Here is a 57,054-nt window from a genome sequence, read left to right on the forward strand (position 1 = left end):
ACCGCGATCGGCTGGCACCGCATCAACGGCGACACCAACATCGCCCGCGCCAACCGACGAGCTGACCGCCGATCACACGACCTTATCGACGCCGTGACCAGCAGTTACACCAACACGCAATGACCCTGGAACCGACCCCGGCCCGCCAGCCAGGATCATCGGTGTTCCCCGCGGGAACACCACATGAGCGCCACCGCCACAACCAGCCATATCAGGCCACGATCTTGACGGTGACATACCCGGACAGATTGAGTTTTACCAGGTCAGCGGCCCATCGGGCCGGACACGTAACCCCTATGGGGTCACCGCTGATCTTTTTTGATCGATCTTGCGGCGATCCTCCGGGTCTTTCTTTTGGCGGTCTTTGGCATCACCGTCTTCCCCGGCGATGCCGGGCTTGCACGGGCTTTGGCCGGTCATGCCGAGGGTGTTGATCTGGTCCACACCGAAGATGCCAGAAATGGCGATAGCCGCCTTCTCGGGCTGGGTTCCGCGCAGCGTTACGCCGGTGCGGGTGCCAGATAACGTCAGATCCCGTGCGCGGAGATAGTCCGCCACAGCAGTCGTATGAGCCCGCCTCCCCGCTACATCGGATCGTTACCGCACTTCCCAGGCGCACTGGCCGACCGCGAAAATCTTGGCGACCGATGTCGGAATCGGGACCGGCCGCTCCGACCAAGGGCCGGTGCCCGCACCGGGCGCCGGACGAAGGGACGGATCACCATGAAGTACATGATCATGATGTTCGGCGGGCTCGGCGAGTCGCTGGCCGGGCGGAGCCCGGAATGGATCGAGAGGATGCAGACCACCATGGTGTCGATGGACCGTGAACTGCGGGAGAGCGGCGAGGTGGTGGAGAGCCGGCACCTCATGGATCCCAGCCAGGCCACAACCGTACGGTTCCGTAACGGCACCGCGGCGCCGACCGACGGGCCGTTCGCCGAGATCAAGGAGTCCCTCGCCGGCTACTGGATCGTCGAGGCAAGCCACGAGCGGGCCGTTGAGATCACCGCACGGGTCGTGGCGCACACCGAGTACCCGATGGAGATCCGCCGGGTCATGGACGAGTCCCCCGAGTTGTAGCGATGACCACGTCGTTCGAGAGCCTGCTGCGCGAGCTCACGCCGCAGGTCCTCGGCGCGCTCGTACGCCGGTACGGGCAGTTCGACGCCTGCGAGGACGCCGTGCAGGAAGCGTTGCTCGCCGCGACCATCCAATGGCCCGCCAATGGAAGCCCCGACCGGCCCCGCGCCTGGCTTCTGACAGTGGCCGACCGCGCGCTGGTCGACCGGTGGCGCGCGGACAGCGCCAGGCGCCGCCGAGAGACCGCGGCCGCCTTCGACCCGGCCCGCCAACCACCCGCAGGCGGACCGGCGGACGACACCCTGATCCTGCTGTTCCTCTGCGCCCACCCGACCCTCTCCCCGCCCGCCCAGGTCGCCCTCACCCTCCGCGTCGTGGGTGGCCTGACCACGGCTCAAATTGCCACCGCATTCCTGGTCCCCGAGGCCACCATGTCGCAACGGATCCGCCGGGCCAAACAGAGCATCCGCGAGGCCGGCGCCCGCTTTGAACTGCCCTCGCCGCACAACTGGCCGGACCGGTTGGACGTCGTGCTGCACGTGCTCTACCTGATCTTTAACGAGGGCAGCACCGCAAGTTCCGGGCCAGCACTGCACCGCGATGAGCTGACCGTCGAGGCGATCCGCCTCACCCGGATGCTGCATCGGCTACTGTCCGCCGAAGGCGAGGTGACCGGCCTACTCGCCCTGATGCTGCTCACCGACGCCCGGCGCGACGCCCGCACCGACGACAGCGGATCGATCATTCCCCTTGCCGACCAGAACCGGCACCGCTGGGACGCCACCGTGATCGCCGAAGGCCGCCGCCTGCTGATGCGAACGCTGGGCGCCGGCCCGGTCGGCCCGTACCAGATCCAAGCCGCGATCGCCGCGCTGCACGACGAAGCACCCACCGCCGAGCAGACCGACTGGCCACAGATCCTCGCCCTTTATGACGTGCTCACCAGGGTCGCGCCCGGACCGGTCGTCGCGCTCAGCCGAGCCGTCGCTCTCGCCGTCGTTCACGGCCCGGCGGCCGGGCTCGCCGCACTCGGCACGCTCGACGCCGACACGCGATTGTCACACACTCACCGGCTCGAGGCCGTCCGCGCGCACCTGCTTGAGCAGGCCGGTGACCCGGAGGCGGCCCGCGAGTCCTACTTACGCGCCGCGCGGGCTACTGCCAGCCTTCAAGAACAGCGGTACCTCACCCGCCGCGCCGCCGCCCTGCGCGGTCAGAACTGATTAAGGTCCGCAGTGTCGTCGCAGTCGCACCGGCGTCGACGCGGACACCCGTGGAGGGCGGGAGGTCACGACCACGCCGGGCCGGCGCCCGCCGGCCGCATCGCCTCGCGTGCGCCGGCCGGACGTCGTCCCGCCGTAGGTGATTCAGCCTGGCGGCGGTTCGGCGACGGCTTCCGCCAGCAGGCGATGCACCGGCACGAACGGCGCGAGTCTTTCGACGCACCAGGCCACGAACCGCGGTGAGTGGACGGCACGCGGCAGCGGTTCGGCCCGCATGACGTGGAACCCGTCGCGCACGGCGAACCGGCCCGCCCGTTCCAGTCCCGGCGGGGGCCGGCGGCGGGTCGGCTGCGACAGTGCCCCGCCGGCGGCGATCAGCGCCGCCATCTCGCGGTCCAGCGATGCTAGGTGATCCGGCTGCGCCAACGCCGCCCGGTAACGCCCCAGCGCCGGCCCGCGCAACGCAGCGACCCCGCAACCGAGATGAACCTCGGCCGGGGTCACCCTGATCAACAGTGCCGGGTCGGTGCGCGGGCCGTCGGGGCCGGTCCACAACGCCATGTCCACATGAGTCTTGTAGGGCGGCCGACTCGGCCGGAATCGGAGATCGTTGCTGATCCGGAACAGACTGCCGCCGACTCGCGGCTCGGCCCGCAGGCTCGGGACGCAACGGCGACGCAACGCTGCGACGAGCGCCGTAACCAACATTCTCGATGGATTGAGCAGCTCACGCCGGTACACCTCCCGGTGCGCGTCGAAGTAGGCCTTTGTGTTCTCGCGGGCGAGGCCGTCCAGGAACGTGAGGCCACCCCGGCCGAACCCGGGGAACTCGGCAGCGTCGTCAGTTCCCGCGGCGTGGTCCTTCGCTTCGGTCAGCAGTTCACGCCATCGGTTGGAGGCCGACGGCGGGACGGCGACCCATTCGCGGAAGGTCCGTCCCGCCGGCGCGAACGGCTCGCCGGTCCCCGCCGCCACCAGAGCGGCGACCCGAACCGTGTGAAGCCTGATTAGCAGCGCGCCGGTACGCCGGTCCAGTGCGGCGAAGAACCGACCGCCCCACCGGACGCACGGCAGCCCCATCATGGTCGAACGGGTCACGGCCGGATCCGCGCACATCGGTCCGACCAGTTCCCAGAAGAGTCCCTCGCCGCCGGGCGCCGGGCTCGCCGTCACGCCGCGGCGCCGTGCGGCACAAACAGCGCGACCAGCGTGCCGGCCGGGTCGGCGACCAGCACCGACGTCCCAGCCGGGCCAATTTGGGCCGGCCGGACCACCCTCCCGCCCAGCGCCACCGCCCGATCAGCAGCGGCCGCCAGTTCGTCCACCGGGACGTACGGCACCCAGCGGCCCGCCGTGCCCGGATCCGACGGCAGCATCCCGGCCCACGGCTGCTCGCCGTCGACCAACACCGCCTGGTAGTCGCCGAAGCCGGACCGGACCGTCCAGCCGAACAGGTCCCGGTAGAAGTCGCCGAGCTTCTCCGCCTCGCCGACCGGCAGATCGAACCACACGAAAGGTGATGCCATCACGCACTCCCGGATCATCATTGCGGGCCGCCGATCGGACCCGCCTACCCTCTGAGATCCCGAAGCGGTCCGGAACTCATCGGTGTTGTCTGACCCCGCCGCTACCGTGGGAGGATGCGCACCGCCGAGACCGTCGACGACCCGCTGCTCGCCGCCGCCCGCAACGGCGACGGGCCGGCCTTCGAGCGCCTGGTCGCCCCGCACACCCGGGCCCTGCACGTGCACTGCTACCGGATGCTCGGCTCCTTTCACGATGCCGAGGACGCCACCCAGGAGACCCTCGTGCGCGCCTGGCGCGGCCTGGCCGGGTACCGCACCGACGCGCCGCTGCGGCACTGGCTGATGCGCATCGCCACGACCACCTGTCTCAAAGCGATCGAACGGCGCGGCCGCGTCCCGGCGACCACCGCCGACGTGACCTACCTCCAGCCGTACCCCGATGACCGGGCCGACGCCGATCCCGCCGCCGTGGCCGAGCAGCGCGAGTCCATCGCCCTGGCCTTCATCGCCGCCCTCCAACTGCTGCCACCGGCGCAGCGCGCCACGGTCATCCTCCGCGACGTCCTCGCTTGGAACGCCGCTGAGGTCGCGGCCCTGCTCGACCTCAGCGTCCCCGCGGTCAACAGCGCCCTGCAGCGGGCCCGGACCAAGCTCGCCGAGACCGGCGGCGTGCCCGCCGCTCCTCCATCCGCCGACGAGAAACTGGTCCTGGACGCCTTCATGCGGGCCTGGCAGTCGTGCGACATCCCTGCCCTGGCCGCGCTGCTGCACCGCGACGTCATCCTCGCCATGCCGCCCCAGGCAATCCTCATCACCGGACGCGACGCCGTGGCCGGGTTCTTCGCCAACGTCCCCGCCGACGGCCGCCTCGACACGATCCGGCTGCGGCCGATCCGCGCCAACGGCCAAGCGGCCTTGGCTGCCTACCTCCCCGACGACCGGCAGTACTGCCGCGGCTACGGGATCATGGTGCTCACCATCGCCGCCGGCGGGGTCACCACCATCATCGGCTTTCCCGACCCGTCCCTCTTCCCCGTCTTCGGCCTGCCCGAGCGCGGCTGAGGCCCGATCCACCCCGGTCGTCCCGCAGCAGCGGCGCCCACGTATGCCAGGGCCGGCACCACCCGTCGACGTGAACCGGTTTCACCGCCCCCGGGAAGTCGACGGAGGCTGCTTTCCCCCGGATCACTGGAGGCGGCGCAGCCAGGAACGCCAGACATTCTACGAGGGCTCAGACGCGGAAGGTGGCGACGAGGCCTGCGCCTGCCGTGGCGGCGCTCAGCCTCGGCTCGTCGGGCCGGTGTTGGGACTGCTACCGCGCAGCGTCGCGTTACGTGGCCCGGTGCTCGCCGAAGAACTCGACGAGACCGCCAACACCTTGATCGGCGCCGGTGCCGAACTGAGCGAGCCAACCCGCGTCCGTCCGCCGGCCGGTTTCCCGCCGGCCGGGCCGCGGCCCGCTTAGCTGTGCGCGACGGCTTCCATCTCATCCAGCGCTTCGCGCATCCCGAGGCCATCGGCACCACACAGTTCGTGCCTTGGTACGCCCACCACCTCATGCCCTACCGGCCGCTGCTGCAATGGCTGACGCAGCACACGAGCACGTGATCACGGAGACGCTCCCAGGGGCCCCGGCTTGAGGTTCCGATCGGCGGCGACACCAGCGCGTTCGGTCTTGTCTGTGCCCGCCGCGCCGGGCGGCTTAGCCGGTGGGGACGAAGGACGGCGGCGTGGCCATAGCCGGCTGGTAGGTTGATCTGAGGTGTGCCGGGAAGCCTGGTCGGCGATCGATGTCGGCTGTCCAAGTCAGGGGGCGCACGGGTGAGCACACTGGCTTGGACCGCCGTGGTGATCTTCGGAATCGCCTACGTGCTGATCGCCACGGAAAAGATCAATCGGGTGGCGGTCGCGCTCGGCGGCGCGTCGATCATGCTGGCAATCGGGGCGACCGATGCGAAGCATGCGTTCTTCTCCGAGGACGCGGGCATCGACTGGAACGTCATCTTCCTGCTGCTGGGCATGATGCTGATCGTCAGCGTGCTGAAACGCACCGGCATCTTCGAGTACGTGGCGATCTGGAGCGCCAAACGAGCGCGCGGCCGCCCGTTCCCGGTGATGGTCATTCTGCTGGTGGTCACCGGTGTAGTGTCGGCCGCCCTCGACAACGTTACGACCGTGTTGCTGGTCGCGCCGGTGACCTTGCTGGTGTGCGAGCGGCTCGGCGTACCGCCCGTGCCGTTCCTGATCGCCGAGGTCCTGGCCTCGAACATCGGCGGCGCCGGAACCCTGGTCGGCGACCCGCCGAACATCATCATCGCCAGCCGGTCAGGGCTGACCTTCAATGACTTTCTATCGGTCATGGCGCCGTTCGTCCTGGTGGTCCTCGTCGTACTGGTGCTGCTGTGCCGGATCATGTTCCGGTCCGCGTTCCGCTACGACGCCGAGCGCGCCGAGCGGGTCATGGCCCTGCGGGAGGCCGATGCCATCCGCGACCGGCGGCTGGTCGTGATCAGCCTGGCCGTCCTCGCGCTCGTGCTGGCCGCGTTCGGCCTGCACACGCTGCTGCACCTGGAGCCCTCGGTGGTGGCGCTGCTCGGCGGCCTGCTGTTGCTGGCCCTGTCCCGGCTGGATGCCACCGAGGTCGCCAAGGACGTCGAGTGGCCCACCCTGGTGTTCTTCGCCGGTCTGTTCGTCATGGTCGGCGCGCTGGTCGCGACCGGGGTGATCGACTCGCTCGCCCGTGCCGCCACCGGCGCCGTCGAGGGCAAATTGTGGCCGGCGACGCTGCTGCTGCTGTGGGCCTCGGCCGGACTGTCGGCGATCGTCGACAACATCCCCTATGTGGCCACGATGAGCCCCGTCGTCTCCGAACTCGTACACGCGGAGGGCGGGCTGGACAAGGCACAGGTCCTGTGGTGGGCCCTTGCCATCGGCGCCGACCTGGGCGGCAACGCGACGGCGGTCGGGGCCTCGGCCAACGTCGTCGTGCTCGGCATCGCCGAACGTTCCGGACACCGGATCTCGTTCTGGGGCTTCACCAAGTACGGGTTGATCGTCACCGTCATCTCGGTCGCCATGGCCGTGCCGTACCTATGGCTGCGCTTTTTCGCTTTCTGAGGAAACACGGTGGTGCACACCATGGCCGAGAGACCGGCGTGGGCAGAGTGTCATGGGATTGTGAACGTTCCGCAGCGCCGCCGCCACCTGCCGAAGGCACCGTGGGGTTGTCAGTCGTCCCGGCGAAGGGAGTCTGCCGTGCGTAACCTGCGCGCGTGCCTGGCCGCCGCGAGAACGGTAACCACCGCCGCCGGGATGGTGGCGTCGACCGGTGTCGCCGCGACGATCGCGGCCGCCGTGGTCGCTGATCCATTACGGTGTGCCTGATGACGATGCGCCCGGAGAACGGCATGATCCGCCGGCTCACCACCGACCTCGTCTACACACCCAGCGTCTTCGTCGCTGTAGCCGGAGTATGGATCGCCGCCACTCCGCTGGTTGTCGACAATCCCGGCCGCTACCCGGCGTGGAACGACATTGCGACGGGCTTGTCCCTGACGGCTGTCGGCGCCCTGCGGGTGCTGGCTCCGCGGCGTACGGCAGTGCTGGGGCTGGTCAGCGTTCTGTTGGGTGGGTGGTTGGTGGCCGCGCCCTTCGTGCTGGACTACGCCGTTCTGCTCGGCGTGGCCTGGAACGACATCGTGATCGGCGTCCTCGTCGTGATGTTCGCCGGGGTGGGCGCACTTGCCGGAGCAGCACGACGATCGCCGCCTCGAACTGGTCGAGGCCGTACCGAAGGCAGCAGCCGAGGAGACTCTACGACGACAGATCCGGAACCGCGAAATTGAAAATCTTGGGCCCCCGCGGCTACGTTCGTGCGCCTCCGGGTGGCAGTCACTCGCGCATGGACTCAAGCCGACGTAAGGTACGAAATCCCGCTCCGGTCATCACCGCAAAGCCGATGATCGGTGTGTACGGCCAAGAGCTGGTGCCGAAGCGGTAGGAGGCGAAGGCAACGAGGATCACCGCCGCGAGCACGCCAACGCACACCCATGACACCCAGTCGGTCGCGAGCGCGGCCGCCAGCCCGCACGCCACTGCCACCAGCAGAGCATCACCCGCGTGGCCGGTGGACAGCGCCGCGCCGAGGAACTCGGCGACGACGATCAGTACGACACCGGCGGCCACTTCGCGCCCGATGACGACGCGGCGCTCCTCGACACCCATGTGCGCCGCCGATCAGGTGCCGAGCACCCGGTCGAGCAGCCCGTCCAACGTGATCACGCCAATCATCTTCTTGTCGGCGCCGACCACCGCCACGAGCGGCACATTCGAGCGCGCCATCACGGAAGCCACCTCGAGCACGGTGGCGTCCGGCGCGACGACAGGGAGTTCAGGCCGGGACCTCGGCAACAGTTCGGCCACCGTGCGGTCGCCCAGCCCGTCGAAGATCACGTCGGCGGCGGGCTCATCAACGACCCGCGCCAACGCTGGGTCGTCCTGGCAGTACGAGGGCAGCGCCATCCGCAGCACCTGCGTGCCGGCCAGCACGGTCAGCGGACGGCCCTTGGCGTCCAGCACGACAAGACCGGGTAGATCCTGCGCCGCCAATACCGTCACCGCCTCACGGGCCGGCGTCGTCTCGGTCACCGTGCTGAACGGCCTCGCCATGTCGGACGCGCGCATCCCCCCACGCTAGTCTCTCCCGCCTGCGGTCGGCGGCAGCGACGTCGGTGTGCGGCTGCGCTCGCTCACCGGGAACGCGAGCAGCGGTGAATCAGCGGGGCAAAGCGGCTGGTGAGCGATGGTCGACGACGTCGAACACCTGCTCCAGCCGGGCGAGGTGGAGGATGCGCCGGACACGTGCCGATGGCGCGCACAGCACCAGCCGGCCACCGCTGCTGATCATGTTGCGATGTGCCCGCAACAGAATATCGATCGCGGCCGCGTCCACCAGTGCGCTGTGGCGCAGGTCGATGATCAGGCGGTGCGGGTGCAGCTCGACCGCATCGGTGATCAGCCGCTTCCATCGTTCGACGGCGATGCCCTCGAACGGTTCGGTGACCACGACGACCGCTTCCGGAATTTCCTGGTCCAGCATTGGCATCTCTCCTCGACATCGCGCCTCATGGCAAGATTCGTCGACCGGTGTGGCGGGTCGTCCTCGCGCCTATGACAGTTCCGTGACAGTCCGCTGCTATTCGGCGGCCCGGCTCGCCGCCGTGGTCGCGTACCAGCCATGATGGGGGAATGTCGGCGGTTCTGGTGATCGAGGATGACGACCGGATCAGGCTCTCGCTCGTGCTTGCGCTCGAGGACGAGGGCTATGTGGCGACGGGCGTGCCCACCGCCGAGGAAGGGCTCGACGCGCAACGCCAGGCCCCCGCCGACACCGTCCTCGTCGACCTGATGCTGCCCGGTATTGACGGCTTCGAGTGCATCCGGCAGTTACGGCGCACCGACGACGTGCCGATCGTGGTGATCAGCGCCCGCGACGACACCCATGACATCGTTGCCGCGCTTGAGGCCGGCGCCGACGATTACCTGGTCAAGCCGGTTGCGGTGAAGGAGCTGACCGCCCGGTTGCGGGCTTTGCGCCGGCGCGCCCGGGCGGTTTCGCCCGAGGCCGTGCCCGTCTTGCGCTTCGGCGAGTTGGAGATCATGCCGGAAGCTGGTGAGGTACGGCTGCACGGGGAACCGGTGCCGGTCACCCGCACCGAGTTCCAGTTGCTCTGTGAGCTCGCCGACCACCCCGGCCGGGTGTTGTCCCGCCAGCAGTTGCTGCAACGGGTGTGGGAGTACGACGGCGGCGACGAACGCCTCGTCGACGTCCATGTCGGCCGGCTGCGGCAGAAGATCGAGGACGACTCGAGCGCGCCGAAGCATCTCGTCACTGTCCGAGGTCTCGGTTACAAGCTGCAACGATGAGGCGGGCCGGGCTCCGCGCGCGTGTCATCGCCGGCTTCGCCGCGGGCGCGCTCGCCCTTTCCGCCACGATGGCTTTCGTCTCGTACGAGATCATTCGGCATTCGCTGCTCGGCGAGCGGGAGAACACCGCCGTACGCGCCGCGTACTACGACGCGGCGGTGATGCGGGCCGGTATCGTCACGACGGCCGATCCCGACCTCGTCGCCCTGTTGCGATCGCTCGATACCGGCGAGAGCCGCCGGGCGCTGCTGTACCGCTCCGGAGAGTGGTTCGCCCGCAACGCCGACGCCGGCACCACCAACGCCGTGCCAGCCGGCCTCCAGCGACAGGCGCAGTCCGGCCGGGCCGCCGTGCAGCGGGTCCGTGCCGGCGGCACCCCAACCCTGGTCGTCGCGGTGCCGATCTCCGCCGACACGGTGTTCTACGAGGTCGACTCGCTCGCCGAGCTCGACCACACCCTGCGAGTGCTCACCATCGTGCTGACCGCGGTCGCGGTCAGCACCGCGCTGGCCGGGGCCGCGCTCGGCCGGTACGCCAGCCGGTACGTGCTGCGCCCTCTCGTGCGGGTCGCGCAGGCGGCACAGGACATCGCCACGGGGGCCTCCGACGCCCGGCTCGACCCGGCGCAGGAACCGGATCTCGGCCGGCTGGCGTCCTCCTTCAACTACATGGTCGACGAGCTGTCGGCCCGGCTGGAACGCGACCGGCGGTTCGCCGCCGACGTCAGCCACGAGTTGCGTTCGCCGCTGCAGACGCTGTCCACTGCCGCGACCGTTCTCGTGCGGCGGCGAGACCAGCTCGACGAACGCACCGCGACCGCGGCCGGACTGATCGCCGAGGAGATCGCCCGTTTCCAGCAGTTGGTCAACGATCTGCTCACACTGGCGCGCAGTGACCAGCCGGCGGAACGGGCACCGGTGGACGTCGCCGGGCTGGCCCGGTCGGCCTGCCGGGAACGCGGCCTGCCGGAAAGCATCGTGACGGCCGAGGGCGGCACCACCTGGTGTGTCGACCGTCGTCGTGTCGGGCAGATGCTCGGCAACCTGATCGACAACGCAGCGGCCTACGGCGGCGGCGCCACCGCGGTCCGTCTCGTGCTGGACAGCGATGTGGGCAGCATCGAAGTGTACGACGAGGGGCCCGGAGTCAGTCCGGAGGACAAGACGGTGATCTTCAATCGTTTCGTGCGCGGCCGGGCCGCTGGGACGAGGCGCGGCTCCGACGGTACGGGACTGGGGCTCGCCCTGGTCGCCCAGCATGCCGCCGCACACGGCGGGGCCGCAACGGTGCTGGACCGGCCGGGTGGAGGAGCCCGGTTCCGCATCGACCTGCCGGGGTGCGCATCATGAAGGCCTGCGTGTTCGTCGCCGTCGTACTCCTACTGACGCCGATCGCGGGCGGATGCGGTGTGCCGGCCGAGGACGAGCCGCGCGACCTGCGCAATCCCGGCCTCTCGTACGGGCCCAGCGGGCCGGCCCCGGACCGCTTCGGCACTGCCATCGAGCGCCTCTACCTGATCCGCGACGGCGAGCTGGCACGGGTCGTGCGCAGGGTGCCGACGGCCCGTACTCCGCAACAGATGTTGCAGGACCTGCTCGCCGGACCTACCGCCGCGGAACACGAGGACGGCATCAGCACCGCATTGAGCACCATGAAGATCGACGGCATCAGCGTGACCCAGCGGCGCGCCAGCGTCACGATCGGCAAGCCTGCCGATCAGGGTGCACGCAGCGACGAGATCCTCGCCTACGGGCAGATCGTCTGCACGCTGACCAGTCAGGGCGCCGATGTCGGAACAGTGTCGTTCACCAGCGGCGGCCGATCGCTCGGCGTCCCGCGGGGCGACGGCTCGCTGTCCGCCGACCCGCTCACGATCGCGGACTACGCCGGTCTTCTGGGTTCCTGACGGCGCGGCCAGATCATCGTCGCGGCCGTGTCTTCCGGCGGCCGGCCACGACGCCGGACGGCGTGGCACGGGCCGACACCGGTGCGGCTGCGCGGAGAACCACCGCCTCGCGCGGCGTGCAGGCAGCCCGGGAGGCAGGCATGGTCAAGCCACTCCACTGTCCGTGTTCTCCGCTGCGACAGCCTGATCGGCAGAGTCGAACACGGGGAACGCCGTGTGTAACCGCATCGTCCGCAGAACGGTCTGCACGAACCGGGACGGCGCGGCGAGCACCAGCACCCCGCGCCGGACGCGAGCCGCGTTACGTGCCCGCACCAGGGTCCCCAGACCGTTCGAGTCGATGACGTTGACCTGCGCGAGATCGACCACCACGCGCGGCCGTGCCTGGACCGCCTGCTCCAGCGCGATTCGCAGCTGCGGGACGACATCGAGATCGATGTCCCGCAGTACCCGCACGATCGCGGCCGACGGCGTCAGCCGCAGAGAGACCCACGTGCCTGGTACGCCCTCGGGCGCCCGCCGGCGTGGCCTGCCCGGACGGGTGCTCGGTCGCGTCGTGCACGCCGGACAACGGTGCGGCCCCCGGGCGAACGCCGACCCACCCCAGCCGAGTGCCGCCACCGCCACGTAGACAACGTCGGCGTCGTGAATGCCGCAACCGTCCGACCGGGCGACATCACCACACTGGTCGCAGATCACCTGCATGCCTCCGTCGACGGCGGGAACGGCTGTCATACCTGCTCCTCACGGTCTACCGGCAATGGAAATAGTCACCGAGGATCATTCAGGACGGATGGGTCGAACCGCTGACGTGCGGCGGTTGGCGACTCGAGGCCGGTCCCGAATAAAGCTCACTTTCCTACGCGACTACCAGCGTCTCGGATCGATGTGGCAGACGGTCCGCAGCAATATGACGGTCTCGTGTCACTTCGCCCTCCCGCGCGACTCTTCCCTTGTCCCGAGCAACAATGGCGCTATGCAATGAAACCAGGAAGCGGCCGACCCCAGGGCCGACCCGGGTTCGGGAGGCACGATGACCAACCATGGAACACGGATGCCACATCTCGACCACACGGTAACCCCGGCAACCCTCCACGAACGCTGCGAACAGATCGCCGTACCCGACTTCGACTGGTTCAACGAACCGATCGTGGCGATCGTGGACGGGCTCCTCCACCGTCGGCCGCCAGCAGAAACACCCTCGAAGGCCACCACTGACGAGGCGCAAACGGGGTAGTTCCACGGGCGACCGATGAGACCGCACGACCGACCGGGACCGCCACTTCGATGCGAGGAGATATGCGTTGACGTTCGTGAGCTTGGTCGTCGCCGCGTCTGCCGGCCTTGCCGTCGGTCTCGGTAGCCAGATAGTCATGCCGGGCCGACGTGTGCCCCGCCGGCTCACCGTGGCCGTCGGCGTCGGCGCCGCTGTTCTGGGAACCCTCGCCGCGAAAACGGTGGCACCTACGGCACCGGGCTTCGGCCTGCCGGACGTCGTCGCACCCGTACTTTTCGCCGGCATCGCGGTCACGGTGATGGCGACCGAGGCACGTCGTCGCCTTCCCGACCGGACGGGTTCGCGGGAAACCTCGTAAGAACCACCTGAGCAGCGACATCCCGGCAGAGAGCACCGTCACGACCGCCGCGCCCACCCGGACCTGCCGCACCGCAAGGCCGGTCACCGCCCGCAACGCGGTCATCGGCCGGTGTCGCCGTAGTAGGCGAGGAAGATCTCCTCGAGGCTGGATTCGCGCAGGAACACCGCGGTGACGTCCGCCGCGGCAAGCGCCCGCAACACCGGCGCCGGCGGCCCGGCCAGCACGAACCGCACCCGCCCTTTCCCGTCGCCCACCACCTCGTCCACGCCCGGCAGTGCCGACAGGTCGGGAACCGCGGCCGGGAAGAGGGCCGCGACCTCGCTGCGGTGCAACCGGCGCAAGGCGGCGACCGTCGCGACGTCGACCAGCCGGCCCGCGCGCAGGATCCCGACTCGGTCGCACACCGCCTCGACCTCCTCGCGACGGTGCGAGCTGAGCAAGACTGTCTGTCCCCGCTCGCGTGCTTCCCGGACGGCCCGCCGGAACTCGCGTTCCGTCAGCGGGTCGAGTCCGCCGGTCGGCTCATCCAGCACCAGCAGCGGCGCCCGCGTCGCGAACGCGGCGACCAGCGCCACCTTCTGCCGGTTACCGCTCGAGTAGGTACGGGCCGGCTTGTCGAGATCCAGGTCGAACCGATCGACCAACCCGGCACGGTAACCGGTGTCGAGGCCCGGCCCGGTTCGGGCAAGCAGGGCAAGGATCTCCGCTCAACGGCCTCGCGCCGAACGGACCCGTCGGCGCACCACGCCGTACCAAGCCGGAACCTCCGCCTGATCGTCGAAGCCACGAGCGACCACGACATCGGTCGACGAGTGCAACACGATCGAGACCACGATCGTCACGGCCACCAGGTGGAAAATCGTGTCCGCCGCCATGATGCCGGACTCCAGGACGAGCAAACCGTAGACGACCGAGGCGAAGCCCTTCGGGCCGAACCACATCGCCGCGGCCTGTTCCCGCATGTCCAGCCCGGAACGCAGGAATGACACCCACAGCGCAACCGGACGGGCCACAAAAATGGCCAGGAACGCGAACACCCATCCCTGCCAGGAGATGTCCGCGAGGAACTCCAGCGAGATCAGCGCACCGAACACCAGCAGCGCCGCCAATTTGAAAAGCTCAGCGATATTTTCCCCGAAATGCTCGAACGCCGCCCGCTGGCGCGGGCCGAAGGTCGCCACCGTGATGCCCGCGGAGAAGGCGGCCAGGAACAGGTTGGCGTGCGTCGCCTGCGCCACGGCCAGCACCAGCAGCCCGATCGCCAGCCCGTTGAGCGGCTCGTACGCGGTCGACGCGGAGAAGAACCGGGTGCGTTCCAGCAGAATCGCCAGCACCGGGATCAGCACACCGATGATCAGACCCAGCGAGACCTCGACCGCGAGCTCGCCCAGATGCAGGTCGTCGGAGCCGGTCGCGACGGCCAGGAAGACGATCACGAACGGCAGGGCCAAGCCGTCGTTGACGCCCGACTCCACGTTCAGCAGGTGCCGCAGCCGGGCCGGGACCTTGTCGTTGCCGACCAGCGCGGAGGCGAACACCGGATCGGTCGGGCTCAGGATCGCCCCGATCAGCAGCGACTCCGCCCAGCCCAGCCCGGCCACGTAGTGTGCCGCCAGCGCCGTCACCAGCAGCGTCAGTGGCAGACCCCAGCCCAGCGCACGTCCTGGCAGCTGCCAGGCCGAACGCAGGTCGGGCCAGCCGACGCGCATGCCGTCGGTGAACAGGACAGCGAACAGCGCCAACTCGGCCAGTGTTCCGACGATCGGCGAGTCGGCGTGCACGTCGAGCACGCCGCTGGTGTCCGGGCCGAGAACGAATCCGGCGACCAGGAACAGCACGGCCGTGGACAGGATCGTCCGCTTGGCCAGGGCGGAGACCAGCACGGCCAGCAGCAGTACGGCAGCAAACGCGAGCAGCAGCACGATAACTCCGGGGGTCAGCGCTGGTAGATGTCGGGGATGTCGTCGCGGTTGCGGTCGATCTGCTCGGCTTCCCGGATCCGCCGGTACACCCGGTTACGGGCGCGCAGGACACCGGTCGCCAGCACCGCGGCGATCAGCGAGCCGAGCAGGACGGCCACCTTCACGTGGTCGTCGCGCTCGCCACCGACGCCGAAGGCCAGCTCGCCGATGAGCAACGAGACGGTGAAGCCGATCCCGGCCAGCACAGCCAGCCCGGCCATGTCGATCCAGGACAGGCCGGAGTCGATCGTCGCCCGGGTGAAACGGGCAGTCAGCCACGTCGCGAGCAGGATCCCGATCGGTTTGCCGACGATCAGCCCGGCCATGATGCCGAGCGCGATCGGGTCGGTGAGCGCCGAGCCGAGACCGTCGAGGCCGCCGATCGTGACGCCCGCGGACATCAGCGCGAAAATCGGCACGGCGACGCCGGCCGAGATCGGCCGGAACCGGTGCTCGAAGTGCTCGGCCAGGCCCGGTCCGGCCTCGGGGCCGCCGGCCCGCTGCGAGCGCAGGACGGGGACCGCGAAGCCGAGCAGAACCCCGGCAACGGTCGCGTGCACCCCGGAGGCGTGCACCAGCGCCCACACCGCGAACGCCAGCGGCAACAGCAGCCACCAGGACCGCACCCGCCGCTGCACCAGCAGGGTGAAAAGCGCCAGCGGGACGAGGGCGGCCAACAGCGGCAGCACCAACAGGTGGGCCGTGTAGAAAATCGCGATGATCACGATCGCGAGCAGGTCGTCGACGACCGCAAGGGTCAGCAGGAAGGTGCGCATCGCCGTCGGCAGGGACCGGCCGACGACGGCCAGCACCGCCAGCGCGAAGGCGATATCGGTCGCCGTCGGGATCGCCCAGCCCTTGACCGCGCCACCCGTGTTCATCAGCACATACACCAACGCCGGAACGACCACGCCCCCTACTGCTGCCGCGACCGGCACCGCGGCCCGGCGCGGGTCGCGCAGGTCGCCGGCGACGAATTCGCGTTTGAGCTCCAGCCCGGCGACGAAGAAAAAGATCGCCAGCAGCCCATCGGCCGCCCAGGTCGCCAGCGACAGGTCCAGATGCAGCGCGGACGGGCCGACCCTGAGGCCGATCATCGCGTCGTAGCGACCGGACCAGACTGAGTTCGCCCAGATCAGCGCGACGAGCGTGCCGGCCAGCAACAGCGCCCCACCGATCGTCTCCTTGCGCAGCACATCGGCGATACGGCGCGCCTCGCGCCAGGAACCAGGGCTGAGGACACGAGGGATCGAACGAGGCGCTTTACTCACGGGCAACCAGCTTTCGGGGTCGGATCAGCCAATTGCCGACCAGACTTCCCGGCGCACCGCAACTAACCCTACAGGTCATCCGGCGGTAAGGCGGCGGCTGTCGATTCAGCCGGTTTTGTCGGCAACGGTCCTGCGGGGACATGACGGTCTCATGACAGGTACCGCGCTGGTCTGCGTATCTCGAAGCCGAGGCCGGCGACGGCGCACACTGCGGAGACCAGACAGGCGAAGTCGACCGGCTTGGGCGCGTATCCCTGAACCGGCAGGTCCATCCGGCGCACAATCTCCTCGGCCGCGATCGAGTCGACCAGCAGAATCACCGGGATGTCGGCGGTCGCGCTGCGGGAGCGCAGATGCTCGAGGAACACGCCGCCGCCCGGCCACGGCAGGTTGAGGTCGAGCAGCACGAGGTCGGGCGTCAGTGCCTCGGTGTACGGCGCGGCTCCGTGCAGACACGCCATGGCCGACGACACATCCCGCACGGCGGAAACCCGGTTGGCTACCTTGTGCATCGCGAAGTCCTCACGCACGAGAATCTCGTCCGTGGAGTCGTCCTGCACGAGCAGGATCTCCACGGGCCGAGCGTGATCCGTCATCGACCCCTCCACCGGAAAAAGTGCACTGCTACACGTAGTCAGCCATCATAGGGAGACAGCGCATCCTGAGATCCCGGGCTTGCCTCGTCAGTCAGTTGCGCCCATCGGCGCCGCCATTCGGCGTCGGACGCCTCCCCGGCCGCTTCGACGAGCGCGTTGAGCATTGCGGCGAACGCCAGTGGGCGGGTGAGTGACAGGTCACCGACCAGCGCAGCGATCATGTTGCGGCGGCGACTCATCACCCCGCCGACAAGATCACGGCCGGCCGGGGTCAGGGTGACCCACGCGGCCCGGCGGTCGTCCGCGCGCTCCTGCCGCGCCGCCAGCCCTTTGCGGACCAGCCGGTTGCACATGCGGGTGGCCGTCGAGGAGGTGACACCGAGCTCGTCGGCCAGGTCCACGATGCGCTGCGGCCCGCGCGAGACCAGCACGACCAGGGTACGGAACTGCGGCAGCGTCACCTCTTCGTCGAGATCCGCCAGCGAGCGGGCGGCCAGGCCGACGAAGACCCGGCTCAACGCCAGCAAACCGCCGACCACCTCGTTCTCGTCCACCGTGAGCGTCGTCTGCGAAATCACGCGCCCACTGTGACACGGCGAGCGGCGATCATCGTCATGAAGCCGTCACACGATCGCAGTCCGACCGGCACGACCAGAATCGAGCATTCAAGGCGCACCACGAGCCCTCCCTCCACGTCCGCCCGAGCGTGCACCGATGCGGGCATCCCGGGCGGACATCGTGGTCACGTCAGGACCGGGGTCGCCTGAGCCGGACGACGGTGAGGGCCGCGATCCCCAGGGCGCCGATCAGCATCATCCAGAGAACCAAGGGGCTGACCGGCGGCGTCAGGCTGGCATTCGCGGTGGCGATACCCATCGCCGAGAGGTCCTCAGCGGGCGGCATCGCCGCCGGCGGCAGCCGCTCGTACTGCACCAGGCCGGTGCTCTCCAGCATCTTCATATGGTTCATCACGAACGTGTTGGCCTGGTCGGCCAGCTCACGAACGACCGGGTTGCGGGTGCCGGACCGTACTGCCCCGATGATCGGGAAGATCTTGCCGTGCGCGGCCCGCAGCCGGGTGACGAACGTCTGGTCGAACTGCCCGCCTTTGGCGTTCTGCATCTCGTTGAGCCAGCCCTGCTGCTGCGCGGTCGGCGTGGACGGGATCGTGGCGCCAAGCTTGTTAGCCGCGGCCACGACCAGCTCGTCGAGCTGCACATGCTGGTCGGCGATCATCTGACCGACCTGCCGCACCTTCGCGGTGCTGCCCTTCTGCGCGGCCATCTGCCCGGCCGGCATCTCCCACAGCCCGGCGGTGCGCACACCGTTGAGCAGGGTCATGTCGGCCGCGTTCAGCTGGGTCGGCACACCACCCTCCGCCCGGGCCGGCGCCGGCGCCAGAGCGAGGACGGCAATCGCGACGGCGACGGCGATGCCGCCGCGACGGCACACTTCGGGCGTACGGAACATGACAACCTCCGGAAAACGCGGCACCGACGTTGATCAGTACGGCTGCGAGCCGAGAAGAGTTCACCAGTGCACGTAATTTTGGGCTGACGACCGGGTGCCTCCGAAAGTCCGGGGCGACGATCGCGCCGGTGAGCAGTTCAGCACCCGACTAGCAACACCTTTGCCCTGCACCGATCCCTGCCCACGGCAGGCCATGAAACCGAATGGGAGGCCAATCCGAAACGACCTGTACTGAGAGGCCCCCGTCATCTCCATGAACAGCACCCGTGTCCGCGCCGCAGTTCTGGCTTCCGCACTCGCGCTGAGCATGGCGTCGCCGATGTCCTCGGCCCCAGCTGAAGCCGCCGCCACCACGCCCACGATGGCAAGCCGGCTGACCGCCACCCCGGTCGCAAAATCGATCAACTACTACCCGTCGGACGCCGCCTGGTCGACGATGTGGACCGAGTTCAACACCGCCCGCATCAACGCCGACCTGGCCAAGGCCGCCACCCTGGGCGCTAACAACGTGCGGGTCATCGTCTTCCCGCAAACCTTCGGCTACCCCCAGCCGAAGAGCACCTACACCGAACGGCTGCGCACGTTCATCACCATGGCCGATACGCACGGCCTCACCGTCAAACTCACCCTCTTCGACTGGTGGGACGGCTACAGCGACACCGCCGGCAGCATCAGCTGGGCCAAGACCATCCTCGCGCCGTACGCCAACGACAGCCGCGTCATCGCCGTCGGCATCAAGAACGAATTCCAGCCCGACGACGCCGCTGCTGTCGCCTGGGCCCGCAAGGTCATTCCCGCAATCCGATCCGCCGTGCCCACCATGCCGCTCACTCTGTCGGTCGACGGGCAGACCAGCTCGGCCGGGATCGCGAAGATCAAGAGCAACCTGGCGAGCACCCCCTTGGACTACTACGACCTGCACTTCTACGGCGCTTCCGAAGCCGCCCTGGCCGAGATCCGCAAGGCGCAGGCCGCCGCCGCACCGGCCCCGGTCGTCATCGGCGAAACCGGTCTGAGCAGCGCCAACAGCAGCGAGGGCGAGCAGGCCGCCTACCTGGCCCGCGTGTTCCGCGCCGCCAAGGAGGCCGGCGTCGCCTCGGTCGCGCCGTGGACCCTCAACGACTTCGCCGACAACGCCATCCCCGGCCACTCCGCGGTCGCCGCCAGCCCCGCCCAGTACAAATACGGCCTCTACCGGCTCGACGGCACCGCGAAACCAGCCGCCGCCGTCGTCCGTACCGCCTGGACCACCGGCGCGACACCCAACAGCGTGCTGAACCTCGGTTTCGAAGCCGGCGCAGCCGACTCGCCGTGGCGGCAGAACCTTCCCCAAGCCGGCGCCGCCGTGATCACCACCGGCATGGCACGCACCGGCAAGTACTCGGCCCGATTCACCAGCACCAGCCGCACCAGCGCCGGGCTGCCGTCGCTGGTCACCTCCCCCATCACCCCCGTACAACCCGGCTACCGATGGCGAGCCGAGGCGTACGCTCACGGCATCAACGCCACCGGCACCACCGAGATCGCCCTGAGCTGGTTCGACGCCACCGGCAAATGGATCAGCCAAAGCACCTCCAACCGACTGCCCACAGGCAACACCGGCTGGACCAAACTCGTCGTCGAAACCACCGCCCCGGCCCGAGCCGCCAGCGTCCAACTGCATCTCAAATCCGGCGACAACACCGGCACGATCTACTTCGACGACGTAGCCGTCTCCTAACCTCCGCCGTTCACAGCCGGCTCTACGAATTGGTCAGAGCCTTGACGGAGATCGGACGTCGGCCAAATAGATTTCGGCGCACCGGGTACCCGCCTCAGCCGTCGGCAGGCGGTCCACCCATGACAGCAAGACGATTACAGACGTCATACACGCCGGGGACGGTCCAGGCAGCCTGGCTTGCGGCAACCCTGGCGCCGGCCGAGCCGACCTCGCCGAGCAGGATGACCACACGGTTCTGGACGAGGATCTGCACGTAACGGCCGTGGATACGCGAATCAGCCCGCAACGTCATCACGGTCCGATCCGCGATCCACGAATTGGTGTCCAGCCCGGCGTCGCTATCCCACTCCTCCGCCTCTTCATCCTCGCGATCACCGGATCCGCGCGGTCGGCTCGGGTCCTGCCAGTCGTCGGGATAGCCCGAGAACGGAGACATCGATTCAGCTCCTTGCGCCCGACACAGCGAGGCCGGCGCCGCTGCGCATCCAGGTCCAGGCGGACGGGCAGTCGTCGAAGATCGGAAAACACGGCTCGGGGCCCTCCTGGCGTTGATTTCGCCGCGGATGCATACCAACGCCGTGCCCTGGTGCTCGATCAGCTCGATCACGCCGGCACCGTCCGGGCCGACGTCTCCGGGATAGCAGCGTCCGGCATCGGCTCACTCCTCGTGGTCGGGTTTTGCTACCACGACCCACCATCGCGGCGCGATGTGGCGGCACCTGCCCGACTCCATGACGGTTACGTGACAGTCGGCGTCCCGAGCTCGTAGCCGGCGAACGGCGCCGTCATGATGTGGCCGCCCGACCAGGCTCTCTTAGCAGCGCACAGAGATGGAGGAAAATGGTGGTGACCTTACTGAAGAAGGGCCTGACATGGTGACTGTCATCGCATTCGACGTCAACGAGACCCTGCTCGACCTGCGCGCACTTGACGAGCCGTTCCGGGAGATATTCGGCGACCCGGCCTTGCGGCCGCAGTGGTTCGCTCAGATGCTTCAGCTGTCCTTCGTGGGCGGCCTCACCGGTGAGTACGTCGACTTCACCACCGCTCAGCACGCCGCCCTGCGGATGCTCGCCGACCGCACGGGCACCTCGCTGAGCAACACGCAGGCCGCCGTGATCGTCAACACGATGACCACCCTGCGGCCGCACGCCGAAGTGCCCGCTGCCCTCAGCCGGCTGCAGGGATCTGCCCTGGCGCTCACGGCCCTCACCAACTCGGTGCAGGCGGTGGCCGACGCCCAACTCGCGCACGCCGGTCTGCGCGAGTATTTCGATGCGGTCATTTCAGCCGACTCGGTGCGCCGACTGAAGCCGGCACCCGAGCCCTACCTGGCCGTCGCGGAGCGATTCGGGGTCGACATCTCCGACGTACGTCTGGTGGCAGCGCACGCCTGGGACGTCTCCGGCGCCCTGGCCGCCGGTTGCCGGGCCGCCCTGGTGAGACGGCCCGGTGTCGTCCCCAGCCCGCTCGGCGCCCAGCCGGACATCATCGGCCGGTCCCTGACCGAAGTCGTCGATCAGATCCTGGCTTCCCGGTAACTGCCGCCCGGCCGGGTCCAGGCGATCAGGCCGTCAGCACCAGCAGCACAGCGGCGCCGAGCACTCCCCCAACCGCCACCACAGCGGTCGTGGCCGCCGTAACCCGCCACCCGAAGGCGCGCCCGACCATGACGACACCCGGCAAGCTGACGGCCGGCAGGGTAATCAGCAAAGCCCCCACCGTACCGAGGGACAGCCCGGCCAGTGCCAGTCCCTGCGCGATCGGAATCTCGCCGGCCGTCGGGATGACCAGTGCGGTGCCGACCACCGCCGCCACGAGCAGCACCAGAAGGCCCGAGCCGCCCGCATGCAGCGGAAACAACCATCCGCGGAACGCGCCGACCAGCATCACCACGACAAGATATTCCGGCAGCAGAATCGCCGACATCCGGATCAGAACCCGCAGATAGCGTCCGAACGAGGGCGGCGGGCCGGCCGGCACAGCCGGCGGCGAAGGTGGCGGTGTCCGCCCGTCCGCCAGCCACGCGACCAAAGCGGAGCCGCCCACCACGAGCAGGGTTCCGACCACCATCCGAGTAACGGTCCACTGCCAGGGCGCCACCAGCATCAGAAACACCAGCACGGCCGGATTCAGCAACGGATTGCCCAACCAGTACGCGACGACGGCGGCGGTGGACCCACCGCGCCGCTTCAACCCGACGGCGACCGGAGCCGTGCAGCACGTGCACATCATCGACGGCCTGGCGGCCAGCCCACCGGCGAGTGCAGCACGCAGCCGGCCAGGTCGGTTCAGTAACCGCAGAAACCATGCCCGGGGTACCAGCGTCTGTAACGCGGCGCTGATCAGGAGTGCGGCCAGTAGCGCACGCCACACCGCGTGGGCGTAGGCCGCGGTGAAGCTCGTCGCGGCAGACCACGAGGGCGCGTCCCCCGGCCGCACGTCGCCCACTTGCAGGATGCTCGATCCGGTCCACCCGTGCCCCGCCGCGAGACCGGGGACCTTCGCCGCGTACGGCATCCACTTCGACCACGTCAGCAGAGTCACCGCGATCGCCGCAGCGGCGAACACACCGACCATGAGGCGGGTCCCAGTCGGCTCGGCCGGTCCATCCGGCTCAGTCGCCTGCGTCACGTCTCCTCCTATGAAGTCGCCGGGTGGCCGCCGTACCCCCGACCGGCGTCGCCAAACGCTGGGTCCACCGGCCGTCGCCGCGTGTCCGGATGCGGCGAGTCCGATGCCATTGGGGTCGGCGTCATGCACAACAATGTCCCTATGCAAGCAAGCCAGGACGATCCGCAGCGCACCGTCGCCGCCTTGATGGCAGCGAGCCGCGCCTTCGTGGGCATCACGGCACGCTCCCTCGCCACGATGGACGAAGACGTCACCCTGCCGCAGTTTCGCGCGATGATGGTATTGGCGACGCGCGGCCCGCAGAGAGCCGCCGACATCTCGGCGGAGCTGAATGTGACGCCGTCAACTGGGACAAGGATGTGCGAGCGCCTGGTCCGCAAGGGGTTCGTCCGGCGTACCCGCACGACGAGCGACCGGCGAGTTGTGCGGCTGCGCCTGACGGCCGGCGGCCGGACTCTGGTCGACGAGGTGGTCAGTCGGCGACGGGACGAGTTGGCTGCCATCGTGGGAGCGACCGCTGGACATTGGACACCGGCCGTCACCGCCGCCCTGAGCGCCTTCGCAGAGGCAGCCGGGGAGGCCGCCGAACAGGAGTGGTGGCTCGGCTTCGCGGCAGACGACGATGTGACCGCCTGACCTCGTCGGCCGGCAATGCTCTGCTCACACCGCACTCCTGAGCCCAGCGGCCGCCCGCAACAGACCGTGATGGGTCAGCCAGCCGGACACCAGCGTGCCGGACCCTGCGACCGGAAGCCCGGCCCCACCGTTGCGGGTCAACTCCGACAATGCCTGCGCCAGCGACTCCTCACCGGTCAGCACCGGTACAGCATGGGCGAGGTCGGCCGCGGTGATCCCCTCCGCGCCGTCCTGAACGGCACGCTCCACCTCCACTGCCGGCACGACACCCCACCACTCGCCACCGATGCCGACGACGGGCAACGCCATGCCGGGCTCGATGGCGAATCTCGCCGTCAGTTCGGTGAGCGAGGCGTTCGGTGAAAGCGGCTCCGGGAGTGGCTCGACGGCGATGGCCACCGGCAGGCGGGCGAGCGCACGCTCCGGCGCGTGCAGGTCGATCCCGCGCCGCAGGAGCTTGCGGGTATAGATAGTGTCCGGGCTGATCAGCTTGGAGATCCCGGCCGCCAGGGCGATCGCCAGCATCAGGGGAAGGATGATCTGGTACTCGCCGGTCAGCTCGAACATGATCAGCACCGCGGTGATCGGCGTCCGTGCCGCGCCCGCGAACACCGCACCCATGCCGACCAGCGCATAGGCGCCGGGCGACGGCGCCATCGCCGGGTCCACCATCCGCAGTGCGAGGCCGAAGGCTTCGCCGAGCATCGCGCCGATGAACAGCGACGGAGCAAACACCCCACCCGAGCCGCCGACGCCGATTGTCAGACCCGTCGCGAGGATCTTCCCGGCCAGCAACAGCAGCACAAAGCCGACCGCGTACCCGCCGTCAACTGCCCGGCCGAGCACGGGATAGCCGACACCGTACATCTGGGGCAGCGCCAGTAGGACACCGCCGACGAGAAGCCCGCCGACAGCCGGCCTCAGCCATTCCGGACCGCGCCACAACCGATCGCAGACATCCTCGATGAGATAGAGCGTCCGCGACCACAGCACACCCAAGCCACCGGCGATTAGTCCAAGGGCGGCGAAGGCCAGATATTGCCAGGCAGAGGTGACGTCGAAGCCTGGCAGCGAAAGGAACGGATGGTCACCGAACGCCGCCCGGCTCAACGCCGAGGCTGCCACCGCGGCCAGTACTACCGCGGCGAAGGACTCGATGGCGAAGTCCGCGAGTATCAGCTCCAGCGCGAAGAACACGCCGGCGATCGGGGTATTGAAGGTTGCGGCGATGCCTCCAGCAGCGCCGCAGCCGACCAATAGCCGCAGGCGCGACTCGGGAAGCCGGAGCACCTGCCCGAGCGCCGAACCGAGCGCGGAGCCGATCTGGACGATCGGCCCCTCGCGCCCTACCGACCCGCCGCCGCCGATGCACAACGCGCTGGCCAAGGCCTTGACCACGGCGACCCGCGGACGGATCCGGCCACCACTTTCGGCCACGGCGTACATCACCTCGGGGACACCGTGGCCGCGAGCCTCACGGGCGAAGGCGTAAACCAGCGGGCCGTAGACCAGCCCGGCGACTACCGGGGTGAACAGCACGAACCAACGACCCAGCCACGGCAAATGCGAATTTGCCGCCCCGGCGACCGCCGCATAGTCGGCGTGGCCGCTGAAGATCTGCGTCGCCGCCTCAAGCAGCGTGCGGAACGCCGCTGCGCCGAGCCCTGCCCCGAGGCCGATGCCGACCGCAAGCACCTGAAGGCCCACGCCGCTTCCGTGCAGCCAGCCCCAAATCCGACGTTGCATCAAACAATCATTGCACTATGCTCCGATTTTGCCGGCATCGGCATCGGCACCCGAGACCGACGGAGAATCCGCCGTCCACCAAAGAAGGTCACCATGATGGGCCCGGTGGGGCAAACGACAGAGGCTGAAGCACCGGCACGCCGACGACCTTGTCGTAGAGCCGTCATCCAATTGCAGGCCGGACGCAGCATCATCGGTGAACGATCGTTGAAGCGGACGTGGCAGCGCTGCGTCCGGCTCCCGAATGACAGGGGCGACACCGAGATGAAAGGGCGAAGCAATATGACGCTGCTCGCCGGACGGTATCGCCTGGATCAGCTGATCGCGCGTGGTGGCATGGCGACAGTGCACCAGGCGGACGACGAAGTGTTGAGGCGACCGGTGGCTGTCAAGACACCCACACCGGACCGGGCGACGGACACGGCCTTCCGCAAGGCCGTACGCCATGAAGCGGTCGCGGCCGCGAGCCTCAGCCATCCCAACATCGCCCGGCTCTTCGACTACGGCGAGGCGGAGTGGCAGGGCGTACTACAGCCGTTCCTGGTCATGGAGCTAGTCGCCGGCACGACCGTCGCCGCGCACCTGGCCGAGCACGGCCCGATGGAATGGCGCGAGGCCGCCGAGATCTGCGCCGGTGTGGCCGCGGGGCTGACCGCTGCCCATCACAAGGAACTGGTCCACTGCGACGTGAAGCCGTCGAACATCATGATGTCTCCCGGGAAGGTCAAGATTCTCGACTTCGGGGTGTCGGCCAGGTCGGGGCAACGCCCGGCAGACCCCTACGGTCGTGTCTGGGGCACACCCGCATATCTGGCCCCGGAGCAGATGCACGGCCAACCAGCCACCCCGGCCTCCGACATGTACGCCCTCGGCCTGGTGTTGCACGCCTGCTTGACCGGACGGCAACCGTGGCCGGGCAAAGGCGCCTACCAGGTGCTGACCGCACGTGCCTGCAAGCCCGTCCCCCAGCTGCCCGACGTCACGAAGGTCCCCGAAGCCCTTATCCGGATCCATCGCACCTGCCTCGACCGCTCGCCGAAGAAACGACCATCGGCGCATCAGGTGGCCCGACTGCTGACCGATGTCGTCAATGGCCGGCCCCACCTCCGCCAGGCGACCGTCCGCCGAAATCTCGAAACGCTGACGGCTCGGCTCACCCCGTGGGCTCTTTCGCGCGATCGGGTGCCGGAGACTCGGTAGGAAACGACGCCCTGAACCCGTCGGCAACCTTTGAATTGCTCGTCCGTCGTTGCTTCTCTGTCGTACGCATGGAGCGGCGGTCAGGTGGTGTCAGCCGTCGTCGCTCTGGACCCGCGTGCGCTGCGGGATCACCGTGTAGCGCGGATCGGTCGCGGAAGTGGTGCCGGCGTGGAAGTAGCCAAGGCGGGTGAACAGCGAGCCGGCGGTCAGGGCCAGGCCTCCGGCGATGTCGAGGGCGCGGCTGCGGCGCACCACCGACGCGGCGAGCAGAACGGCGCCGGCTCGGGTGGACCAGCGGGCCGCCTTCAGGTAGCGGCCGGCGCGGCCTTGCGACAGCGGCTCGGCCACCATACCGAGACGCTGGTGGACGGCCTGATCGAGAACTTGCTCGGACAGGGCGCCGGCGATGCCGGCGAGCCGTGCGGGCCCGGCCTCGGCGAGCGGCGACATGGCGGCGGCCAGTCCGCCGGAGGCGGCCAGCGCACTGGCGCCGAAAAGGTACGGCAGCTCGCGATGCGCATCGTGCCAGACCGGCACGGCCGTGTTCGCGACCAGCGCCGCGGTGTACGTGGTGACGGCTGGCGCGAGCAGGGTGGCGGCCAGGCCGGCGGGGCGTCCCGCAGTCGTGATCACGGGGCGGACCGCACCCGGGAGGATCGACCGTGCCTCGTCGAGGGCGGCGACGGCGACGAGCGGGGCGAAGCCGCTGAGGATCCAGGTGCCGATCGACATGGGCGACGAGGGCTTGACAACGCGCAACATGTGCACGAAACGGCCGGGTCGGCCGAGGTCGTGGACGAGGGCAGCGAGTGAGAGGCCGGTGGCGGCGGCCGCGACGAGCCGTGTCGAGCGGCGCATCCGGGTCCGTCCGGTCAGGTCCGCGCCCGCCGCCAGCAGCGCCGAGCCCCCGGCCAGGCCACCGAGGAAAAGGTATCCGCCGATGTCGCGGGACTCCCAGACCGGCGCCTTCAAGATCGAACGCCCGTAGTAGGAGCGGAACTCGGCGGGCGGCACCACTTCGCCGCCGCGACCGGCCCGCCGGCCGCCGCGCGCGCCGATCCGTGCGTCGCGCCCAGGCGCCGCGCCGTGGACGCCGTCCCGGCGCACTTCGGAACCGTGCTGCTCGGGGGCGCTCATCGCCGGCCGCCCAGAAAAGCCGCCAGCACCGTGGCCGCGACGCCCGCCGCGGCCAGCGCAGTGTGCCGCCACATTCGCGGCAGGTCCCGGGTGGTCACCACCGGATCGGGCGGGAAGCCGTAGACCTCGGGCTCGTCGAGCAACAGGAAGAACGCCCCGGCGCCGCCGACGCCGTTGTCCGGGTCGGCGCCGTAGAGACGTGCCTCGACCACACCGGCGTCGTGCAGGTGATCGACCCGCTCGGCCGCCCGTTCGCGTAGCTCGTCGAGCGGGCCGTACTGAATGGAGTCGGTCGGGCATGCCTTCGCACACGCCGGTTCCTGGCCGGCGCCCAGCCGGTCGTAGCACAGAGTGCACTTCCACACCCGGCCGTCGTCCTTGCGCTGGTCGATGACCCCGTACGGGCAGGCCGGCACGCAGTAGCCACAGCCGTTGCAGATGTCCTCCTGCACCACCACGGTGCCGAACTCGGTGCGCAGCAGCGACCCGGTCGGGCAGACGTCCAGGCACGCCGCGTGGGTGCAGTGCTTGCAGACGTCGCTGGCCATCAGCCAGCGCAGCTCCTTACGCCCATCGGCGGTGACCGGGCCCGGCAAGGATGCGTCGGCCGATCCGACCGGATGCCGGCCGCCGGTGTCGGTGCCCAGTTCAGCACCATGCCGGTCACCCAGGCCGCCGGCCACCGCATCGGCACTCGCTCGGGTGGCGGTCGCAGCGGTGGGCATGGAGCCGACGGCGTTGTTCTGCCGGCCGAGCGGCTTGTCCTGCTCGATGAAGGCGACGTGCCGCCAGGTGTCCGCGCCGAGCATGCCGGTGTTGTCGTAGGACATGCCGAGCAGCGACAGACCGTCGTCCGGGATGACGTTCCACTCCTTGCAGGCCACCTCGCACGCCTTGCAACCGATGCAGACCGAGGTATCGGTGAAGAAGCCCATCCTCGGTGGTCCGTCCGGGTAGCCGGTCCCGTCCTCGATCAGGTCGTCGCTCACGGAGAGCCCTCCTTCGTCGTGCGATGGGCGGTGCCGGTCTCTTCGGTGATGCCCGCCCGGCGGCGGTACTCTTCGACCAGCTGCAGCCGGTCCGGGCCGCGCGGGCGGCGCCCGGGGCGGATGTCACAGGTCAGCGCCTTGGCTTCCTGAATGTGCACGTTCGGGTCGAGGCTCATATGGGTCAGCTCGTTGGCGCCGTCGCCGGTGGTGATGCCGTTCCCGCCCCAGTGGTAGGGCAGTCCGACATGGTGCACGAGCCGATCGTGCACACGCATCGGCACCATCCGGTCGGTGACGAGCACGCGTGCCTCGATCGCGCCCCGCGCCGTCACGATCGTCGCCCAGCCCAGGTGCTCCAGACCGGCCTCGGCGGCCAGTTCCGGCGACACCTCGCAGAACATCTCCGGCTGCAGTTCCGACAGGTACGGCAACCACCGGCTCATGCCGCCGGCGGTGTGGTGCTCGGTCAGCCGATACGTGGTCAGCGCATACGGGAAGACCTGGCTGCCCGGCTCGTCGCCGCTGGGGTGGTACGGGTCCACCGCCCGTTTGGTGAGCTGCCGGGCCGGGTTCTGCCGCTGGCCGTAGAGCAGGTTGGGCACCGGCGACTCCTGCGGCTCGTAGTGGGTCGGCAGCGGTCCGTCGGACAGGCCCGCGGGCACATAGAGCCAGCCCTTGCCGTCGGCCTGCATGATGAACGGGTCGATGCCAGACAGGGCGTCCTCCCGCTTGGCGCCGTCCGGAGGCCGGTAGCCGGGCGCTTTCGTCGGCTGGAAGTCGGGCACATCATGTCCGGTCCACTTGCCGTCGCTGGCATCCCACCAGACGTACGCCTTCTGCTCGCTCCAGGGTTTGCCGTCCGGATCCGCGGACGCCCGGTTGTAGAGCAGCCGCCGGTTCGCCGGCCAGGCCCAGCCCCACTCGGGCGCCACCCAGCTCTGCTCGGTGTGCGGCTTGCGCCGGGCGGCCTGGTTGACGCCGCCGGCGTACGTTCCGCAGTAGATCCAACAGCCGCAGGCGGTGGAGCCGTCGTCCTTGAGCTCCTCGTAGGAGGACAGGCACGTACCGTCGGCCTTCCATCCGTTGATCTCCTGCAGCACCTCTTCGGCGCTCGGCTCGGCGTGCTCACCGGAGGTTGAGTAGGTCCAGGTGAGATCCAGTATCGGCCGGTCCATCGCGCCGGCCGAGCCGGCCAGTTTCTGCCGGATGACGCGGCCGAGATGGAACCAGAACCACAGGTCGCTGCGCGCGTCGCCGGGTGGCTCGACGGCCTTGTGGTGCCACTGCAGCATCCGCTGGGTGTTGGTGAAGCTGCCGTCCTTCTCGGTGTGCGCGGCGGCGGGCAGGAAGAACACCTCCGTGCCGATGCTCTCCGGCCGCAGTTCCCCCGACTCGATCTCCGGGCCGTCCTTCCACCAGGTGGCGCTCTCGATCAGCGAGAAATCCCGGACGACGAGCCAGTCGAGGTTCGCCATGCCGAGCCGCTGCGCCTTGGCGTTCGCCGAGCCGACCGCCGGGTTCTGGCCGTTGAGGAAATAGCCCTTGCAGACCCCGTCGAGCTGCGCCTGAACCGTCTTGTAGGTGCTGTGGTCGCCGGTGATCCGGGGCAGGTAGTCGAAGCAGAAGTCGTTCTCCGCAGTGGCGGCGTCCCCCCAGTACGCCTTCAGGAGGCTGACCGCGTACGAGCGCATGTTGCCCCAGTAGCCGGTGTCGGAAGAGTCGTCGGCGACGTATTGGTCGAGGTCGCCGTGCGAATCCGGGTGCGGCATGGGCAGGTAGCCCGGCAGCAGGTTGTACAGCGTCGGGATGTCGGTGCTGCCCTGAATGCTGGCGTGTCCGCGAAGGGCAAGGATGCCGCCACCCGGACGGCCGATGTTGCCCAGCAGCAGCTGCAACACCGACGCGGCCCGAATGTACTGGACCCCGACGGTGTGCTGGGTCCAGCCCACCGAGTACGCCCAGGCCGTCGTGCGGTCCCGGTTCGAGTTCTCGGTGATCGCGCGGGCCATCTGCTCGAATACCTCCACCGGGACGCCGCAGACCCGGGCGACCATCTCGGGTGTGTACCGGCCGTAGTGCCGCTTGAGGATCTGGAACACGCAGCGCGGATCCTGCAGCGTCTCGTCGCGGCGGATCTGGTGCAGATCCTCCAGCGACGCCCCGTGGCTGCCGTGTTCGTGTCCGCGCCCGGTCACGTGCCGCTCCCGCGAGCGGTTCTTACCGGACTCCTCGGCGCTCTTACCCTCTTTGGCGCCCTGCTTCCGCTTACCGGCCGAGCCGGCGACGCTGACGCCCTCGTACTGCCAGCTGTCGGTGGCGTAGCTGCCCTCGTCGTCCTGCCAGCCGGAGAACAGGCCGTCGAGATCCTCCGTGTCGCGGAAGTCCTCGGACAGAATCGTGGCCGCGTTCGTGTACGCGACCACGTACTCGCGGAACTCCAGCCCGTTGCTGAGCACATAGTTGATCAGGCCACCTAGTAGGGCGATGTCCGTACCGGCCCGGATCGGCACGTGCAGGTCGGCCAGGGCGCCGGTCCGGGTCAGCCGGGGGTCGACGTGGATCAGCGTGGCGCCCCGGGCCTTCGCCTCCATGACCCACTGGAAGCCGACCGGGTGGCACTCGGCCATGTTGGAGCCCTGCATGACGATGCAGTCGGCATTCTGCAGATCCTGCTGGAAGGTCGTCGCGCCGCCGCGACCGAAAGAGGTTCCCAGACCGGGAACGGTGGAGGAGTGTCAAATACGAGCCTGATTCTCGATCTGTACGGCTCCTAATGCTGTGCCAAGCTTCTTGATCAGGTAGTTCTCCTCGTTGTCCAGCGTCGCACCGCCCAGCATCGCGATGCCCAGCGTGCGGCGGACTCGCCGGTCCTGCTCATCGAAGTCGGTCCAGGTGTCCCGGCGGGTGGCGATCACCCGGTCGGCGATCATGTCCATCGCCGTGTCGAGGTCGAGTTCCTCCCAATCGGTCGCGTACGGACGGCGATAGCGGACCTTGGTCTCCCGCAGCGGATTGGTCACCAGTTGCTTGGTAGCCGCACCCTTGGGGCACAACCGGCCGCGGCTGACGGGCGAGGCGGGATCACCCTCGATCTGCACGACCTTGTCGTCCTTGACGTAGACGAGCTGTCCGCAACCAACCGCGCAGTACGGGCAGACGCTGTCTACTACCCGGTCGGCGGTTTCGGTGCGCGGTTGCAACCGATCCGTCGCACGGGAACGCGCCGCAGCACCGCGGCCCGACCGGTCTCCCCGGCCCATCGCAGCCGCGGCCTGCCGCAGCGCCGGCCACGGCAGGAAGGTCTCACGCAGGCCCATCGCCACCTCCTGGATCGCGCCCTGCCTACCCCGCTCGACTTGGCTCAAACAGGCGGCACCGACTCGATCGGAAGTTCCCGAACGGCGGTGCATGCGCGAGCCGGTCCGGGGTAGCCCGGTCGTCGTGAATGGCGTAGAACATTTCGGCTGGGTTGTGTTCGGAGTGTCGCTGGTGGCCTTGGCGGCAATTCTGTCGAACCGCGTCAGCGACTGGATCCGCGTTCCCGCGCCGGCGCTGTTCCTCGTCGGCGCGGCGGTGGCCTCCGATCTCTTCCCGGCGCTCGGGTCGACGCGAGTGGAGACCGTGCAGAACGTGGTCACCGCGGCGCTCATCATGGTTCTCTTCGACGGGGGCATGGGTATCGGCTGGCGGCGGTTGAGGCCGAACATCACCGCCGTGCTGTCGGTAGGCGTGGCCGGCACCGCGATGACAGCCGCCGGTATCGCGCTGTTCGTCCACGCCATCCTGGGCTTCGGCTGGCAGATCGCCCTGCTGCTCGGGACCGCGCTTTCGCCGACCGACCCGGCCGTCGTGTTCTCCGTGCTCGGCCGGCGCGAGATCGTCGGGAGATCCGGCGTGCTGCTCGAAGGCGAGGCCGGCGCCAACGACCCGGTCGGCATCGCCCTGATGGCGGCACTGGTCGGCACGGCCGGCATGAGCGGCGGCGGCGCCGTCCTGAGCGGGCTGGGGGAATTCGCCCGCGAGATGGCCCTCGGCGGCTTGGCAGGCGCCCTGGGGGGCTGGGTTCTCCTGCAGTTCATGCGCCGCCTGCCGCTGCCCAGCGAGGCGCTGTACTCGATGCGCACCCTGGCGTTCGCCGGGGTGATCTACGGCCTCGCGACGGTGACCGGCGGGTCCGGGTTCCTCGCGGTATTCGTCGCCGGCGTGGTGGTCGGCGACCCGAACGCGCCGTACAAGCGGGAGATCGAACGCTTCCACAGCGCCGTCGCCAGTTTGGCCGAGGTCGTCGCCTTCGTCGTGCTCGGCCTCACGATCTCGCTGCACGACCTGGGTCGCGTCAACGCCTTGTGGCCGGGACTACTCATCGCCGCGGTACTCACCCTCCTCGTACGGCCGGTGCTGGTGGGATTGCTCTTGCTGCCGATCCGCTTGCGCCTGGGCGAGCGCCTTTTCGTGTTGTGGTCCGGTCTCAAGGGCGCGGTGCCGGTGCTGCTCGGCACGTTCGCCTTCACCTCGGGCATCACCGGCGCCGAACGGATCTACGACATCGTGTTCGTCGTCGTCACGTTCTCCGTCGTCGTCCAGGGCGGCCTCGTTCCCACCGTGGCGAAGTGGGCGCGGGTGCCGATGAAGACCACGCAACTCGAGCCCTGGGCGCTCGGCATGCGTTTTCGTGAGCAGCCCACCGGACTGCGCCGCTACCGGGTAGCCACCGGGTCGGCCGCGGACGGCACGGCCATCGGCGACCTGGCCGTCGGCGAGAACCTGTGGATCAGCATGGTGAACCGGGAGGGGCGTCTGGTGCCGGTGGGACGAGACACCGTCCTGCGGGCCGGCGACGAAGTCCTCGCCCTCGCCGACGCCGAACGCACCGACGCGGACCCGGGCGCGGCGTTCAGCGAGCCGAGCACCGACCCCCATCAAGAGTGACCTCGGCCGGCGCCTACATCTCGTCCAGAACGGCACCGCGACGGCGTTTGAGCGGCGCCGGATCGGTAAAGCGGGCTCAGCCCAGTCAACCGGTCGACGGAGGAGTGCCCATGCCGAAAAACCCACCGACGCCCTTACTCGCGGGACCCCGGGCCGCCGCCGATCGGCGCAACGTGGGCTGGGGCGCCGCCGGCCTCAGCGCGGCGGGCCTGTTGGTCGGGCTGACGGTCGCACCCGCGGACGCGGTGCAGGGTCAGGCGCAGCGCCTCATGTACCTGCATGTCCCCGCCGCCTGGACCGCCTATCTGGCCTTCTTCGCCGTGCTGATCTGCAGCGGCGGGTATCTCGTCTGGGCGGATCCACGCTGGGACCGCGCGGCTCGGGCCGCCGCGGAGATCGGCCTCGCGTCGACGGCGCTGACCTTCGCGGCGGGCACCCTCTGGGGGCGGCTGACCTGGGGCGTCTGGTGGGCCTGGGATCCGCGCATCGTGAGCACGATCGCGATGTTCCTGGTCTACCTGGCTCAGACAACCCTGCGCTGGAGTGACGAGGACGGCCACCGGGGCGCCCGCCGCGCGGCGTGGCTGGGTCTGGCCGGTTTCCTGATCGTGCCGGTGGTGCACTTCTCCGTCGTCTGGTGGCGGTCACTGCATCAGCAGGCCACGCTCCTGGCGCCGAACGTCGCCCCGCCGATCAACGGACTGATGCTCACTGCACTGCTTCTGTGCGTCGCCGCGAGCACCGTCGCGGCCGCCTGGGTGTTCCTGCACCGTCTGGCCGTCCTGGAAACCTGTGCCGCAGTGGATTCACCGGCGCCGCGCCCGGCCGTGGCGGCTCAGCCGTGACACCGCACCGCGCCCGGCTGCTCCTGACCCTGGTGGTGGTCGCGGGCGTTGCACTGCTCGTCGTGGCCGGCCTGCAGAACACCCTGACCTTCTATCGCACCCCGACCGAGGTGTTGCACGGCGCCACCGCGCGGGTACGCCTCGGCGGCGAGGTGGTTCCCGGTTCCCTGCACAGCGAGGGAGGTTTCACCCGCTTCCGGCTCGCCGACCGCACCAGCCAGATCGAGGTAGAACAGGCCGAGGACCTGCCGGGCACCATTCGAGAAGGCCAGGACGCGGTCGTCGAGGGCGCCCTGGACGGCCAGGGTGTCTTCCACTCCGACACGGTGATGGCCAAGCACGGCAACGAGTACCAACCGGCCCAGACCGGCGAAGGGGACAACCGGTGACCGGCCGGCTCGGCGACCTCTGCCTCGGTCTCGGTCTCATCGCGGCGGTCGCGTCGGCCCTGCTGTGGCTGCGCGTGGCTCTCGTCGGTGCCGCCACCCGGCCGGCGCGCGCGGCCGGCTGGGTGACCCTGGCCGCCGCGGTGCTCGCCTGCGCCGACCTGGAGTCGGCGTTGATCAGGCACGACTTCGGCATCCGGTACGTCGCCGAGAACGGCGGCCGCAACGTCCCGCTGCACTACACGGTCACCAGCCTGTGGGCCGCGCTCGACGGGTCGTTGCTGCTATGGCTGCTGATCCTGGCCGGCTGTGCGGTGCTGCTCGGCCGCCGACGGCGTCACCAGGAGTGGGACCCCCTACGGCCGGGGGCGCTGGCGGTGACCGGGGTCGTCACGGTCTTCTTCTTCGCGCTCACCTACTTCGCCGCGAATCCCTTCGCCGCCGTCTGGCCGACGCCGGCCGACGGGCCCGGCCCGAACCCGCTGCTGCGCGAGCACCCGGCGATGGGCATCCATCCGCCGCTGCTGTATGCCGGCTACATCGCACTGGTGGTGCCGTTCGGCTACGGCATCGCCGCTCTCGCCACCGGGCGGACGGATCAGATCTTCGGTGCGGTCGTACGCCGATGGACGCTCGCCGCCTGGGCCCTGCTGACCGCCGGCATCACGATGGGCGCGTGGTGGTCGTACGCGGTGCTCGGCTGGGGCGGGTACTGGGCCTGGGACCCGGTCGAGAACGCCTCGCTGCTGCCCTGGCTGACCGCGACGGCGCTCCTGCATACGCTGGTCGCCGGTCGGCGAACACCGGCGCTGCGATCGTGGAACACGTCCCTGGCCTGCGGCACCTTCCTCCTGGTGCTGGTCGGCACATTTCTGACCCGCTCCGGCGCCGTGGCGAGCGTGCACGCCTTCACCGCGTCGCCGCTGGGTCCGATGCTGCTCGGCTTCGTCCTGCTGTCGGTGGCGGTCGTGCTCGGCCTGACGGTGTGGCGCGCGGGCGCCGCGGCCGACCCCGCCGGCGGGTCGTTGCTGCTGTCGCGCGAGTCGGCGATGCTGGGCAACGCGGTGCTACTCGTGGCGGTCGCCACGATCGTCCTGACCGGAACATTGTTCCCCTTGCTGGTCGAGGCGGTGCAGGGCAGCCAGGCCGCGGTGGGACCCGGCTACTTCGACCGGTCCGCCGTGCCGGTCACCTTGGTCGTCCTGCTGCTGATGGGTCTCGCTCCCATGCTCCGTCCCGGGCGGACCGCCGACCTGCGGGGCGCACGGGGACCGGCGCTCGCGGGTCTCGCGACAGTCGTCCTGGTGGGGCTGATCAGCCGACCGGGCGTTCTCGCCTTGGCCGCCTTCGGCCTCGGGGCCTACGTGCTGGCCGGTCTCGTACAAGCGGCGGCCCGCCGGCCGCACGGGCTTCGCCGGATCGGCTGGCTGGTCGCACACGCCGGATTCGCCGTCGTCGCCGTGGGTGTGGCCGCCTCATCCGCGTACACACTCAGCACCGAACAGCAGCTACGCATCGGCGACACGTTGCGCGTCGGAAAGGTCACCGCTCGTCTGGACGCAGTGGATCGGCAGGGCGCCGAGTCCGGCATGAACGCCCGCGTCCGGCTGACCCTGGGCGGCGCCGCGAGCGGCGCCAGCGATCCGGAGATGCGCTACTACCCTGCCCGCGACCTCACCGTCAGCGTGCCCGCCATCCGGTCCGGCGCCACCCGCGACGTGTACGCCACCGTGCTCGCCGTCGCGGAGGACGGCAGCACGGCTACCGTCCGCCTGGCCGTGAACCAGGGGGTTGGACTGGTGTGGCTGGGCGGCACCCTGATCGCGCTCGGCGGGCTGCTGGCGGCCGCACGGCTGCCCGCCGGCAGCCCTCGGGAGCCGGCCGAACCGGAGCGCGAACCGGTACTCGCGGCGGAGGCGGTATGAATCGCCGGCTTATCGGGGTCGCGGTCGCCGTCCTGGCCGTGGTCGGCCTCGGTGTCATGCTCGCAGCAGGAGTCAGGACGTCCCCGGATTCGGCCGCAGCCGCCGATCAGACCCAGACGCAACCGCGCGACGACCCCGCTCCCCCGCTGCGCGGCACGACCCTGGACGGAACCGGCTTCGACCTGACCGCGCTGCATGGTCAGGTCGTGCTGGTGAACGTCTGGGCATCCTGGTGCGACCCCTGCCGACAGGAACTTCCCGCGCTCGCCGCGGCCCAGCGCCGGTGGTCGGCGGACGGTTTCCGGGTGGTCGGCATCGACATGCGCGACAACCTCGAGTCCGCTCACCGCCTGCTCACCGAGGTCGGTGCGAGCGACCTGACCAGCGTGGCGGATCCGCAGGGCACGCTCGCGGTGGCGTGGGGAGCCCGCGGTGTGCCGGAAAGCTTCCTGGTGGATCGGGCCGGACGGGTGCGGTGGTGGACGCAGGGCGCGGTCGACGCCGCCTGGTTGGAGCAGCGCGTGCCCGCGCTGCTGGCTTCGTGAACGCGCGGCGGCTTGCCACGTACGCCCTGCTGGCCCTGTTGCTGGCCGGCACCGGGCTGGCCGTGTGGCGGTCGGCCGCCACCCGCCCGGAATCGGCGGACACCATCGCCGCGCAGCTGCTCTGCCCCGCCTGCCAGGGCGAGTCGGTGGCTCAGTCGCAGTCGCCGATGGCCGCCGCCATGCGCGACTCGATCGCGCAACAACTGGCCGCCGGACGCTCGCCCGCCCAGGTGCGGCGTTACTTCGTCGACCGATACGGCGCCGGCATCCTCACCGACCCGCCGCACGGTGGACTCGGCGTGGTCCTCTGGCTGCTGCCGATCGCGGTCGTCGCCTCACTGGTAGTGCTCGCCTGGCGCCCGCAGCGACGCGGCAGCCGAGCGGGCCCGCCATCCACCAGCCCCGCCCCGCGCCGCTTGCCCCGGCTCTGGGACGTTCTCGCCGCCGGCGTCGTCCTGCTGGTCGCCGTGGTGGCGTTCGCAGCTCCGAACCAGCATCGCAGCACTCCAGCCGCCGCCGACTCGACGACTGCCGCCCCCGTCAGCACACTGCTCGCTCTCGGGAGATCGCTGGAGGGCCAGGGTCGCTACGCCGAGGCCGCCGAGGTCTACCGCGACGCGGTTCAGCAGCAGCCGGACGACTCCACCCGGCTGAGGCTGGCGTTCGCCCTGCTGCGGTCGAACAACGCCGACCAGGCGGCGAGCACCGCCGCGACGGTCCTGAGCAGCAGTCCGGACGACACCGAGGCCTTGCTGATCCTCGGCTTGGCGCAACGCGCGGAAGGATCCGCACAGGCCGCCGTCACCCTCCGCCGATTCCTCAAAACAGCACCGGACGACCCCGCCGCCGGTGAGGTCCGGCGGTTGCTGGGTACCAAGTGAGGGCCGTAAGAGGGGATTCGTGATGACATATCGCAGCCGATACGACGCGGTCGTCGTCGGTGCCGGGCACAACGGGCTGGTCGCCGCCAACCTGCTGGCGGACGCCGGCTGGAGCGTGCTGGTGCTGGAGGCCGAGGACACGCCGGGCGGGGCGGCCCGGTCGACCGACGCGCTGGGCCCTGGCTGGGTCACCGACCTGTTCAGCGCATTCTATCCGCTCGGCGCCGCCTCGCCTGTCCTGCGCGGGCTCGACCTGCACGAGCACGGCCTCACCTGGTCGCACGCGCCGGCGGTGCTGGCCCACCTGCTGCCCGACGGGCGTGCGGCGGTGATGTCACGCGACCCACACGAGACGGCCGCCTCGGTGGACGCCTTCGCCGCCGGTGACGGCGAGGCGTGGCTCGACCTCGTACGCCGGTGGGACCGCCTCGGCGACGCGGTGCTGGACGCGCTGTTCCAGCCGTTCCCACCGATCCGTCCCGGGCTCGACCTGCTGCGCCGGCTCGGCCCGGGGGATGCGGCACGCTTCGCCCGCTTCGCCATGCTGCCGGTCCGCCGTCTCGGGGAGGAGCAGTTCCGCGGCGACGGCGCGCGGCTGTTGCTGGCCGGCACGGCCCTGCATTCGGACATGTCGCCCGAGGAACCGGGCAGCGCCGTCTTCGGTTGGTTGATGACCATGGTGGGGCAGCGGTTCGGGTTCCCGGCGCCACGCGGCGGTTCCGGCATGCTCACCGCCGCGCTGGTCCGTCGCCTGCGTTCCGCCGGGGGCGAAATCCGGTGCGGGACGCCCGTGGAGAGAATTCTGGTGCGCGGCAACCGGGCACAGGCCGTTCGCACAGCGTCGGGCGAGGTCATCGGTGCACGGCGGGCTGTCGTCGCCGACATCGACGCACCGACCCTCTTCCTTACGTTGGTGGGTGCACAGAACCTGCCCAGCCGCTTCCTCGACGACCTACGGCGCTTCCAGTGGGACCCGTCGACGCTGAAGCTCAACTGGGCCTTGTCCGCGCCGATGCCGTGGAAGACGGCCGAGGTGGGCCGGGCAGGGACGGTACATCTCGGCGCCGATATGGACGGTCTGAGCGACTACACCACCGCCCTGACGACCGGGCGCCGGCCGGCGAAGCCCTTCCTCCTGCTCGGCCAGATGACCACCGCCGATCCGACCCGCTCACCGCACGGCACCGAGGTGCTGTGGGCGTACACCCATCTGCCGCGGAGCCTTCGCGGTGACGCCGACATCCTGCGGCGACAGGTCGAAGCCGTAGAGGACCTGCTGGAGCGCCACGCACCGGGCTTCCGGGACCTCGTGGTCAACCGGATACTGGAGACGCCGGCCGGTCTTAACGACGCCGACGGCAACCTCGTGGGCGGGGCGATCAACGGCGGCACGGCAAAAATCTTCCAGGAACTGATCTTCCGCCCGGTGACCGGGCTGGGACGGCCGGAGACACCGGTCCGCGGTCTCTACCTGGCAAGCGCGGCCGCGCATCCCGGCGGGGGTGTGCACGGTGGACCGGGCGGCAATGCGGCCAAGGCGGCCCTTCTGCATTCCGGGGTCCGCGGCGCACTGCGCTCGGCCGGGGTGCGACTCGCGCTGCGGACCATCTACTCGGGGCCGGACCGCGGCGTGCTTCCGCCTGCGGCCGCGGAGCTGCCGTCTGGATGACCACGCCCGGATGCGGGCTCCTCTCCGGCTCTCACCCCTGACGCCACGGCGGGCCGGTGGAACCACCGCGGCCATCGCTTGCCGGCCAGGAGCCATGCGGCGTATCCGACGGCCGCGGCGGCCGGCATCGCACCACGCCACCCGTCGTGGATGATCAGCAACGGCCCGGCGGACACCAGGCCCGCCGCCAGGACCACCCGATGCGCGGACGGCCGCGACGCCGGACCGCGGGGACGCCGTCCGGCGCTGCCGACGGCCGGATCCGACCTGTTCGAGATCATCGACCGACCTCCCTGGACTTACACCTGGTGCAGCTACGCGGGCGCCTACCCGCGGTTCGTCCCGGATAATCGCCGCCGCGTGATGCCGCCGGTCACTTCGCCGGCCGCGAGCCGGCCCGGCACCGCCGTCCACCCGCCGCCTGTCGGCAACGCCGCCGCCTCCGTCAGGGCGGTACCGGCCAGGTACCCAGGCCCACCGCCGCGGCGGCGTCCCCCGGCAAGATACGGATAGAGTCCATCTGAGTGACACGAACCGGATCCGGGCAAGGGAGGTCGATGCCGGTGCGGCCACCTCAGCCAACGTCCGGCTCCTCCCGGCGCCGGCAGCAGCCGGAGACCGCGGCCGCCGCGGTGCTGAGATTGGGCGAGGAGCTGGCCGGCCTGCGCTGGGCGAAGCGCTCCCGCTCGGTGATCGAGCAGGCGAAGGGTGTGCTGATGGCGCGCCTGAACTGCTCGGCCGAGCAGGCCTTCGAGCAGCTCGTCCGGATGTCTCAGCGCACCAATACGAAGGTCGCTGAAGTAGCCGCCGGACTGCTGGGCCTGACCGCGCCGGTCCATCCCGAGCCGGCTCCGGACGATGCCTTTCCCCGGCCGTCCGCCCTGCCCGACCAGGAGGCCGCTCGCTACCACCTGGCCTGCGCGGCGATGTCGAGTGCGAGCGACGCCGACAGCGTGGCGGAGGCCCTGCTGGCCGAGGGCCTGCGGCCGTGCGGAGCCGTGGCAGTGGTGATCGCTGTCCGGGATGAGGACGGTGCCGTGCGACTGGTCGGCTCGCACGGGCTGCCACGCGGACTCGTCAGCTCGTGGCAGCGGCTGCCGCCGGAGCTGAAGGTCGGCTTCCTGACCTCCGTCACCGAGGGCCGCGCGTTGTGGCTCACCCGGGCGGACGCGGCTGCGGCCGGGCTCGAGCTGCTCGGCGACGCCGGTTTCCGTGCCTGTCTTCCGCTACGGCGCGACGGGAAGGTCTTCGGTGTCGTGGTCGTCCTGTTCGACGACGACCCGGGTCTGGACCAGACCGGGCGGGCGCTGGTCGCCGCGCTGGCCGCCGCAGCGGGACGCCGCCTGGATCGACCGCAGTCGGATCGGCGCACCTCGATCGCCGCCGCGTCCGCGCACTGGCTGGAGGCCGTGCTGGAGGCGTTGCCGGGATCGTTCGCTCTGCTCTGTCCCGTAACCGACGAATCCGGTGTGACCGTTGACTGGCGCTTCGACAAATGCAGCCCGGGCGCTCGCGACGCGGTCGGCCGCACCGGTGATCAGCTTGTCGGACGGCGGCTGCTCGAACTGCATCCACAACTGGCCGGCAGCGCCATTCTTCGCGGCTACGACGACGTCCTTCGCACGGGGCAACCCTTCACCTACGGACCGGCGCGAGAACCGCTCGGCAGAAGCGCCGCCACCACGATCTGGATCCGGGCCGCCCGCCTGGGCGAAGGAATTCTTATCACCTGGCGGCACGACGACCACCGGCACGAACTGCTCGAGCGCATCCGCTCGGTGCATGATGTAGGCCCCGCCGGGTGGGCCGAGTGGGACCTGCAGACCGGCGAGGTGCACTGGGCACCCGAGAACGCCGAGGTGATCGGGGAGGGAACGGCGCTCCCGCTGGCCGAGCTGGACCGCTGCGCGAAACCGGAGGACCGCGGCATCCTCGCGGCCGCGATCGAGATGCTGCTACGCGATCACACCGGCACCCACCTGACCGTGCGGGTGAGTGCGGGCGACCGATCCAACCCCGTACGGATGGTGCTGGAGCCGGTCCTCGACGGCCGCGAGCGCCTCATCGCCGTCACCGGCGCGTTCGCCGTGATAGCCTCGGGCCTGAATCGACCGGTCCCGGCATCGTCGCCGTCATCCGCGGACGCCCGGCCACCGGCCGGCATCGATGCGCCGGATCCGCCCAGCGACGATCATGCGCTGGCCGAGACGCTCCGACACCTCGCCGGCGAGGTGCGGCACGCCGGCTCCGAACAGCAGGCGCAAGCCCTCGTCGACCAGGCGACGGGAATGCTGAGCGTGCGACTGGACTGCTCGATCGACACTGCGCTCGATCACCTGACCCGAACCGCCCGCCGGCGCCGGTCGACACTTGTCCAGACCGCGGCGGAGGTGATCGGTGTCCCACCACCCCCGGCGACCATCGCAGGTCGCCAGGCGGCCGTCGAGCAATTCCGCCCCGAGCGCTACCTCGGCAACCTGTGCCCGATCCGCGCAGACGCGCCGGATGGTCCGGCGGTTACCAGCCGCGCTACCGGCGATCGCCTCAGCCGCCTGCGGGCCGCGATGGCACAGGTGACGGACGGCGACGAACTCGCGTCGGTCCTCTGGCGAGAGGGCCTGCGCGAAGTGGGCGTCCATGCCGTGCTGTTCGGGGTGTTGGAACCCGACGGAGCGGTGCGGCTGGTCGGCACCTACGGGCTGTCGCCCGAGCTGGTGAGTAGGTGGCGCCGCACGCCCAGCTCCCTCAATGTGGCATATCTGCGCGCGGTGGCCACCGACAGTCCTCTCTGGATCACCGGACAGGAAGCGGCCACGCGCGGCTACCAGCTGTTGGGAGCGGGCGATCTACGGGCGTGCCTGCCGCTGCGTGAGGACGGCCGGATCTTCGGAGTCGCGTCGGTGCTCTGGCCACGCCCGACGGTTCCGGACGACGCGACCCGCGCCCACGTGGCCGCGCTGGCCGAAGCCGCCGGCCTCCGCCTGTCCGAGATGCTCCGCGCCGGCGACGCCCGGACAGCGCCGGCATCGCCCGCCGCGCGCTGGGCCACGATCGTGGTCGGCGCGCTCCCCGCCTGCTATGCGCTGCTGCGCCCGGTGCGCGGCGAGGCCGGAGAGATCGCGGACTGGCAGTTCGAGGCGTGCAGCCCGGAAACGGTGGATGTCGCCGGCCGGGTGCCGGCCGAGATCATCGGGCGCCGGTTGCGCAAGCTCTATCCGCACGTCCTCTCCGCCGGTATCGCCAAGGTCTACCTCGCGGCGATGCGCACTGGCGGCTTCGCCGAGTGGGGGCCAATCGAGGTCGACATCGAAACGGCTCGCGGCCCGGTCACCGTGGCCATGAGCGGCCGGGCGTCCAAGTTCGGCGACGGCATCCTGATTCACTGGCGCCAGCCTGGCCGGGACGCCCTCGCCGACAGGTTGCGGCTGCTCGAGCTGGCTGTCGGCGGCGGCTGGGCCGAATGGGATCTGACCGGCGGCGAGGCGACCTGGTCGCCGATGGCCTACGAGGTGCTCCGCCGCGATCCGCGCCTCGGTCCGGTCAAGCTGGGCGCACTGCGCCGCTATGTCGTGGCCGAGGACGAGACGCTGATCGCCGACGCCGTACGCATACTCACCCGGCTCAAGCAGCCCGTCGACTACGCCGTGCGGCTGCGCCGGCACGGCGAGATCAGCCGCGTCCGGTTCGCCGCCCGGCCGGTAACCGACGACCACGGAAGGGTGACCGTGGTGCACGCGGCGTTCAGGCGCCTCGGCGGCTGAACGCCGGAGATCAGACCTCCGTCCTGTCGTCGGTCTTGGAACGCCGCCGTCCCCAGACCGCCAAGGCGACCCAGACGACTCCCGCTGCCAGCCGCGTGCCCCAGCCCGGCTCCTGCCGCGGGCCTGGCAGGATGACCCCCTCCGGCGGGTCGGCTCGGTCGATCGGCACGCCGGCGAAGGCAATCCGCGCCGCTGCGACCGCCTCGTCGCGGCTCAGGTATGCCTCGTTGCTCGTCAGTTGCTCGCCGCCGCCGCTCCAGCGCCACCGCCAGGTGCCGTCCGGGTTGCGCCACAGCTGGATCGACTGATCGGGGGCTTCGTCCGCCGGGCCGGGACCGTCAGCGCCGGACAGCCCGGCGCGGACATCCTCGGCCGTCAGCTCGGCGAGGCTCGACGCGGTTCCCGCCTTGAGTGCCCGGGCCACGCCGAAGGCCACCGCCGCCACGACGAACGGCAACGTGCACACGAGGATCTGCAGGGTACGCAGAATGCCGGTCACCGGCATGGCGGTGAGCCGGGCGATGATGTCGTCGGCCGCCGCCACGAGCAGCACTGCGAAGAAGGTCAGCGCCCACGCGCCGATGGCCACTCGCCATGGGCGTTCCCGAGGTCGCTCGAGCACCTGGTGCTCCGCCCGGTCGGGTGTTCGCCACCGCTCGAGCCAGGGCCACGCGTACAGCAACATGAAGGTCACCGTGCCCAGGCCGACGGCCGGCAGGAACGGCGCAGGCACCAGGTGCCCGAACACGTGGAACTCGATTCTCGGGAACAGCCGCAGCGCGCCGTCGCCCCAGGCCACGTACCAGTCCGGCTGGGCCGGCGAGGTGGCCTGGGCCGGGTTGAACGGGCCGTAGATCCACACTGGGTTGATCTGGACCAGACCACCGAGAGCGAAGACGACGGCGAGCACGCCAGTGGCCAGGCTGAGCGACCGTACGGTGTAGGCCGGCCAGAGCCGGGAGCCGACGACGGTGCGTTCATTGCGGCCGGGCCCGGGGAACTGCGAGTGCTTCTGGCGGATGATGATCGCCAGGTGCAGGGAGATCAGCGCCGCGAAGATCGCCGGAACGATGAACACGTGACTGATGTACAGCCGTGGCGTCGTGGCGTCCGTGGGGAACTCGCCACCGAAGGCCAGCAGAGCGATCCACGAGCCGACGACGGGAATGGACAGCACGACCGAGTAGATGATCCGCAGACCGGTGCCGGACAGCAGGTCGTCCGGCATGGAATAGCCGGTGAAGCCGTTGAGCAGAGCCAGCGCGAGCATGGTCATCCCGATCACCCAGTTGATCTCCCGGGGCCGGCGGAAGGCGCCGGTGAAGAAGACCCGCAGCAGGTGCAGGACGATGGCGCCGACGAACAGCAGCGCCGCCCAATGGTGCGCCTGCCGGATCAGCAGCCCGGCGCGTACGTCGAAGCTGAGCGAGACGGTCGAGGCGTACGCGCTGGAGACCTCGGAGCCGGCCAGCGGCCCGTACGCCCCGTCGTAGATCTTCTCCGAGGTGCTCGGCTCGAAGAACAGAGTGAGATAGGTGCCGGTGAGAACGAGAGCGATGAAGCAGTAGAGGGCGAGCTCCCCGAACATGAATGTCCAGTGGTCGGGGAAGACCTTCGCCAGGGCGGTCCGCCCGACCGAGGTGGTGCCGAGGCGGCTGTCGAGGGCACGATAGAGCCGTCGGGTGATCACGGGCGACTCCAGAAGCCGGCACCCGGCGGGGCGGTGAAGTCGCCGCGGGCGCGCAGGTAGCCGTCCGCGTCCACCTCGATCGGCAGGCCAGGAAGCGGACGGGCGGCCGGACCGGCGATCGGCTTCGCCCCGGCCAGCAGGTCGAACGCCGACTGGTGGCAAGGACAGAGCATCCGGCCGGTGGTCTGCTCGTACAACGCGACCGGGCAGCCGGCGTGGGTGCACAGCAGCGAGTACGCCACCAGGCCTCCGGCGACGAGACCACCGGCGGGCGTGGCAGTGAGCCGGTCGGGGTCGAGTCGTACCACGAAGGCCGGGGCGTCGCCGTCCTTGGGGTGGCCCTCGGGCACGACGATCTGGATCGTCTGGCTGTTCACGTCGTCGGCCCGTACCGGGACACCCTCGGGTGTCACCAGCCGGACGCCCCCGGCCCGCCAGGCCGTTCGCCGCAGTTCGGTGACGGGATCCGGCCGGCGCAACGGCAACAGCGAACGAAGCGGGAAGAGCATCGCGACACCGATGGCGCCGAACGCGAGCCCGAACATGCCCACCAGTCCGCGCCGGCGTACCGGGCTCTGCGGGCCGGCTGCCGCCGCGGCCAGCAGCCCGCGCTGCTGCGGAGGCGCGCTCAGCGGCGGCCGTTCCTCCACATAGCCGCCGCTGGGCAGCAGGTGCCGGCCCCACAGCCACAGCCCGACGGCCAGCCCGGCGAACGCGACACCCAGACCGACGCCGAGCAGTTGCGTGTTGCCGCCCACGCTGTACACCACCGCGAAACCGGCCGCTCCGAGCACGGACACGCCGAACGCGATCCGGATGCCGCGAACGGCCCCTCGCTCACCCCCCATCGGCCCCGGGTCCGCGCTCATCGGGCTCGGCTCCCGAGCCGGCGGGCCAGTAACAGCAGCGCCGCAAGACCGATCACCCAGGCCACCGCGCCCTCCGGGAAGGGGCCCAGCCGTCCCAGGGACCAGCCGCCCCGGTCCAGGTTTCCCCGGTCGTCCTGAAGAACGTCGACGTAGGTGGCGATCGCGTCGATGTCGCGGTCACCGAGAACGTTCGCCGGGAACTGTGGCATCAGGCCTGGTCCCACCCGGATGGCCTCGCCGATCTGCGTCGGCGTGGCGCGCAGCAACGATGGCGCGAACCGCCCGTTGTTGAGTGTGGCCCCGACGCCGGCGGCCGAGTGGCAGGCCGAGCAGTACGTCAGGTAGAGCTCCCGGCCACTGCGGACGTCTCCGGCCGTGACGACCGGTATCTGCGGTCCGCCGCCGGGCGGGAACAATGCCACGTAGTCCACCAGCGCATCGATCTCGGTCGGCGAGAACACCGCGTCCCGGTGGACGTCGGAGTAGCGCTCCTGCTGCACCGGCATCCGCCCGGTGCTGAGCTGGAAGTCAACGTCGGCGGGTCCGACCCCGCTCAGGGCCGGGCCGCGCTGGCTGCCCTCGCCGGTCATCCCGTGGCAACTCGCGCAGCTCTGCTGGTAGAGCCGCGCTCCGGGGTCCGAGGCCGGAACGGCGGGTCCCGTGGGCCCGGTCGAGGACACCGGCGATGGGACGGCGGTGGGTGACGACGGCACCGGCTCGGCCAGCACCGGCATGCCGAGCAGGCCGAGACCGGCCGCGGCGGCCAGCAGGCGGCGGCCGGGCCGACCGGCCGGGCCGGCGGGTGGCGAGGTCATGGTCGTGCTCCTCAGTCCAGGGTGAACAGGTACGCCGCGATATCTTGGGCGTCGTCGGGGGTGACGCCCAGGTCAGGCATCGCTGTGCCGGGTTCCACCGCCTGCGGGTTCTCGATCCAGTGCTGCAGGTTCGGGCCGCTGTTGACCAGTTCCCCGGCGATGTAGGAACGACTGCCGAACCGGGTGAGCGGCGGCCCGACCAGTCCATCGGCCCCTTTGACGCCGGGCACGGTATGGCACGAGCCGCAGCCGTACCGGTTGATCAGCTGAGCTCCGCGGCCGGGATCCCCGGACGGAACCTCGGCCGGGGCGGTGGGCGACAGGGTGGAGCAGCCACCGGGCGCGGCGACCAGCGCAGCTGCCGCCGCCATCGGCCAGATCCAGCGCAGTCGGTTCGTCACACCGCCACCTCCTCAGTACCGCTGCGACCGTGCTCCGGTCGCATGTCCCGCTCGCCAGGCGTGCGCCGCTCCAGGGCCGTGATCCACCGCAGGAAAAGGACGATGGCGGCGATCAGCATGACGACGTCCATGGGCACCCACATGATCAAACCCGCTAGCTGCTGGTCCGCCAGGGGGTCCGGGCCGGCCAGAAACTCGGCGGCATAGATGGGGGCCGGGGCCAGTGTCAGGACGGCGCCCAATGCTGCCGCCGGCATGCCGGTCGCGAACAGCAGCAGGAACCCGACCGGTGGACTGAGCCGTGCCGCCCGTGAGCCGACCAGCGTGGACCAGAGAAACCAGGCGGCGCTCACCAGGGTGAGGTGCTCGAATCCGTGGACCAGCTCGTTCTCCTCGACCCATCGGTACGGCACGGGCAGATGCCAGAACCACAGCACGCCCGTGTGCAACCCGGCCGCGATCAACGCTGTATTGAGCGGCCGGCGTAACCATCGGCTGGCGGCCGCGGCGCGTAGCCGGCCCAGTGCCCGGCGCAGCCGGCGGGGGGCGGCGACCACGAGCGGCAGCGATGCGCTCCCGGCTGCCAGCAGCGGACCGGCCACCAGCATGAGAATCATGTGTTGCGTCATATGCCCGGCAAGGGATCGCTCCGACGCCTCGTGGATCGGCCCCTGCTGCGCCGACAGCAGGATCAGCAGGCCCGCGCCGAACGCGGCCACCCGCCACCCCGGCAGGACGACCCCGACCCCCCTGCGGGTCCACAACTCCTGGACGCCGCGCCCGTAGGCCGCTCCCAGCGCGGCCACGGCCAGGATGCCGACGACACCGGTCCAGTCTTCCCCGGCTCCGATCTCGCCGTGGGCCAGCGGAATCATCGCGGTCATCCCTGACATGGCGCCAGCACCAGAACGGCGGCGCCGCCGGCGATGATGATGGCCAGAAACAGCGCGTTGGCGCACACGCCGAGCAGAGCGAGCATTCCGGCGCGCTCCATCCGCGGATCATCGTCGCCCTTGGCGGCGTTCGTCTGACGCCATGCCCGCCACGCCATCAGCAGCGCCGCCGCCGCTACCAGAGCGGGCAGGACGACACCCGCACCGACCACCGCACGCAGCGGGACACCCTGGACGCTGGTGTGCCCGGATTGGCAAGTCAGTTCGTCGGCCCCCCAGGCGACGAAGACGTGCACGGCCCAGGCCAGCGCGCCGCCGAGCACGGCGAACCACATGAGCAGGCCACCGATCTGGTGGCTGCGGCGCTTGGTCGAGGAACCCATCACAGCCTCGGCGAGAGGTAGAGGGAGAGGAAGATCGCCACCCAGACGACGTCGACGAAGTGCCAGTAGATCGCGGTCAGCCGGACCCGCTCGTGCCGGCGGTAGCCGAAACTGCCCCGCAGCGACGCGGCCAACAGCCAGCCCACCATCAGTAACCCCACCGCCACGTGGAAGCCGTGGAAGGTGGTGATGCCGTAGAACAGCGACGAGTACGCATCGGTGGTGAAGGTGTGCTTCTTCAGGTCCTCGGAGTACTCCCAGACCTGCATCCCCAGGAACGCCAGCCCGAGCACCAGGGTGATGGCCAGGCCGGCCCGTAGCCGCCAGCGCTGTCCCTTGCGGATTCCGCGCTCGGCCCACATGACCGGCAGGCTGCTGGGCAACAGCAACGCCGTCATGAACAGCACTTTGGTGAGCTTCGGGTCCTCGATGCCCGGTGGTGGCCACTGCCCTGACTGGAAACGGATGTAGAAGTAGCTACCCAGCGCGGCGGCGAAGAAGGTCGCCTCGGTAGTGACGAACAGGATCATTCCCCACCAGCCGGTGGTCCGGCCCGACGGCATCTCGGTGGCGAGCGCCTGAGCCTGAGTAGCCTCTTTCGCCACGGCGGTCACCGCGCCACCCCCGCTTCCTCGGGCGTCCGTTCCGGCGGCCACAGCCACCGGGCCAGCGATCCGGCCACGATGACCGCCCCGGCACCGGCCACCCAGTACCAGCCCCAGAGCAGACCCAGCACGACGACGAGGATGCCGACTGCGTTGACGAAGGGCACCAGGGCCGGCTCGGGCATCTCGAGCACACGCTCGTGCTGGCCGTCCAACTCGCTGGTCTGCACCGCGCGGTGTCCGGTGAGGATCGTGCCCTCGACGAGCGCCGTTCGCGTCCGTTCGTCCCACATCGGGTGCAGGCTGTGCACCAGCGGGACAACGGCGAAGTTGTACGGCTTCGGAGGGGACGCCGTGCCCCATTCCAGGGTGTCGCCGCCCCACGGGTCGTCCTCGGCCGGTGCGCCGCGCCGGATCGCGTGGATAACGCCGATCAGCACCAGCAGCAGTCCGACCGCGAGGACGTACGCGCCGATGGTGGAGATGAGGTTGGGAATGTTCCAGCCGAGATCGCCAGGATAGGTGTAGACCCGTCGCGGCATGCCGAACAGCCCGGCGACGTGCATCGGGAAGAACGTGGTGTTGAAGCCGATGAAAACAAGCCAGAACGCCCACCGGCCGAGCCGTTCGCTGAACATCTTCCCGGTGAACTTCGGCAGCCAGTAGTAGACGCCGGCGATCATCGGGAACACCGCCCCGCCGAAGAGCACGTAGTGGAAATGCGCCACGACGAAGTAGGAGTCGGTGACCTGCTGGTCGAACGCGGTGATGGCGAACATGACGCCGGTGAACCCGCCGAGCACGAACGTCACGATGAACCCGACGACGAACAGGAACGGCGTGCGCACGACGATCCGGCCGCGCAGCATCGTGGCCAGCCAGCCGATGATCTGGATACCGGAGGGGATAGTGATCAAGGTGCTGGCGGCGCTGAAGAAGCTGTAGGACAGCTGGGGCAGCCCGGTGGCGAACATGTGGTGCACCCACACCCCGAACGAGATGATCGAGATCGTGACGATGGCGAGGACCATCAGCGGGTACGCGACCACCCCGCGCCGGCAGAAGGCGGGTAGCACCGCCGAGACGATCCCGAGGGCCGGCATCACGATGATGTACACGTCCGGATGCCCGAAGATCCAGAACAGATGCTGCCAGAGCAGGGTGCTGCCGCCGTCGTGCGGGTCAAAGAAGTGCGCACCGAAGCGCCGGTCGAGAAACAGCATCGCGTTGTCGAGATTCAGTGCCGGCAACGCGAAGATCACCATGAACGAGGTGCCCACGATGGCCCAGACGAACAACGGCACCCGGTTGAGCGACATTCCCGGCGCGCGCAGCTTCAGTGCGGTGACGATGAAGTTGATGGCCCCGATGGTGGTGGACACGCCGAGGAAGAGCAGTCCGAGCGAGTAGACATCGAGGTTGATGCCGAGCGAGTACGGGCGATCGGTCAACGGGACATAACCGAACCAGCCGCCGTCGGGGGCCTTGCCCAGAAACTGGCTGCCGAACATGATCGATCCCGCGAACAGGAACACCCAGTAGCCGAACGCGTTGAGTCGCGGAAAGGCCATGTCCCGGGCGCCGATCATCAGGGGCACCAGGAAGTTGCCGAACCCGAAGAACATCGGCGTGGCGACCAGGAAGATCATCGCCGTGCCATGCATGGTGAACAGCTGGTCGTACTCCTCCGGCGACAGGATCGACGCGTTGGGCCGGGCCAGCTGCGTTCGCATGACCATCGCATCCATGCCGGCCAGGATGAAGAAGGCCCCCGCGGTGATCATGTACCGGCGACCGATCCGCTTGTGGTCGACGGTGCTGAAGAAGCTGTGCACCGACGGGCGTTCGCCCCACTCCTGCTCGAGGCGGGCGAGCTCCTGAGGGTCCGTGCTCGGACTCGGTCTTTCCTCGGTGCTGGCGGACATGGGGCTCCTGTCGGTCGCCTTACTTCAGGGACTGGAGGTAGGCCACCAGGTCGGGCAGATCCTGGGCGGCGACGGGCTGGGGCGGCATGGCGTTACCCGGTTTGATGGTCTGCGAGTTGGCGATCCAGCCCCCGAGGTGCCCGGCGTCGTTGGGGGCGGCGCCCGCGCCGATGCTCCATCGTGAGCCGATCGTCGTGAGGTCCGGCCCTACCGTGCCGTCGGCGGACGTGCCTCGCACGGTGTGGCAGGAGGCGCAGGAGCCTTGCTCGAACACCGCCTTGCCGCGCTGCTGCGCCGCGGTGAGGGTCGGTGTGGTCGGCTGGGCCTGCGCGGTCACCCAGGCGTCGAACTGCGCTCGCGGCTCGGCGACCACCAGGAATGCCATGAAGGCGTGCTGCTGGCCGCAGTACTCGGCACATTGACCCCGGTAATTGCCCGCTTCATCCGTGTATAGCCAGGTCTCGTTGACCTTGCCGGCGATGAGGTCGGTCTTGGGCATCAGGTTCGGCACCCAGAAGCTGTGCTGTACGTCCGCGGTCCGCAGGCGCACCCGCACCGATTCGCCGATCGGAATGTGGATCTCGTTCGCCGTCACCGCTGCGGGCTGGTCCGGGTAGTGCACCTCCCACCACCAGCGGTGGCCGACCACCTCGATGTTCACGGCGGCGTTCTTCCCGGGCGGTGAGGCGAGGGCGTTGAGGTCGTGCAGGCCGATCCCGTAGACCACGGCAAGGATGACGAACGGGATGGCCACACCCAGAACGCTGACCATACCGAGCGCGTCCCCGCCGCGGACCCGGGCGGTGGCACGGCGGCGGCGCCACAGTGCCCAGCCCAGAAGAGTCATCACTTCGGCGAAGACGGCGACCGAGATCCAAAAGAAAAGCCACCAGAGACCTTCGGTGCGCCGCGCGCCGGCCCCCGAGGCGTGCAGGGTCGACTGCGACCCGCCGGAACATCCGGCGAGCAGCAGGAGCAGAACGAGGGCCGGGGCCGGCCGCACTCTCCGAGTGCCGGTGCCGTGCCCACCACGTCGGCGCATCCGTTCTCCCTTCGTAGCGAGGGCACGTTCCCCCCCAACCGGCGCTCTAAGCAGGTCCGCCGCCGGTAATTTGCGCCTCTCCCCCGATGCCCGCGGTGGCGCGGTCCCTCGCGTGTCAGGTGACGCGCCACTGCTCGGCATCGGTACGGCGGAACGTCAGCCCGTTGCCCGGACCGGCGTCGCCCGCTGCCGCCGATCCCCCGTCGGCGTTCACCGTCCCGTCGAAGAGCATCGTCTCGATCCGGACGTGGTCGTGGAACCACTCGAGGTGCCGTAGGTTCGGCGTGGCAGCGGCGACGGCGAGATGCTGGTGCGGCGCACAATGCCCGGATACCTCGAGGCCGTGGGCCGCCGCGACTGCGGCGGCCCGCCGGAACTCGGTGATCCCGCCGCAGCGGGTTACGTCGACTTGCAGGCAGTCCACGTACGGGGCCATGCGGGCGAAATACGTGAGGTCGTAGCCGTACTCGCCGGCGGCGACGTCGGGGTGGACGGCGTCCCGGACCTGGCCGAGACCTTGGAGGTCGTCGGAGCTGACCGGCTCCTCGAACCAGCGCACGTCGAGATCGGCGGCGGCGCGCATCATCCGGATCGCCTGTTTGCGCTGGTAGGCGCCGTTGGCGTCGACGTAGAGCTCGGCGTCGCCGATCGTGCGGCGGGCGGCGGCCATGCGGGCGAGATCGCGTGGCACGTCGGTGCCCCACGACTCGCCGATCTTGATTTTCACCCGGGGGATGCCCTCGTCGTGCACCCAGCCGGCCAGTTGAGCATGCTGCCGTTCGGCGTCGTAGGTGGTGAACCCGCCGCTGCCGTAGACCGGGACCACCGGGCGGACCGTGCCGAGCAGCCGGGTCAGCGGCATGTCGTGGCGGCGGGCTTTGAGGTCCCAGAGCGCGTTGTCGGCGGCCGACAATGCCAGGCCGCCGATGCCGGGGCGCCCGGCGTTGCGCAGGCGTCGTTGCATCGCCACCCAGGCGGCCGGCACGTCGTCCGGGTCGATCTTCTCCACGACTCCGGCGAGCAGGCCGGTGACCACCTGACCCGCGGCCGGCGGTCCGTACGTCCAGCCCAGCCCGGTGACCTCCTCGGCGCTCGCTTCCACGACCACGATCGTGGTGCTGGACCAGGCCAGCGTGCCGTCCGCCTCCGGGGCGTCGGTCGGGACGGTGTAGGCCGACGCGGTCAGCGCGACCATCGGCGTACCCCCCAGCCCAGCGCCACGACGGCAGCGCCCGCCACCGCCGCCGTGGTCGCCAGCCGCGCCGCCGCCGTGGGCGGTTCGGGCCGATCGGCCCAGCGTCGTTCGGGAACGCCACGGCCGTCGTCGCCGTCCAGGCCGGCGCGCAGCAGTTCGGCCAGGTGGACTCCGCGGCGGCCGCCGGCGTCGCTCTGTTGCACCTGAGTGCGGCAGCTGAATCCGTCGGCCAGGATCACGTCGCTCGGATCGGCGTCGCGCACCGCGGGCAGCAGTACCCGTTCGGCGCAGGCCTCGGAGACTTCGTAGTGGCCTTCTTCGAAGCCGAAGTTGCCGGCCAACCCGCAGCAGCCGGAGTCGAGCACCTCGGCGTCGACGCCGGCGTCGGCCAGCAGCTTGGTGTCGGCGTCGTAGCCCATGATCGCGTGGTGGTGGCAGTGGGTCTGGATGTGCGCCGTGCGGTTGATCTGAGGCGGCTGCCAGCCGGGCGTGTGTGCGGTGAGCAGTTCGGCCAGGGTCACCGTCTGTCGCCGCAGGCGCTGCACGTCCTGGTCGTCGGGGAAGAGTTCCTCGGCGTCGCTGCGGAACACCGCGGTGCAGCTGGGTTCCAGGCCGAGGATCAGGTGTCCGGCGCGCAGGTGCGGCCGCAGCACGTCGACAGTGCGCATCAGCACCCGTTTGGCCATGTCGAGCTGGCCGGTGGAGATCCAGGTCAGGCCGCAGCACACCTTCTGCTCGGGTACGACGACCCGCCAGCCGGCGTCCTCGACGACCTCGACGGCGGCCCGGGCGATACCCGGATCGAAGTGGTTGGTGAACGTGTCCGGCCACAGCACCACCTCGCCGCGTCCGCCGCTGCCTCGGGGGGTGTGGCGGGCGAACCACTGCTGGAAGGTTTCGTCGGCGAACACCGGCACCTCCCGGCGGGTGTCCACCCCGGCGGTCTTCTTCGCGAGCCAGGCCAGGCCGGGGGCGTGCGAAAGGGCGTTCGCCAGCCGGGGAGCGGTGGCTGCGACCGCGGCCGCGGCGACGGGCAGCCAGCCCATCGAGTAGTGCGTCCGGGGCCGCAGCCGCCCCTCGTAGTGGTGTGACAGGAACTCGGCCTTGTACGTGGCCATGTCCACGTTGACCGGGCAGTCGGCCTTGCAGCCCTTGCAGGCCAGGCACAGATCGAGGGCGTCCTTGACCGCGTCGGACCGCCAGCCGTCGGCGATGGCCCCACCACGAATCGTGCCGTCGAGCATCTCGAACAGCAGCCGGGCCCGGCCCCGGGTCGAGTGTTCCTCCTCCTTGGTCGCCATGTACGACGGACACATGACGCCGCCTTCATGCCGACGGCAGCGGCCAACGCCGACGCAGCGCAGCACCGCCCGGCCGAAGCTGCCCTCGTCGTGCGGATATTGGAAGTGCGTGGCGACGTCGCCGTGGTTGTAGTCCACGCCGAGGCGCAGCTGGCCGTCGAGCGGGTTCGGAGCGGTCACCTTGCCCGGGTTCATCCGGTTGCCGGGATCGAAGATCGCCTTGAACTGCCCGAACGCGCGAACGAGGTCGTCGCCGAACATCTTCGGCAGCAGCTCGCCGCGGGCCTGCCCGTCGCCGTGCTCGCCGGAGAACGACCCGCCGTAACGCACCACCAGGTCGGCGGCGTGCTCGATGAAGGACCGGAACTTCGCGATGCCGTCGGCATTGACCAGGTCGAACGGGATCCGGGTATGCACGCAGCCCTGCCCGAAGTGGCCGTACAGCGACGCCTGCTGGTAGCCGTACTCGTCGTACAGGCTCTGCAGGTCGCGCAGGTAATCGCCGAGGTCGTCCGGATCGACCGCGGAGTCCTCCCAGCCCGGCCAGGTGTCGGGCAGGCCGGGCACCCGCGCGGTCGCGCCCAGCCCGGACTCCCGGATCAGCCACATCTGTTTCTCATGCTGTGGGTCGTCGAAGAAGCCGACATCCGGCTCGTCCCGCTTCTTACCCAGCGCAGCCAGCATCGCATCCGCCGCGGCGTCAGCGTCCTGCTTGGTATCGCCACCCATCTGCACCAGCAGGTAGGCGCCTCGCTCCGGCAGCAGCTTCAGCGCATCCGGGTTGAGGTTCTTACGCTGCTGGAAGTCGATCAGCTTGCGATCGATGCCCTCCAGCGCGATCGGGGCGTGCGGCAGAATCTTCGGCACATCGTCCGCCGCGGCGGCGATATCGGGATAGGACAGGAAAGCCAGGGTGCGGGCCTTGACGATCGGCACGAGCTTGAGCCGGGCCCGCAGCACCGTCACGCAGGTGCCTTCGGTGCCCACCAGGGACTGGGCGACGTGGAGATTTTTTTCCGGCAGCAGGCTGTCGAGGTTGTAGCCGGACACCCGGCGCGGAATATTCGGATACCGGGTGCGAATCTGTGCCAGGTACTCGTCGCGCAAGGCGCGCAGCTGGCGGTAGATCTCGGCTGGGCGGCCACCGGCGGTCTGGATACGTTCGTATTCGCCGTCCGGGGTCTCCCCCACCCACATCCGGGTGCCGTCGTAGAGCAGCACCTCCAGCTCAACGATGTTGTCGACCACCTTGCCGGTGCGCTGCGCCGTCGCGCCGCACGAGTTGTTGCCGATCATCCCGCCGAGCGTGCAGTGATTGTGCGTGGCCGGTTCCGGCCCGTACTCCAGGCCCGTGTCCTTCAGCTGGTCGTTGAGCACGTCCAGCACGATGCCCGGCTCGACCAGGCAGGTGCGGTTGTCCGCGTCCACTTCGAGCAGCCGGTGGCAGTACTTCGACCAGTCGATGATCACCGCGACGTTGGTGCACTCCCCGGCCAGGCTCGTGCCGCCGCCACGGGAGGTGATCGGCGCGCCATAGCGGCGGCAGACCGCGACCGCGGCGGCGCCGGCCTCTACCGTGCGCGGCACGACCACCCCGATCGGCACCTGCCGGTAGTTGGACCCATCGGTCGAGTACGCCCCGCGGGACCCGGCGTCGAAGCGGACTTCACCGTCCACCTCGACCGCCAGGTCCCGTTCCAGCCCGGCGACGTCGATGTCACCGGTGTCCGGGATCCGCAGAACAGGATCGGGCAGGTCGACCGCGGTCATGCCCGCAACTCGTTGATCTTGTCGCGGACCACCGTCGCCACCGTCGCGACCTTGTGCGGCTGACCGCGCAGGAACGCCTCGGTGAAGTGCTTCGCCTGGTCGTACTTCACCTTGCCCGGCATCGGCGGCTCGTTCGGGTTGACGTCCACGTCGACCAGCGCCGGACCGGGGTGGGCCAGGGCATCGGCGATGGCGCTGCGCACATCACCGGGCTTGGTCACCTTCGCCGCGTACGCCCCACAACCGCGCGCCCAACTCGCGAAGTCGGCCTCGGGCTGCTGGTGCCGCACCGCATACTCGGGGTAGCCGAGGATGATCTGCTCCCAGAGGATCTGCCCGTACGAGTTGTTGTTGTTGACAACCACCTTGATCGGCAGCTCGTGCCGCACCGCGGTGAGGAAGTCGGCCATCAGCATCGCGAACCCACCGTCACCGACGTACGCGATGACCTGCCGGCCCGGATAGGCGTGCTGGATGCCGATGGAGTACGGCAGGCCCGGCGCCATCGTGGCGAGGTTTCCGGAGATGAAGTACTGCCGGTCCCCGCGGATAGTCCAGTGGCGCGCGGACCAGGTAGCGATCGTGCCGGAGTCGCACGTCAGG

The 57,054-nt window shown here is 69.8% G+C and carries 54 protein-coding genes and 1 pseudogene (1 of these 55 only partly in view); 24 read left to right on the forward strand and 31 right to left on the reverse strand.

The genetic code is table 11. The annotated features are described in order from the left end of the window. Window positions 1–294 precede the first annotated feature (294 nt). Window positions 295–558 carry a hypothetical protein gene (locus tag AB0E90_RS45760; RefSeq protein ID WP_360418925.1) on the reverse strand — a complete coding sequence of 88 codons (264 nt, stop codon included), beginning with the start codon at window positions 556–558 and terminating at the stop codon, window positions 295–297. Between the two features lie 165 nt (window positions 559–723). On the opposite strand from AB0E90_RS45760, the gene AB0E90_RS45765 reads away from it, so the two are divergent. Together AB0E90_RS45765 and AB0E90_RS45770 are read left to right on the forward strand one after the other, a co-directional pair. Continuing rightward, complete coding sequence (locus AB0E90_RS45765) at window positions 724–1,083, forward strand: YciI family protein (RefSeq protein ID WP_360418927.1); 360 nt, start codon at window positions 724–726, stop codon at window positions 1,081–1,083. Window positions 1,084–1,085: 2 nt separating this feature from the next. Further along, complete coding sequence (locus tag AB0E90_RS45770) at window positions 1,086–2,306, forward strand: DUF6596 domain-containing protein (protein ID WP_360418929.1); 1,221 nt, start codon at window positions 1,086–1,088, stop codon at window positions 2,304–2,306. A gap of 144 nt (window positions 2,307–2,450) precedes the next feature. Here the strand turns inward: AB0E90_RS45770 and AB0E90_RS45775 are convergent, their stop codons facing one another. Both AB0E90_RS45775 and AB0E90_RS45780 read right to left on the reverse strand, forming a co-directional pair. Continuing rightward, entirely contained in the window at window positions 2,451–3,479 is a 1,029-nt protein-coding gene (locus AB0E90_RS45775) for a DUF2461 family protein (protein ID WP_360418931.1), read from the reverse strand. Further along, on the reverse strand, window positions 3,476–3,832 hold the full coding sequence (locus tag AB0E90_RS45780) for a VOC family protein (protein ID WP_360418933.1): 357 nt from the start codon (window positions 3,830–3,832) through the stop codon (window positions 3,476–3,478). Before AB0E90_RS45780 ends, AB0E90_RS45775 begins: the two co-directional genes overlap by 4 nt. Before the next feature lie 114 nt (window positions 3,833–3,946). Here AB0E90_RS45780 and AB0E90_RS45785 point away from each other — a divergent pair, with 114 nt between their 5' ends. The 5 genes from AB0E90_RS45785 to AB0E90_RS45805 all read left to right on the forward strand — a co-directional run bounded on the left by AB0E90_RS45785 (window position 3,947) and on the right by AB0E90_RS45805 (window position 7,677). Further along, window positions 3,947–4,894, forward strand: coding sequence for an RNA polymerase subunit sigma-70 (locus AB0E90_RS45785; protein ID WP_360418935.1), 948 nt, complete (start codon window positions 3,947–3,949; stop codon window positions 4,892–4,894). Window positions 4,895–5,299: 405 nt separating this feature from the next. Then, window positions 5,300–5,440, forward strand: coding sequence for a hypothetical protein (locus AB0E90_RS45790; RefSeq protein ID WP_360418937.1), 141 nt, complete (start codon window positions 5,300–5,302; stop codon window positions 5,438–5,440). Between the two features lie 213 nt (window positions 5,441–5,653). After that, window positions 5,654–6,949 carry an ArsB/NhaD family transporter gene (locus AB0E90_RS45795; protein ID WP_360418939.1) on the forward strand — a complete coding sequence of 432 codons (1,296 nt, stop codon included), beginning with the start codon at window positions 5,654–5,656 and terminating at the stop codon, window positions 6,947–6,949. 138 nt (window positions 6,950–7,087) lie between these two features. Further along, window positions 7,088–7,216, forward strand: coding sequence for a hypothetical protein (locus AB0E90_RS45800; RefSeq protein ID WP_360418941.1), 129 nt, complete (start codon window positions 7,088–7,090; stop codon window positions 7,214–7,216). Next, complete coding sequence (locus AB0E90_RS45805; RefSeq protein WP_360418943.1) at window positions 7,216–7,677, forward strand: SPW repeat protein; 462 nt, start codon at window positions 7,216–7,218, stop codon at window positions 7,675–7,677. Before AB0E90_RS45800 ends, AB0E90_RS45805 begins: the two co-directional genes overlap by 1 nt. A 46-nt stretch (window positions 7,678–7,723) precedes the next feature. Here AB0E90_RS45805 and AB0E90_RS45810 read toward each other — a convergent pair whose 3' ends face one another. The 3 genes from AB0E90_RS45810 to AB0E90_RS45820 all read right to left on the reverse strand — a co-directional run bounded on the left by AB0E90_RS45810 (window position 7,724) and on the right by AB0E90_RS45820 (window position 8,897). Further along, window positions 7,724–8,056: a hypothetical protein gene (locus AB0E90_RS45810; RefSeq protein WP_360418945.1), complete on the reverse strand. Its 333-nt coding sequence runs from the start codon at window positions 8,054–8,056 to the stop codon at window positions 7,724–7,726. 12 nt (window positions 8,057–8,068) lie between these two features. Then, on the reverse strand, window positions 8,069–8,515 hold the full coding sequence (locus AB0E90_RS45815; protein ID WP_360418947.1) for a CBS domain-containing protein: 447 nt from the start codon (window positions 8,513–8,515) through the stop codon (window positions 8,069–8,071). Between the two features lie 91 nt (window positions 8,516–8,606). Next, window positions 8,607–8,897 (reverse strand): STAS domain-containing protein, encoded by a 291-nt coding sequence (locus AB0E90_RS45820; RefSeq protein WP_360418949.1) that lies wholly within the window; start codon window positions 8,895–8,897, stop codon window positions 8,607–8,609. Window positions 8,898–9,079: 182 nt separating this feature from the next. On the opposite strand from AB0E90_RS45820, the gene AB0E90_RS45825 reads away from it, so the two are divergent. From AB0E90_RS45825 to AB0E90_RS45835, 3 genes are read left to right on the forward strand one after another with little or no spacing between them, the layout of a single operon-like run. Then, window positions 9,080–9,757, forward strand: a complete 678-nt coding sequence (locus AB0E90_RS45825; protein WP_360418951.1) for a response regulator transcription factor — start codon at window positions 9,080–9,082, stop codon at window positions 9,755–9,757. Then, a complete protein-coding gene (locus AB0E90_RS45830) occupies window positions 9,754–11,106 on the forward strand; it encodes a HAMP domain-containing sensor histidine kinase (RefSeq protein ID WP_360418953.1) in 1,353 nt (450 codons plus the stop codon). Before AB0E90_RS45825 ends, AB0E90_RS45830 begins: the two co-directional genes overlap by 4 nt. Next, window positions 11,103–11,663, forward strand: coding sequence for a GerMN domain-containing protein (locus AB0E90_RS45835; protein WP_360418955.1), 561 nt, complete (start codon window positions 11,103–11,105; stop codon window positions 11,661–11,663). The genes AB0E90_RS45830 and AB0E90_RS45835 overlap by 4 nt, the downstream gene beginning before the upstream one ends. A 144-nt stretch (window positions 11,664–11,807) precedes the next feature. On the opposite strand, the gene AB0E90_RS45840 is transcribed toward AB0E90_RS45835, so the two are convergent. Continuing rightward, window positions 11,808–12,398, reverse strand: a complete 591-nt coding sequence (locus AB0E90_RS45840) for an STAS domain-containing protein (RefSeq protein ID WP_360418957.1) — start codon at window positions 12,396–12,398, stop codon at window positions 11,808–11,810. A gap of 298 nt (window positions 12,399–12,696) precedes the next feature. Between AB0E90_RS45840 and AB0E90_RS45845 the strand changes: the two genes are divergently transcribed. Together AB0E90_RS45845 and AB0E90_RS45850 are read left to right on the forward strand one after the other, a co-directional pair. Continuing rightward, window positions 12,697–12,900: a hypothetical protein gene (locus tag AB0E90_RS45845; protein WP_360418959.1), complete on the forward strand. Its 204-nt coding sequence runs from the start codon at window positions 12,697–12,699 to the stop codon at window positions 12,898–12,900. A gap of 136 nt (window positions 12,901–13,036) precedes the next feature. After that, window positions 13,037–13,258, forward strand: a complete 222-nt coding sequence (locus AB0E90_RS45850) for a GlsB/YeaQ/YmgE family stress response membrane protein (protein WP_360418961.1) — start codon at window positions 13,037–13,039, stop codon at window positions 13,256–13,258. A 101-nt stretch (window positions 13,259–13,359) separates the two neighbouring features. On the opposite strand, the gene AB0E90_RS45855 is transcribed toward AB0E90_RS45850, so the two are convergent. From AB0E90_RS45855 to AB0E90_RS45880, 6 genes are all read right to left on the reverse strand, one after another. Continuing rightward, window positions 13,360–13,905, reverse strand: a complete 546-nt coding sequence (locus tag AB0E90_RS45855; protein WP_360418963.1) for an AAA family ATPase — start codon at window positions 13,903–13,905, stop codon at window positions 13,360–13,362. A gap of 63 nt (window positions 13,906–13,968) precedes the next feature. Beyond that, the gene (locus AB0E90_RS45860; RefSeq protein WP_360419080.1) at window positions 13,969–15,186 is read right to left on the reverse strand and encodes a cation:proton antiporter; all 1,218 of its coding nucleotides are present in this window, start codon (window positions 15,184–15,186) and stop codon (window positions 13,969–13,971) included. 11 nt (window positions 15,187–15,197) lie between these two features. Beyond that, window positions 15,198–16,493, reverse strand: coding sequence for a Na+/H+ antiporter NhaA (gene nhaA / locus AB0E90_RS45865; protein ID WP_360418965.1), 1,296 nt, complete (start codon window positions 16,491–16,493; stop codon window positions 15,198–15,200). Between the two features lie 149 nt (window positions 16,494–16,642). Then, entirely contained in the window at window positions 16,643–17,089 is a 447-nt protein-coding gene (locus AB0E90_RS45870; protein WP_360418967.1) for a response regulator, read from the reverse strand. A 38-nt stretch (window positions 17,090–17,127) separates the two neighbouring features. After that, window positions 17,128–17,667, reverse strand: a complete 540-nt coding sequence (locus AB0E90_RS45875) for a MarR family transcriptional regulator (RefSeq protein WP_360418969.1) — start codon at window positions 17,665–17,667, stop codon at window positions 17,128–17,130. A 169-nt stretch (window positions 17,668–17,836) separates the two neighbouring features. Then, on the reverse strand, window positions 17,837–18,559 hold the full coding sequence (locus tag AB0E90_RS45880) for a DUF4142 domain-containing protein (protein WP_360418971.1): 723 nt from the start codon (window positions 18,557–18,559) through the stop codon (window positions 17,837–17,839). Between the two features lie 253 nt (window positions 18,560–18,812). Here AB0E90_RS45880 and AB0E90_RS45885 point away from each other — a divergent pair, with 253 nt between their 5' ends. Beyond that, on the forward strand, window positions 18,813–20,279 hold the full coding sequence (locus tag AB0E90_RS45885) for a cellulase family glycosylhydrolase (RefSeq protein WP_360418974.1): 1,467 nt from the start codon (window positions 18,813–18,815) through the stop codon (window positions 20,277–20,279). 94 nt (window positions 20,280–20,373) lie between these two features. Here the strand turns inward: AB0E90_RS45885 and AB0E90_RS45890 are convergent, their stop codons facing one another. Continuing rightward, window positions 20,374–20,886 (reverse strand): BON domain-containing protein, encoded by a 513-nt coding sequence (locus tag AB0E90_RS45890; RefSeq protein ID WP_360418976.1) that lies wholly within the window; start codon window positions 20,884–20,886, stop codon window positions 20,374–20,376. A 265-nt stretch (window positions 20,887–21,151) separates the two neighbouring features. Between AB0E90_RS45890 and AB0E90_RS45895 the strand changes: the two are divergent. Beyond that, window positions 21,152–21,721, forward strand: a pseudogene (locus AB0E90_RS45895) (haloacid dehalogenase type II); the annotation flags it as partial. Window positions 21,722–21,845: 124 nt separating this feature from the next. Here the strand turns inward: AB0E90_RS45895 and AB0E90_RS45900 are convergent. Then, window positions 21,846–22,913 carry a permease gene (locus tag AB0E90_RS45900; protein ID WP_360418978.1) on the reverse strand — a complete coding sequence of 356 codons (1,068 nt, stop codon included), beginning with the start codon at window positions 22,911–22,913 and terminating at the stop codon, window positions 21,846–21,848. Between the two features lie 141 nt (window positions 22,914–23,054). Between AB0E90_RS45900 and AB0E90_RS45905 the strand changes: the two genes are divergently transcribed. After that, a complete protein-coding gene (locus AB0E90_RS45905; RefSeq protein ID WP_360418980.1) occupies window positions 23,055–23,549 on the forward strand; it encodes a MarR family winged helix-turn-helix transcriptional regulator in 495 nt (164 codons plus the stop codon). A 24-nt stretch (window positions 23,550–23,573) separates the two neighbouring features. Here the strand turns inward: AB0E90_RS45905 and AB0E90_RS45910 are convergent, their stop codons facing one another. Further along, on the reverse strand, window positions 23,574–25,256 hold the full coding sequence (locus AB0E90_RS45910) for a chloride channel protein (RefSeq protein ID WP_360418982.1): 1,683 nt from the start codon (window positions 25,254–25,256) through the stop codon (window positions 23,574–23,576). 321 nt (window positions 25,257–25,577) lie between these two features. Here AB0E90_RS45910 and AB0E90_RS45915 point away from each other — a divergent pair, with 321 nt between their 5' ends. Next, window positions 25,578–26,495, forward strand: a complete 918-nt coding sequence (locus tag AB0E90_RS45915) for a serine/threonine-protein kinase (RefSeq protein WP_360418984.1) — start codon at window positions 25,578–25,580, stop codon at window positions 26,493–26,495. A gap of 90 nt (window positions 26,496–26,585) precedes the next feature. Here AB0E90_RS45915 and nrfD read toward each other — a convergent pair whose 3' ends face one another. From nrfD to fdh, 3 genes are read right to left on the reverse strand one after another with little or no spacing between them, the layout of a single operon-like run. Next, entirely contained in the window at window positions 26,586–27,632 is a 1,047-nt protein-coding gene (gene nrfD / locus AB0E90_RS45920) for an NrfD/PsrC family molybdoenzyme membrane anchor subunit (RefSeq protein WP_360418986.1), read from the reverse strand. Continuing rightward, window positions 27,629–28,567: a 4Fe-4S dicluster domain-containing protein gene (locus AB0E90_RS45925; protein WP_360419082.1), complete on the reverse strand. Its 939-nt coding sequence runs from the start codon at window positions 28,565–28,567 to the stop codon at window positions 27,629–27,631. The genes nrfD and AB0E90_RS45925 overlap by 4 nt, the downstream gene beginning before the upstream one ends. Before the next feature lie 50 nt (window positions 28,568–28,617). Beyond that, a complete protein-coding gene (fdh, locus tag AB0E90_RS45930; RefSeq protein WP_360419084.1) occupies window positions 28,618–31,881 on the reverse strand; it encodes a formate dehydrogenase in 3,264 nt (1,087 codons plus the stop codon). A 181-nt stretch (window positions 31,882–32,062) separates the two neighbouring features. Between fdh and AB0E90_RS45935 the strand changes: the two genes are divergently transcribed. From AB0E90_RS45935 to AB0E90_RS45970, 8 genes are all read left to right on the forward strand, one after another. Then, a complete protein-coding gene (locus AB0E90_RS45935) occupies window positions 32,063–33,550 on the forward strand; it encodes a cation:proton antiporter (RefSeq protein ID WP_360418988.1) in 1,488 nt (495 codons plus the stop codon). A gap of 110 nt (window positions 33,551–33,660) precedes the next feature. Further along, entirely contained in the window at window positions 33,661–34,395 is a 735-nt protein-coding gene (gene ccsA / locus AB0E90_RS45940) for a cytochrome c biogenesis protein CcsA (protein WP_360418990.1), read from the forward strand. After that, on the forward strand, window positions 34,392–34,784 hold the full coding sequence (locus tag AB0E90_RS45945; protein ID WP_360418992.1) for a cytochrome c maturation protein CcmE: 393 nt from the start codon (window positions 34,392–34,394) through the stop codon (window positions 34,782–34,784). The genes ccsA and AB0E90_RS45945 overlap by 4 nt, the downstream gene beginning before the upstream one ends. Next, entirely contained in the window at window positions 34,781–36,706 is a 1,926-nt protein-coding gene (locus tag AB0E90_RS45950; protein ID WP_360418994.1) for a cytochrome c-type biogenesis CcmF C-terminal domain-containing protein, read from the forward strand. The genes AB0E90_RS45945 and AB0E90_RS45950 overlap by 4 nt, the downstream gene beginning before the upstream one ends. Then, entirely contained in the window at window positions 36,703–37,251 is a 549-nt protein-coding gene (locus AB0E90_RS45955; protein WP_360418996.1) for a TlpA disulfide reductase family protein, read from the forward strand. Before AB0E90_RS45950 ends, AB0E90_RS45955 begins: the two co-directional genes overlap by 4 nt. Then, a complete protein-coding gene (locus AB0E90_RS45960) occupies window positions 37,248–38,132 on the forward strand; it encodes a cytochrome c-type biogenesis protein CcmH (RefSeq protein WP_360418998.1) in 885 nt (294 codons plus the stop codon). The genes AB0E90_RS45955 and AB0E90_RS45960 overlap by 4 nt, the downstream gene beginning before the upstream one ends. Before the next feature lie 22 nt (window positions 38,133–38,154). Next, window positions 38,155–39,801: an NAD(P)/FAD-dependent oxidoreductase gene (locus tag AB0E90_RS45965; RefSeq protein ID WP_360419001.1), complete on the forward strand. Its 1,647-nt coding sequence runs from the start codon at window positions 38,155–38,157 to the stop codon at window positions 39,799–39,801. 563 nt (window positions 39,802–40,364) lie between these two features. Then, on the forward strand, window positions 40,365–43,562 hold the full coding sequence (locus AB0E90_RS45970) for an ANTAR domain-containing protein (RefSeq protein WP_360419003.1): 3,198 nt from the start codon (window positions 40,365–40,367) through the stop codon (window positions 43,560–43,562). Between the two features lie 10 nt (window positions 43,563–43,572). Here AB0E90_RS45970 and AB0E90_RS45975 read toward each other — a convergent pair whose 3' ends face one another. From AB0E90_RS45975 to AB0E90_RS46030, 12 genes are all read right to left on the reverse strand, one after another. Beyond that, the gene (locus AB0E90_RS45975; RefSeq protein WP_360419005.1) at window positions 43,573–45,252 is read right to left on the reverse strand and encodes a cytochrome bc complex cytochrome b subunit; all 1,680 of its coding nucleotides are present in this window, start codon (window positions 45,250–45,252) and stop codon (window positions 43,573–43,575) included. Further along, on the reverse strand, window positions 45,249–46,121 hold the full coding sequence (locus AB0E90_RS45980) for a Rieske 2Fe-2S domain-containing protein (RefSeq protein ID WP_360419007.1): 873 nt from the start codon (window positions 46,119–46,121) through the stop codon (window positions 45,249–45,251). The genes AB0E90_RS45975 and AB0E90_RS45980 overlap by 4 nt, the downstream gene beginning before the upstream one ends. Continuing rightward, window positions 46,118–46,936, reverse strand: coding sequence for a c-type cytochrome (locus AB0E90_RS45985; protein ID WP_360419009.1), 819 nt, complete (start codon window positions 46,934–46,936; stop codon window positions 46,118–46,120). Before AB0E90_RS45985 ends, AB0E90_RS45980 begins: the two co-directional genes overlap by 4 nt. A gap of 11 nt (window positions 46,937–46,947) precedes the next feature. Further along, complete coding sequence (locus AB0E90_RS45990) at window positions 46,948–47,337, reverse strand: c-type cytochrome (RefSeq protein WP_360419011.1); 390 nt, start codon at window positions 47,335–47,337, stop codon at window positions 46,948–46,950. Further along, the gene (locus AB0E90_RS45995; protein ID WP_360419013.1) at window positions 47,334–48,212 is read right to left on the reverse strand and encodes a cytochrome c oxidase assembly protein; all 879 of its coding nucleotides are present in this window, start codon (window positions 48,210–48,212) and stop codon (window positions 47,334–47,336) included. The genes AB0E90_RS45990 and AB0E90_RS45995 overlap by 4 nt, the downstream gene beginning before the upstream one ends. A 5-nt stretch (window positions 48,213–48,217) precedes the next feature. Next, window positions 48,218–48,613: a hypothetical protein gene (locus tag AB0E90_RS46000; protein ID WP_360419015.1), complete on the reverse strand. Its 396-nt coding sequence runs from the start codon at window positions 48,611–48,613 to the stop codon at window positions 48,218–48,220. Further along, window positions 48,613–49,227 carry a heme-copper oxidase subunit III gene (locus AB0E90_RS46005; protein WP_360419017.1) on the reverse strand — a complete coding sequence of 205 codons (615 nt, stop codon included), beginning with the start codon at window positions 49,225–49,227 and terminating at the stop codon, window positions 48,613–48,615. Before AB0E90_RS46005 ends, AB0E90_RS46000 begins: the two co-directional genes overlap by 1 nt. Beyond that, window positions 49,224–51,143, reverse strand: a complete 1,920-nt coding sequence (gene ctaD, locus AB0E90_RS46010; RefSeq protein ID WP_360419019.1) for a cytochrome c oxidase subunit I — start codon at window positions 51,141–51,143, stop codon at window positions 49,224–49,226. Before ctaD ends, AB0E90_RS46005 begins: the two co-directional genes overlap by 4 nt. Window positions 51,144–51,162: 19 nt before the next feature. Beyond that, a complete protein-coding gene (gene coxB, locus AB0E90_RS46015) occupies window positions 51,163–52,185 on the reverse strand; it encodes a cytochrome c oxidase subunit II (RefSeq protein WP_360419021.1) in 1,023 nt (340 codons plus the stop codon). A 115-nt stretch (window positions 52,186–52,300) separates the two neighbouring features. Next, window positions 52,301–53,380, reverse strand: a complete 1,080-nt coding sequence (locus AB0E90_RS46020; protein ID WP_360419023.1) for an enolase C-terminal domain-like protein — start codon at window positions 53,378–53,380, stop codon at window positions 52,301–52,303. Further along, window positions 53,368–56,451, reverse strand: a complete 3,084-nt coding sequence (locus AB0E90_RS46025) for an FAD-linked oxidase C-terminal domain-containing protein (RefSeq protein WP_360419025.1) — start codon at window positions 56,449–56,451, stop codon at window positions 53,368–53,370. Before AB0E90_RS46025 ends, AB0E90_RS46020 begins: the two co-directional genes overlap by 13 nt. Continuing rightward, window positions 56,448–57,054: the 3' end of a thiamine pyrophosphate-dependent enzyme gene (locus AB0E90_RS46030; protein WP_360419027.1), read on the reverse strand. It continues 1,157 nt past the right edge of the window; only the last 607 of its 1,764 coding nucleotides appear in the window; its start codon lies beyond the right edge, outside the window; it ends in the stop codon at window positions 56,448–56,450. The genes AB0E90_RS46025 and AB0E90_RS46030 overlap by 4 nt, the downstream gene beginning before the upstream one ends.

Source organism: Actinoplanes sp. NPDC026619 (genome assembly GCF_040638295.1).
In the GTDB taxonomy this organism is placed as follows: domain Bacteria; phylum Actinomycetota; class Actinomycetes; order Mycobacteriales; family Micromonosporaceae; genus Actinoplanes.

Excerpts from the sequence above, each read along its gene's own strand:
- AB0E90_RS45765 (WP_360418927.1), top strand. The coding sequence starts at position 724 with ATGAAGTACATGATCATGATGTTCGGCGGGCTCGGCGAGTCGCTGGCC.
- AB0E90_RS45770 (WP_360418929.1), top strand. The coding sequence starts at position 1,086 with ATGACCACGTCGTTCGAGAGCCTGCTGCGCGAGCTCACGCCGCAGGTC.
- AB0E90_RS45780 (WP_360418933.1), bottom strand. The coding sequence starts at position 3,832 with ATGGCATCACCTTTCGTGTGGTTCGATCTGCCGGTCGGCGAGGCGGAG.
- AB0E90_RS45785 (WP_360418935.1), top strand. The coding sequence starts at position 3,947 with ATGCGCACCGCCGAGACCGTCGACGACCCGCTGCTCGCCGCCGCCCGC.
- AB0E90_RS45805 (WP_360418943.1), top strand. The coding sequence starts at position 7,216 with ATGACGATGCGCCCGGAGAACGGCATGATCCGCCGGCTCACCACCGAC.
- AB0E90_RS45810 (WP_360418945.1), bottom strand. The coding sequence starts at position 8,056 with ATGGGTGTCGAGGAGCGCCGCGTCGTCATCGGGCGCGAAGTGGCCGCC.
- AB0E90_RS45815 (WP_360418947.1), bottom strand. The coding sequence starts at position 8,515 with ATGCGCGCGTCCGACATGGCGAGGCCGTTCAGCACGGTGACCGAGACG.
- AB0E90_RS45825 (WP_360418951.1), top strand. The coding sequence starts at position 9,080 with ATGTCGGCGGTTCTGGTGATCGAGGATGACGACCGGATCAGGCTCTCG.
- AB0E90_RS45830 (WP_360418953.1), top strand. The coding sequence starts at position 9,754 with ATGAGGCGGGCCGGGCTCCGCGCGCGTGTCATCGCCGGCTTCGCCGCG.
- AB0E90_RS45835 (WP_360418955.1), top strand. The coding sequence starts at position 11,103 with ATGAAGGCCTGCGTGTTCGTCGCCGTCGTACTCCTACTGACGCCGATC.
- AB0E90_RS45840 (WP_360418957.1), bottom strand. The coding sequence starts at position 12,398 with ATGACAGCCGTTCCCGCCGTCGACGGAGGCATGCAGGTGATCTGCGAC.
- AB0E90_RS45845 (WP_360418959.1), top strand. The coding sequence starts at position 12,697 with ATGACCAACCATGGAACACGGATGCCACATCTCGACCACACGGTAACC.
- AB0E90_RS45850 (WP_360418961.1), top strand. The coding sequence starts at position 13,037 with ATGCCGGGCCGACGTGTGCCCCGCCGGCTCACCGTGGCCGTCGGCGTC.
- AB0E90_RS45870 (WP_360418967.1), bottom strand. The coding sequence starts at position 17,089 with ATGACGGATCACGCTCGGCCCGTGGAGATCCTGCTCGTGCAGGACGAC.
- AB0E90_RS45880 (WP_360418971.1), bottom strand. The coding sequence starts at position 18,559 with ATGTTCCGTACGCCCGAAGTGTGCCGTCGCGGCGGCATCGCCGTCGCC.
- AB0E90_RS45885 (WP_360418974.1), top strand. The coding sequence starts at position 18,813 with ATGAACAGCACCCGTGTCCGCGCCGCAGTTCTGGCTTCCGCACTCGCG.
- AB0E90_RS45905 (WP_360418980.1), top strand. The coding sequence starts at position 23,055 with ATGCAAGCAAGCCAGGACGATCCGCAGCGCACCGTCGCCGCCTTGATG.
- AB0E90_RS45915 (WP_360418984.1), top strand. The coding sequence starts at position 25,578 with ATGACGCTGCTCGCCGGACGGTATCGCCTGGATCAGCTGATCGCGCGT.
- nrfD (WP_360418986.1), bottom strand. The coding sequence starts at position 27,632 with ATGAGCGCCCCCGAGCAGCACGGTTCCGAAGTGCGCCGGGACGGCGTC.
- AB0E90_RS45925 (WP_360419082.1), bottom strand. The coding sequence starts at position 28,567 with ATGGGCTTCTTCACCGATACCTCGGTCTGCATCGGTTGCAAGGCGTGC.
- ccsA (WP_360418990.1), top strand. The coding sequence starts at position 33,661 with ATGCCGAAAAACCCACCGACGCCCTTACTCGCGGGACCCCGGGCCGCC.
- AB0E90_RS45955 (WP_360418996.1), top strand. The coding sequence starts at position 36,703 with ATGAATCGCCGGCTTATCGGGGTCGCGGTCGCCGTCCTGGCCGTGGTC.
- AB0E90_RS45965 (WP_360419001.1), top strand. The coding sequence starts at position 38,155 with ATGACATATCGCAGCCGATACGACGCGGTCGTCGTCGGTGCCGGGCAC.
- AB0E90_RS45980 (WP_360419007.1), bottom strand. The coding sequence starts at position 46,121 with ATGAGCGCGGACCCGGGGCCGATGGGGGGTGAGCGAGGGGCCGTTCGC.
- AB0E90_RS45985 (WP_360419009.1), bottom strand. The coding sequence starts at position 46,936 with ATGACCTCGCCACCCGCCGGCCCGGCCGGTCGGCCCGGCCGCCGCCTG.
- AB0E90_RS45995 (WP_360419013.1), bottom strand. The coding sequence starts at position 48,212 with ATGATTCCGCTGGCCCACGGCGAGATCGGAGCCGGGGAAGACTGGACC.
- AB0E90_RS46000 (WP_360419015.1), bottom strand. The coding sequence starts at position 48,613 with ATGGGTTCCTCGACCAAGCGCCGCAGCCACCAGATCGGTGGCCTGCTC.
- ctaD (WP_360419019.1), bottom strand. The coding sequence starts at position 51,143 with ATGTCCGCCAGCACCGAGGAAAGACCGAGTCCGAGCACGGACCCTCAG.
- coxB (WP_360419021.1), bottom strand. The coding sequence starts at position 52,185 with ATGCGCCGACGTGGTGGGCACGGCACCGGCACTCGGAGAGTGCGGCCG.
- AB0E90_RS46020 (WP_360419023.1), bottom strand. The coding sequence starts at position 53,380 with ATGGTCGCGCTGACCGCGTCGGCCTACACCGTCCCGACCGACGCCCCG.
- AB0E90_RS46025 (WP_360419025.1), bottom strand. The coding sequence starts at position 56,451 with ATGACCGCGGTCGACCTGCCCGATCCTGTTCTGCGGATCCCGGACACC.